We start from the raw sequence: 52418 nt of genomic DNA on the forward strand, positions 1-52418 counted from the left end.
GTGCTGCGCGCCTCGGGCGCCACCGCCATCGCCTGCAGCAGCAGCGAGGAAGAGCGCATGAGGTTCTGGAGCGGACGCAAGAACGCGTTCCCCGCCTCGGGCCGCATCAGCCCCGACTACATGTGCCTGGACTCCACCATCCCGCGCAAGCGCCTGGCCGACATCCTGCTGGCCATCCAGGAGATGGAGAAGAAGTACGACCTGCGCTGCTGCAACGTGTTCCACGCGGGCGACGGCAACCTGCATCCGCTGGTGCTGTTCGACGCCAACGACCCCGACGAGCTGCACCGCTGCGAGCTCTTCGGCGCGGACATCCTGGAGACCAGCGTCGCGATGGGCGGCACCGTCTCGGGCGAGCATGGCGTGGGCGTGGAAAAGCTCAACAGCATGTGCGTGCAGTTCACCGCCGCAGAGAACGAGCAGATGTTCGGGGTGAAGCGCGCCTTCGACCCCGAGGGCATGCTCAACCCCGGCAAGGTGATTCCGACGCTGCAGCGCTGCGCCGAGTACGGCAAGCAGGTGGTGCGTGGCGGCAGGCTGCCGCATCCCGATCTGCCGAGGTTCTGATGAAGGCCGGCTTTTCTCTTTCGCGGCGCGATCACGTCGACGGGGGACATTCGCTGAGGGGAGCACCCGGCGGCCTGTGCACGCACGCCGAACAACGACATCAAATACGGAGCCCACGATGAGCATCGACACCGCACTGAACCACATGGTCGAGCGAATTCGTGCCGCAGCTGCAGAAGCCGAGCCGCTGTGCATTCGCGGCGGCGGCACGAAGGACTTCTATGGCGAGATACCGCAAGGCGAAGTGCTGAGCACCGCGGACCTCGCCGGCATCACGAGCTACGAACCGAGCGAGCTGGTCGTCACCGTTCGCGCGGGCACCCCGCTGGCCGAACTCGAAGCCGCATTCGCCGAGAAGGGTCAGTGCCTGCCCTTCGAGCCGCCGTGCTTCGGCAGCGGCGGCACGGTGGGCGGCATGGTCGCTGCCGGACTCAGCGGCCCGGCGCGCGCCAGCGTCGGTTCGGTGCGCGACTACGTGCTCGGCGCCACGCTGGTCAACGGCCGCGGCGAGGTGCTGAGCTTCGGCGGCCAGGTGATGAAGAACGTCGCCGGCTACGACGTCTCGCGCGTGCTCGCCGGTTCGCTCGGCACGCTGGGCGTGATCGCCGAGGTCAGTCTCAAGGTGCTTCCCGTACCGCCCGCCGAGGCCACGCTGGAGTTCGCCTGTACCCAGGCCGATGCGCTGCGGCTGCTCAACGAATGGGGCGGCCGGCCGCTGCCGCTGAACGCGAGCTGCTGGTTCGAATACGCCGGGGCGGGCGCGCTCTACCTGCGGCTGCGCGGTGCGGTCGCCGCCGTGGAAGCCGCGTGCGAACACCTGGGCGGCGAGCGCAAGGACAACGCGCGCGCCGCCGCCGACTGGCAATCGCTGCGCGACCAGCAGCTGCCGTGGTTCGCCACCGGCGAGGGGCCCGATGCGCTCTGGCGCGTGTCGGTGCCGCAGACCGCGCCGGTGTTGTCGATCGACGGTGCCGCGCCGCTGATCGAATGGCACGGCGGCCAGCGCTGGTACAAGGCGCCGCCCTCGCAGGCCGCGCGCATCCGCGAGATCGCGCGTGCGGCGGGCGGCCATGCCACGCTGTTCCGCATGCCGGGCACTGGCGCGCCGGGGGCCGTCGCGCCGCGCTTCGACGCGCTGAGCGCACCCGTCGAGCGCATCCAGCGCGCGCTGATGCGCGAGTTCGATCCGCACGGCATCTTCAACCGCGGCCGCCTGCTGCCCGCCCACTGAGAACAAGAACAGAAGACATGCAAACCGAGCTCGCCCCCGAATTCAAAGGCACCGACGAAGGCCGCGAGGCCGAGGCCATCCTGCGCAAGTGCGTGCACTGCGGCTTCTGCACCGCCACCTGCCCGACCTACCAGCTGCTCGGCGACGAGCTCGATGGTCCGCGCGGGCGTATCTATCTCATCAAGCAGGTGCTCGAGGGCAAGGAGCCGACGCGCAGCACGCAGCTGCACCTCGACCGCTGCCTCACCTGCCGCAATTGCGAGAGCACCTGCCCGAGCGGCGTGCAGTACGGCCACCTGGTCGACATCGGCCGCAGGATCGTCGACGAGAAGGTGCCGCGGCCCGCGATGGAGTCCGCACAGCGCTGGGTGCTCAAGGAAGGCCTGCCGTCCCCGCTCTTCGGCCCCGCGATGAAGCTGGGCCAGTCGGTGCGCGGGCTGCTGCCCGAGGCGCTGAAGGCCAAGGTGCCGGCGAAGCAGGAGGCCGGCGCATGGCCCACGGCCACGCATGCGCGCAAGGTGCTGATGCTCGCGGGCTGCGTGCAGCCGTCGATGATGCCCAACATCAACGCCGCCACCGCGCGCGTGCTCGACGCGGCCGGCATCCAGGCGGTGATCGCGCCCGAGGCCGGCTGCTGCGGCGCGGTGAAGTTCCACCTGAACGACCAGGAGGGCGGCAAGGCCCAGATGCGCGCCAACATCGACGCGTGGTGGCCGCTCGTGGAGCGCAACGAGGTCGAGGCCATCGTCATGAATGCCTCGGGCTGCGGCGTCACCGTGCGCGAGTACGGCCACATGCTGCAGCACGACGCGGCCTATGCGCTGAAGGCCGCGCGCATCAGCGAACTCACGCGCGACCTGGGCGAGCTGCTGCCCGACATCGTGCCCGCGCTGAAGGCGCGCGTGAAGGCGCCCGAGGGCGTGGTGGCCTACCACCCGCCGTGCACGCTGCAGCACGGCCAGAAGCTGCGCGGCGGCGTCGAGGCGCACCTGCGCGCGCTGGGCTTCGACATGCGCGTGGCGATGAACGAATCGCACCTGTGCTGCGGCTCGGCCGGTACCTACTCGGTGCTGCAGCCCGAGCTGGCCTACCCGCTGCGCGACCGCAAGCTGGGCCACCTGAAGCAGCTTCGTCCGTCGGTGATCGCCTCGGCCAACATCGGCTGCATCACCCATCTGCAAAGCGGCAGCGAGGACACGCCCGTGCGGCACTGGGTCGAGCTGCTGGACGCGGCGCTGGCGCCTGGCAAGGGCTGATCGCAGGCGCCGTCGGACAAGCGGGAGGGGGCTGGTCCGACTCGCGCGGCGCCGGTCCGCGGCGCATCATGGCCGCACCGAATCTGCAAGGAGAAAGCGCCATGTCCCACCTTCTGCCCGCATCCACTACCTCCGCCACGCTGCGTCGCGTCCTGCTGGCCTGCCTCTGCGCGGGCGGCGCGATGGCCGCGCAGGCCCAGGGCGCCATGCCCCAGTGGCAGGGCGCAGGGTCGGCGCGCTACGTTTGCGGCGGCATCGGCTCCGACGAATCGACGGCGATGCGCGCGGCCATGAAGGAGCATCCGCTCGCGCTGCTGTTCGCGCGCGCCGACGGCGCCTACATGGCGAACGTGGACGTGACCATCAAGGGCGGCGACGCCGGCAGCGCCGCTGCGCTGGCGTTCCGCGCGAGCGGCCCGGTCTGCCTGGTCGACGTGCCCAACGGGCGCTACGTGATCGACGTCGCGGCGCCCGGCGGCGCGGTGAAGAGCCAGACCGTGACGGTGGGCGGCGGGCCGAAGACGGCCGACTTCAGGTTCTGACGCAGCAGCGGATGGCCGCTCAGGCCGCGGCCAGCGCGGCCTCGACGTCGCGCTCCAGCGAAGCCGGCGTGTCCAGCGGCGCGTAGCGCTTGATCACGGTGCCGTCGCGGCCGATGAGAAACTTCGTGAAGTTCCACTTGATGGCCGTGCTGCCCAGAAGGCCCGGCTTCTCTTTCGTGAGCCACTTGTAGAGCGGAGCGGCGTTCGCGCCGTTCACGTCGATCTTCTCCATCATCGGGAAGCTCACGCCGTAGTTCTTCATGCAGAAGGCGCCGATCTCCTCGTTGGTGCCCGGGTCCTGGCCGCCGAACTGGTTGGAGGGGAAGCCCAGCACCGCGAGGCCCTTGTCGGCGTACTTCTCGTGCAGCGCCTCCAGTCCCGCGAACTGCGGCGTGAAGCCGCACTTGCTGGCGGTGTTGACGATCAGCAGCACCTTGCCCTTGAAGGCGGAGAGCTTCACCGGCTTGCCGTCGATCAGGTTGGCTTCGAAGTCGTAGACGCTGGCCATGCTGTTTTTCCTCAGGTGGGAGACGAAGTGGCGCGATCATCGCGCCGCACGGGCGTTCGCGCAAACGCCGCCCAGACCGCGCCGAGCACGATCAGCGAGCCGCCCACGAGGATGCGCGAGTCCATCGCGGCCGCGCCCAGTGCCACGGAGGAGACGCTCGCGAACAGCACCTCCGACAGCATGATCACCGAGGTCGCCGAGGCCGTGAGCCGCGCCGCACCGTACTGCAGGCACACGTTGGCGAGGACGAAGGCCGTGCCCAGCAGCGCGGCCCAGCCCAGCCAGCCCGGCGCGGCGCGCAGCGGCGAATCGAACGCGCCGAGCGCGGTGCCGCCCATCGCCGCTACGCCGGCCACGAAGGCGCAGCCGCAGAACATCGCCAGCGCGCGCGACTCGCCGGGCGCCTGCCGCAGATGGCGCAGCGCGATGTTGGTGACGGCGAAGCCGAAGCCCGCCGCCACGCCCAGCCAGTCGGGCAGGCTCGACGGCACCGGCCAGTCGGCGCCGGGGGCCTTCAGCACCACCGCCACGCCCGTGAGCGCAAGCGCCACCCGCGCGAGCGCACCGCCGGTGGGCCGCTCGCCGAGCAGCAGCCAGGCCAGCAGCACGCTCCATAGCGGCATCAGGTAGAAGAGGAGCACCACGCGCACCACGTCGCCCTGCGTCACGGCCCAGTTGAAGCCCACATTGGTGAAGCCTGCCGCCAGGCCCAGCACCGGCAGCATCGGGAAGGCCGCGAAGCCTTTCCAGGCATGCCGGCGCAGCACGCCCATCAGCACGGCGATGGCCGTGTAGATCAGGCAGGTGGTCCACAGCGGATGCAGGCCGTGGCCCGCGATCTGTCGGAAGGGGAACCAGGAGACGCCCCAGACGAAGGCGTTCAGTAGCAGGGCAAGTGCAGGCATTGGGGCGCGAGTTGTTCAAGGGGCGCCGAGGAACCGGCTTCGCCGGGCCTCCGGTGCCGCCCCCGGCGAGGGGGTCGGCGCAGCGACACGAAGTGCGCGCAGCCTGGGGGATTCAGTGGTGCTTGTCGCTGCGGGCGATGGCGAGCAGGTGCTCCACTTCCTCGGGATACTTCTTGAGGTTGTTCTCGTGCCAGCGCTTGATGATCCACATGCAGCCCGCCACCACGAGGCCGAAGGCGCTGATGGCGCCGTAGGCCGAGAGTCCGAGGCCCGTGCACACGCTGTAGAAGCCGCCCAGCAGGAGGATGCACGCCTGCTCGTTGAAGTTCTGCACCGCGATGGAACGGCCCGCGCCCATCAGGTTGTGGCCGCGGTGCTGCAGCAGCGCGTTCATCGGCACCACCAGGAAGCCGCCCAGGCCGCCCAGCAGGATGAGGAAGGGCACCGCCAGCCACACGTTGCCGATGAAGTTCATGCAGATCACCATCAGGCCCATCGCGATGCCCATGGGGATCACGCGCGTGGCCATGTCCAGCCGCATGCGCATCGAGGCGACGATCGCGCCCACGGCGGTGCCGATGGTCACTACGCCCGTCAGCGCCGAGGCCTGCGTGGTGTTGTAGCCCAGCGCCAGCGAGGCCCAGGCCAGCACGATGTACTTGAGGTTGCCGCCCGCGCCCCAGAAGAGCGTGGTGGTGGCGAGCGAGATCTGGCCCAGGCGGTCGCGCCACAGGCGGGCGTTGCAGTGCCAGAAGTCGGGCAGCAGGGCGGCGACGTTGCGCATCAGGCCGTGCTCGGGATTGGAGCGCAGCGGACGCATCTCGACGCCGGTGTGCGGGATGCGCGTGTTGAACCAGGCCGCCAGCATGTAGACGAAGATCAGCACCGTGAGCGCCGCTTCGGCCGGCGTGTCGATGCCGGTGTCGATGAGGGGCAGGTCGAAGGCCAGCAGCTTGCTGGAGACCGCATGCCCCACCAGCGTGCCGCCCAGCACGATGCCCAGCAGGATCGACGCGATGGTCAGGCCCTCGATCCAGCCGTTGGCCTTGACCAGCTGCGATGCCGGCAGCAGCTCGGTGAGGATGCCGTACTTGGCCGGCGAGTACGCCGCGGCGCCGAGCCCCACGATCGAATACGACAGCAGCGGGTGCGAGCCGAAGAGCATCATCAGGCAGCCCAGCACCTTGATGGCGTTGCTGATGAACATCACCTTGCCCTTGGGCAGGGCGTCGGCGAAGGCGCCCACCAGCGGGGCCAGCACCACATAGAAGACAGCGAAGATGGGCACCAGCGCCGCGCGCTGCCATTCGGGCGCGCCCGAACTCCGCATGAGATCGACCGCAACAACGAAAAGCGCTTGGTCGGCCAGCGACGAAAAGAACTGGGCCGACATGATCGTGTAGAAACCGCGCTTCATCGATGGGCTGGCTGGCCAGAGACGTGCATCAGGTCTGCTGGCGGTAGTGAAAAAGTGTCGCGTAGAGGGCGAATGGGCGGTTATAGCACGGGGGTGCGACGCGCAATCCTGCATCCCCACCGTGTTCGACCCCATTCCCGAAGATGCTAAAACGTGGTCTGCATTGTCCCGGCCTCCTGCCGAGCCCTCTCCGGAAACCCTTCATGCCGCGCCCGATCCTCGCCACCGTCCATACCGAAGCCCTGCGCCACAACCTCGAGCGGGCGCGCCGCTCGGCCCTCGAATCCCGCGTCTGGGCCGTCGTCAAGGCCAACGCCTATGGCCACGGCATCGAGCGGGTCTATGAGGGTTTGCGAGGCGCCGACGGCTTCGCGATGCTCGACCTGGCCGAGGCCGAGCGCGTGCGCGCCCTCGGCTGGCGCGGCCCGGTGCTGCTGCTGGAGGGCGTGTTCGAGGCCCGCGACCTGGAGCTGTGCTCGCGCCTGGACCTCTGGCACACCGTGCACTGCGACGAGCAGATCGACATGCTCGCCGCCCACAAGACCCTCAAGCCGCAGCGCGTGTTCCTCAAGATGAACTCCGGCATGAACCGCCTGGGCTTCACGCCCGAGCGCTTCGGCGCCGCCTGGACCCGCCTCAACGCGCTCACCCAGGTCGACGAGATCTCCCTCATGACCCACTTCAGTGATGCCGACGGCAAGCGCGGCATCGACCACCAGCTGGAAGCCTTCGAGCGCGCCACCCGCGACCTGCCGGGCGAGCGCTCCATCGCCAACAGCGCCGCCACGCTGCGCCACCCCGACCGCACGCGCGGCGACTGGGTGCGCCCCGGCGTCATGCTCTATGGCGTCGCGCCCGACTACCCCGAGCACGACGCGGCCCACTGGCAGCTGCAGCCCACCATGACGCTGTCGACCAGGCTGCTGTCGGTGCAGACCCTGAAGGCCGGCGACACCGTCGGCTACGGCTCCAACTTCACGGCCGAAGGGCCGCTCACCATCGGCGTGGCGGCGGTCGGCTATGCCGACGGCTATCCGCGCCACTGCGGCACCGGCACGCCGGTGCTGGTCAACGGCGTGCGCACCCGCATGGTCGGGCGCGTGAGCATGGACATGATCACCGTCGACCTCACGGGCGTGCCCGATGCGCAGTTCGGCAGCGAGGTCACGCTGTGGGGCAAGTCGGCCAGGACGGGCGCCGTGCTGCCCATCGACGAGGTTGCGAAGGCCGGCGGCACCATCGGCTACGAACTCATGTGCGCGGTGGCGCCGCGCGTGCCCTTCGCCGAGCCGGAACCCGCCTGAGGCCGTGAAGATCCTTTCCAACTGGCGCTCCGTGCGCCTGTGGGAAACGCAGCTCGAGCGCGAGCTGCACCGCAAGTACAGCCTGCGCACGCACGGCATCCTCATCGGCAGCTTCACGCTGCTGCTCATGTGGGGCGTCTCTGCGCTGCAGATGCACCTGCTGCACGTCGATTCGCTCGCGGTGCGCTATTTCCTCACGCTGGGCGTGGGGTACCTGGGCTATCTCCTGGTGCTGCGCTGGTGGGCGAAGCGCCTCGTCGAGGAGCGAGGGCTCGACTTCGACGTCGACGCGCCCGACTTCGAGTTCGGCGGCGGACGCGGCGGCAGTTCGCACAGCCACACGGGCATCGGCAAGGCCCCGGGCGATGGCGGGGGTGGCGGTGGCGGCAGCGGCCTCTCCGACGTCGCCAGCGGCGCGCTCGACGTGGCCGGCGGTGCGGACGAGGGCGCGGTGGTCGTCATCCCGGTGATTGCCGTCTTCCTGATCTGCGCGGCCATCCTGTTCGGCGCGGGCTCGCTGGTGCTGCTGTACTTCAGCTGGGACGCGCTGCTGGCCGTGGCCATCGAGATCGCGTTCTCCTACGTGTCGGCGCGCGCGGCGGTGCGCGTGGCGCGCGAGGGCTGGCTCATGGCCGCCGTGCGGCTCACCTGGAAGCCACTGCTGGGCGCGGTGATCTGCGCGGTGGCGCTGGGCGCGCTGCTCGACCACTTCATGCCGCAGGTCAACTCCCTGCCGGAGGCTGTGCGCGTCCTGCTGAAGAAGCACTGAGCGCGCTCACCAGGTGATCGACCAGCGCCCTGCACTTGGGCGCCATGAAGCGGTTGGGCGGGTACAGGATGTACGCGTGCCCGCGGTAGTTGCCGCGGTACTCCCAGCCGGGCAGCACGCGAACGAGGCTGCCCGCATCCAGCGCCTGCTGCGCGACGAAGGCCGGCACCACGGCCACGCCAAGGTCCGCTAGCGCGCCTTCGAGCCGCACTTCGCTGTGGTTCGAGACATAGCGGCCGCGCACGATGACTTCCGCTTCCTCGTCCTCCTCCTCCTTGTTCTTGCCTCCTTCTTCCCTGCCGAACCGCCAGTGGTTGTCGCGCTCGTGCTCGCCCAGCGAAAGGCAGCTGTGGGCCGCGAGGTCGCGCGGGTGCTCGATGGGGCCATGCGCCGCCAGGTAGCGCGGCGAGGCGCAGAGGATGTGCGCCACCGGCATCAGCCGGCGCGCCACCAGCCCCTCGGGCGGCTTCGTCGTCAGCCGGACCACCAGGTCGACGCCTTCGCGGATCGGATCGACGTCGCGGTCGGCCACGATGAGCTGCACGTCCACGTCGCGGTAGCGCCGCAGGAACTCGAGGACGTGCGCATGCAGCACGCGCCGCGCGAAGGCCTTGGGCGCGCTGATGCGCACCAGCCCGCTCGGGCCTGCTGCGAACTGCTGTCCGATCTCCATCGCACCCTGCGCCGCCAGCACCAGCTCGCGGCAGCGCGCGAAGGCCTCGGCGCCGGGCTCGGTCAGCCGCAGCTGGCGCGTGGTGCGCTGCAGCAGCTGGACGCCGATCTCCTTCTCGAGCCGCTTCACCTGCCGGCTCGCTGCCGAAGGCGTCATGCCCAGCAGGTCGGCCGCGGCCGAGAAGCTGCCGAGCTCGGCGACCCGAACGAAGGTCACCATCTCCGGCAGCACCTTGAGAAATGAATTCGTTCCCACGACGCAATAGTCCTGTTCCGGCCGACGCCTGTGCGGCCCGGGTGATGCCCGGAACAATTCCATGCCCGACGGATGCGTCGGGCTCTCGGAAATGTTCACGGACGGCGCAGGCGAAGTATGGATTCAAAGACGAAGAGGCCGGCGGGCATCGGCCTCGCCGAAGTCATGCTGCTGCTGGTGGCGGCGGTGTGGGGCGGCAGCTACGCAGTGGCCAAGCAGGCGACGCAGCAGCTGCCGGTGCTGGAGTTCATCGCGCTGCGCTTCGGGCTGACCTTCCTCGTGCTGCTGCCCGCGCTGAAGCCGCTGTTCGGCGTCGGGTGGCAGAGGGGCCTCGCCGTCGGCGGCCTGCTCGGTGCGAACCTGCTGGCGATCTTCGTCTGCGAGACCTTCGGCGTGTCGCTCACCACGGCCAGCAATGCCGCCTTCCTCATCAGCCTGTGCGTCGCGCTCACGCCCTTCGTCGAATGGTGGCTGCTGGGGCAGCGGCCGGCGCCGCGCATGTTCCGGGCTGCCGGCCTGTCGGCGCTGGGCGCGGCGATGCTCTCGGCCACTTCGCCCGCGGAACTCTCGGTGGGCTGGGGCGACGGCCTGATGGTGATCGCGGCCTTCCTGCGCGCCGTGATGGTCTGCATGACGCGACGGCTCGCCGGGCACCATGCGATGCCGGCGCTGACGCTGACGGCGGTGCAGTCGGGCGTGATGGCCCTCGGCGCGGGGGCGCTCGCGCTCGTCGCCGCGCCGGCCGGCGGCGCATGGCACGTTCCGCCTGCCACGGCCTCTTTCTGGTGGGGCATGGCCTACCTCGTGCTGCTGTGCACCGTCTTCGCCTTCTTCGCGCAGAACCATGCGGCCTCGCGTTCGAGCCCGAGCCGCGTGTCGCTGCTGATGGGCAGCGAGCCGGTGTTCGGCGCGCTGATCGCGGCCTGCGGCTTCGGCGAGCGCATCGGGCCGTGGGGCTGGGCGGGGGGCTTGCTGATCGTCTGCGCGGCGTGGTGGGTGACGATGCCGGCGAGGGAGACTCCGGGCCGCGTTGTCGCCGGTGATGCCGCCTGAGAGGGCGGGCGGGCCGTGTCATGCTCGCGCGATGAACGACGACTTCTCCGTTGATGCGGCCGATCAAACGCTGCGCGGCACGGTCACCGGCAACGCCGCTGGCGACGCGCCGAGCGTGCTGGCTCTGCACGGCGGCGGCCAGTCCTCGCGGCGCGGCATCCAGTACCTTCTCTCGGCTCTGGCGCGCGATGGCGTCGCGAGCGCCTCCTTCGACTTCTCCGGTCATGGAGACAGCACCGGCCAGGTCGAAGGCTCCAGCCTGAACGAACGCATGGCGCAGGCGCTGGCCGTGGCCGGCCACGTGGCGCCGGGGCGGCTGCTCTCGCTGATCGGCACGAGCATGGGCGGCCACGTCGCGTGCTCCCTGATCGAGCGGCTGCAGCCGCCCGCGCTGGTGCTCTTCTGCCCGGCAGCCTATGTGGCCCCGGCCCAGGACGCGCCCTTCGGCCCGAGCTTCCAGCAGATCCTGCGCTCGACCGTGGACTACGCGAGCTCGCCGGCCTTCACGGCGCTCGAAGGCTTCGAGGGCCGCCTGCTGCTGGTCCACGGAACGCAGGACGCCGTGATTCCCGCGCAGGTCCTCGACCAGTACGAGCGCAGGGCCCGCAGGGCCGAGTCCGTCGAGGTCGTGCGGCTCGAAGGCGCGGGGCACAAGCTGCACGACTGGCTCCAGTCCCGTCCACCGGACCACGGGCTGGTGCTCGATGCCGTGCTGCGGACGCTGGCCCCCGGGGCTCGGAGACAATCCGCGCCGGGAGGAATTTCGTTCACATGATTTCGAAGAAACAGGGAGCGCGCGCCGCCTGGCGCGCATGCGGCATCGCGCTGGCGGTCGCCGCCGTCGCGGCGCACGCCGAAACCGACGCGGCGGCACCCGCGGACCCGCAGCGATCGCAAGCCACGGAGGCCGTCGCAGACGCGCCGGCCGTGCCTGTCGCACCCATATCGCCCGCCGCACCTGTCGAAGCGGTCGCAGCTGCCGCGCCAGCGGCACCTCAGACCCGCGTGCGCTTCAGCCGGGGCATGTACAAGCCCGGAATCGAACAGCTTCGCGTGGTCCGCCGCGAGAACACGATGAACAACATCGCGGGGCAGGTGGCGCTGAACATCGCGCTGTCGGTCATCGCGGGCGGCGTGAGCGTCGGCGCGCAGGGCTTCTCGAAGGACGACCTCGGCGGCACCACGCTGGAGGCGCTCAAGGACGACCCGCTGGGCGTCAACCCCGCCATCAGCGAGCTGAACGATGCGCTCAGCAAGGTCGCCACCGACATCTACCGCAAGCGCGCCGAGGCGGCCTACGCCACGGCCCTGACAGACGGCTCCACGCCCGAGGAGATCGAGGAGGCGCGCAAGGTGCAGGCGGTGGCGGACACGCCGCTGCTTCCGGGCTCCTGGCACCTGGTCTACGAGAACCTGACCGGCTCGGACGAGCTGTATCGCCTGAAGTTCGGCGCCGAGCTCGGCCGCGCGGGCTTCATGCGTCCGCCGGCCGCGTGCTTCTATCAGTCGGAGCCGGTCGCATGGAACGAGTGGCAGGCCGACAACTGGCAGCGGCTGCGCGAGGAGCGCGCCAAGGCCGTGGCGCGCTGCACCGAGACGCTTTCGGCCACGCCCGAGAAGTTCTGGTGAACGCGTCCTAGGCCGCGCGGAACGCCTGCATGGCCGCGGGCTGCCGGTTCAGCCCCAGCGCCAGCGCCAGAAGCTCGTCGTCGGCGCACAGGATCGCGAAGGCGCGGTGCTTCTCGCCGAAGCTCATGACCGGGCCAGAGTGGTGGAGCGAACGGTGGTTGAAGGCCACCACGTCGCCCGGGTCGACCTCGTAGCCCACGATGTCGAAGGCGCCGCGGTTGGATTCGATGTCGGGCAGATCGATGGCCGGCGCTTCACCGGACTGGCCTGCGATCCGGTAGCCGGTCTTCCAGAGGTGGGAGCCGCGCACCACTTCCGGCGCGGTCTCGCGCGGCATGTGGTCCACCGGCATCCACAGGTGGACGATGCGGTGGCTGTCGGCCAGCCCGCAGGACACGTCCTGGTGCCAGTGCGCTGCGGTCGCGGCGCTCACGTCCTTGTCGAAGAGCAGTTCGTCGCAGGTCCAGCCCAGCCGGCGGTTCACCGTCAGCTGGCCGGCGATCTCGCTGGCGCCCGATTCGGACACCACGTGCTGCAGCAGCAGGCCGTCGCGCCGCTGTCGGAGGCCGGCGCGCGCCAGCTCTATCCATTCGGGCGAGACGATACCGCGCAGGCACACGACGCCATCCCGCAGGAACCGGAGGCGCTCGTCGAAACTCACGCCGCGAAGCAGTGGGTTGCTCATCAGGATCTCCTCGTCCGGCGCCGGCCCTTGGGGCTTCAGGCGCGTTGCTCCCCTTTGTTCCCGTCAGCCCCGCTCGCCCGCACCAGGAAGAACAGCCAGCCGACCATCAGCGCGGCCATGCAGGCGAAGCCCCACGTCATGGCGTGGATGGTCTGGATGTAGGAGACGGGCCGTCCGGCCGCGAGCATCGCGACCGCGAACACAACCGCACCCACCACCGAGCACAGCAGCAGGGCGCCCGGCCGCGACGCTGCCCTGAAGCCGGTGCGCAGGCACATGGTGAGCCCGAAGATCGCGGGCGCGTAGAAGAAGGGCGAGAAGTCCATGCCCCGGTAGTTCGCGCCGAAGGCCAGCACCACGAGGTGCGGCCCCAGCAGGCCAAGCGCCACGCCCACGGCCTCGGCGACCACGAAGCCGAGCAGCACGAAGCCGGTGAAGTCGCGCAGCGACTTCTTCCTCCGGGCGTCGTCCGCCGACTTCCAGTTGGCCGCCAGCTGCGGCAGCAGGTAGTAGCCCAGCGCCGACAGCACGTACTGCATCGGCAGCAGGAAGGTGATGTAGATCTTCAGCAGGCCGCCCTGCTCGGCATCGGCCGAGGAGCCCAGCAGCAGGATGGCGCCGCCGGTCATGATCCAGCTCATGAACTGCGAGAGGCTGGCCTTCCAGCCGTAGGCCATCGATTCGCGCGCCGTCAGGCCGTGGGCGTTCTTCGCGGCCGGCAGCGGAAGGACGGTGTGGCGCGTGTTCGCGAGCACCAGGAAGAGAAAGGGCAGCTGCAGCACCGAGACCAGCAGCAGCGCCTCCTTCCAGCCCGCGGGCCTGGCGGCATTCAGCACGACGACGTAGCCCGCCGAGATCAGCGCGCCCGAGACGCACAACACGCCGTAGCGCCGCCCCGCGAGCAGCAGGCTGCGCGAGATCCAGAAGATCTCGTAGCCCACGATCAGCGCCACGCCCACCCAGTGCAGCTGCCCCGGGAACGCGGCGATCTGCCATGCCAGGAAGCCCAGCAGCGAGAACAGCACCACCAGCGCCCAGGTCAGCCAGGCGGAGGAGCGGTCGGCGTAGTGGCGCCGGATCAGCAGGGGCTCGTGCACCATCGCCATGTGCAGGATGTACTGGAAGCTGATCACCGCGAGGAACGCGGAGGCCACGCCGAAGTCCGCGGGCGAGAGCACGCGGGCCAGCGCGAAGCTGAGCAGCAGCTGGCTCGCGCTGTAGATGCACTGGTCGGCGACGGCATAGATGGGACCGCCGAGGCGTTTGCCGAGTCCGGAGAGCCGTTGCTTCATCCACCTAGCCCGAGATGGAAAGCAGCACCGGGCTGGAGGTCGCCTTCACGCTGAAGCCCTCGCCCGAACGGCTGCCGCAGCTGCCTTCGCGCATCTGCGGGAAGAAGTCGACGCGCGTGCACTTCGCGCCTGCGGTCGCGGGTACCGACACGCTCTGCTCCGCGCCCTGCGTCCAGACCACGTGCAGCATCGACTCGCCGCGGCGCAGCACCAGCCGGCTCGCGCCGCGCGCGTCCTCGTAGGAGACCTTCTGCGAGTGCCGCGCGATCTTCAGGAACTCGGTCAGCGCCGAGTAGGCCTCCTTCTTCTCGCCGGACTTCGACATGAGCCCGAAGTTGTCCTCCTTGGAGAAGTACGACTGGCCGCGGTCGCGCCACGAGTACAGGTTCAGCAGCCGGATGCCGGCCGCGACGTTGATCAGGTACTCCCTGAAGATCAGCGAAGCCTGCGCGCCCTGGTTGCGCACCGGCATGTACGAGGCGTAGCCCCATTCGGAGGCGACGATGCCGGTCTTGTTCAGCTGGCGCCTGTCGAGCTGCGCGCGCAGCCTCTGGTAGTCGGCCAGCGCGGTCTCGGGCACCGAACGGTAGGGGTGGATGGAGATGTCCGTCAGGCAGTCGCTGCGCGCGGCGGAGACGAAGGCGTCTTCCAGCTCCGAGGGCACCTTCCCCCCACCGCCGCCTCCCCCGCCGCCGACGAAGGGCAGCTTCGCGAAGCCGAAGCCGACGATGATGTCCGGGCGGATCTGCCGCTGCGCGAGCCGCTCGCACAGCGCCGAGGTGGCCGCGCCGAAGTCGCGCACCAGAGCGGGCTGCAGGAAGGTCTTGTTGTCGGGCTCGTTCCACACTTCCCAGATGGCGACGTCGGCCGAGTGCGCCTTGATGAAGTCGGCCGCGAAGTCGGCGAAGCGGTCTTCCTTGCTGCCGCTGCCGCTGCCGCTGCCGCCACCGCCGCCGCGCATGTCGCCGGGCTCGTGGCCCCAGATCTCCTTGCCGCCGAACAGCGTGACCATGGCATCGAGCCTGGCCTTGCGCACGCGCTGGATCAGCTTCGAATAGTCGGTGAGCGCCGGATTCACGCTCCTGATCGGCGGACGCACGCCGAAGCGCACGAACTCGAAGCCGGCCGCACGGATCTCGCGCAGGTCGTCGTCGGTGATGGTCGCGGGATCGATCTGCACGCTCAGGGAGACCGGGTACTCCGAACTCAGCGTGCCGATGCCCCTGGCATGTGCCGAAGCGGCCGGCACGATCGAGGCGGCCGCGAAGAGCAGGGCGCCCAGCAGGCTGGCGAGGGTCTTCTTCTTCATGGCAGTACCGACTCCTTGTACAGGTCGACGATGGCGGCGTTCATGCGCTGCGAAGTGAACTTCTCCTCGAAGATCCGCCGGCCTGTCCGGCCCATCTCGCGCAGGGTCTCGATGGGCATGCGGTCGATCTCGCGCAGCATCTGGTCGATGTGCTCCAGCTCGAAGAGCCGGCCGCTGCGGCCGTTCTCGACGATGTCGACCAGGCCACCGACGGCCGATGCGAACACCGCCTTGCTCCTGGCCATCGCCTCGACCGCGACCAGCCCGAAGCCTTCCCAGCGCGAGGGCACGACGATGGCGTCGCACGACTGATAGACCGCGTCGAGCGCGTCCTTCTCGAGCCAGCCCTTGAACTCGACGCGCTCGGGCTGGGCGAGCTGCAGGTCCTTGCGCACCGCGTCGCCGACCACGATCAGCCTGAAGTCGGGCCGCACGCGGGCGTAGGCGTCCAGCAGCAGGTCGATGCCCTTCTGCCGGTCGAGCCGGCCGACGAACAGGATGGTGCGCGGCGCAGGCCTGCCGGCGCCCTCGGGCGGCTGTGGCTCGGGCGCGGGGGGCGCTGCGGTGCTCACGGCATCGATGCCGTTGGGAATGCAGGTGCAGCGCCGTATGCCCGACTCGGCCGCGATCCGCACCTCGTGGCGGCTGATGCAGATGATGGCGTCGCTGCGCGAGGACAGCAGCCGCTCGATCCAGCGGTAGGCCGACTTCTTGTAGCGCGACGCTGCCTGGTCGAAGGCCCAGCCGTGCGAGCAGTAGACGATCTTCACCTCGCGCGGGATCTGGCCCAGCAGCGCCATCGAGCGCACGATGCCGCCGGCGATCGAGCTGTGCAGGTGCAGCACCGAGGGCCGCTCCGACTCGATGATCTTCTTCACCCGCTTGGCGTAGCCCACCAGCGACAGCGGGCTGCGCGCGGTGGGCACCACGTGCGCGCTCTCGGGGCTCAGCCAGTCGACCTGCCCGGGCAGGATGAACTTCACCTGGCTGATCTCCGGCGAGTTGCGCTGGAAGTTCGAGACGATCCGGAGATAGGTCTCCAGCCCGCCCTTGAGCGTTTCCGCGACGTGCAGGACTTTCATGGCTTTCTCGCTCCTCGCTGCTCAGATCAGTGCGTGGGTGCCGGCGATGACTTCGGACTGGAGTTCGCCCAGCCGGTGCGGGTCGTTGCGCTGCCGAAGCAGGTTCAGCACGCTGGCCTTCAACTCGTCATGGCGCGGCGAGAGGCCGAACAGGAACTCGGTGCGGTTCGTGAGCCGGAAGAAGGACTCGACCTTCTTGTCCCAGTTCATGCCGATGGACGGGATGCTCAGGCTGTAGGCGACGATGTTCGCGTGCAGCCGGTGCGCCGCGATGCAGGAGCAGGCGCTGATCAGCGCGACCAGGTCGTCGGGGCGCTTCGGCACGGCGAAGGAGAAATCGTCCGCCGCCGCGGTGCGCTCGGAGATCTCGGCGAGCACGCGGTTGTCCTCCGCCGCGCCGTTGGTGAAGTACAGCACCCGCGCGCCCTCGGCCCGCAAGGCCTGCGCGAGGCCCGAGAAGAACTCGGCCGAGCCGCCGGCGCGCTTGCTGCCGTATTCGGAGTTCATCACCAGCGCGTCGAGGCTGCTGACGCAGATGCCCACGTCCCACTTCTTCTCGGACGACAGTTCCTCGGAGAAGGCGCTCGCGCAGACCAGTGCCGGATCGGGCACCACGCTGATGCGGCTGCGCGGGATGCGGAAGAACGCGTGCAGGTTGTTGGCCGAGTCCACGTCGCGCGTGGCGTAGTAGACCGGCGCGGCGTTCTGGAAGAACTTGCCCACGAGCAGCCTTCCCCAGAACGACCACCTGCCCGTGACGCCGACCGACACCACCGCCACCCGCTTTCCTCGCAGCAGCCTTCCCAGGAAGAAGAGCTTCGACGGGAAGTTCAGCGCCACGTCGCAGAAGAGCTGGCCGCCGCCGATCAGCACCAGGTCGGCATCGGCCACCGCCGCCTGCCATTGCCGGCGCCAGCTCAGCAGGTAGTTCTTGAGGCAGTAGGCGAAGACGATGGCGGAGCGCAGCAGCGAGGGCAGCTTCTGGAAGATGCCGAAGGCGCCGCCGCCGCGAAGGTTGGATTCGTCGAAGCCCACGCGCCCGGCGATGTCGAGGAACTCGACCTTCGCCTCCGGGTACTTCATGGCCGCGATGTGGGCCAGCGACGCCGCGATGACGCCGTCGCCCAGGTTGTCGCTGAAGGGCACAGCGCAGATCAGGATCTTTTTCATCTTGGAATACCTGCAGCAGGTCTCTGATTTCCGGAAACCTTGATGGCGATCAGATAAAGCATCACCGAGGTCAGGTGCCGGGTGAAACTGCCGAGGTCCGGTTCGAATATCAATTGGACGAGGATGTGGGCGACGAAAAGGCTGCCGAAGAAACGGGGCTCGAATTCCCCCGGATTCCGCCTCGACCTTCGCCGCGCCTTGTAGAGGATGAGCAGCATCGCCACGATCATCATCTGCATGAACGCATCGCTCGGCGTGTGGAAATAGATGACGGGTGTGATCAGCACCGTCGCCGCATAGACGTAATTCACCAGGAAGCCGGGACCGGTGGCGGGCGAGGCGATATTGGTGAATGCCGTGCGGTTGTCGCTGCCGATCTGCTCCGCGTACGCATTGGAGGTGTCGCGCGGCGATTGCAGCGTCTGCAGGAGATTGGAAGGCGCCGCCATGATGGCGCCGGCGGCCAGGATCGCGGCCAGTAAATGGTATTTGAGCGGCCGCCGCCAGAGCCAGTGCACGGCGAAGAACGCGCCGACGATCAGGAGATAGTAATTCCGGACGAAAACACCGTAGATCGCATAAAGGCCCAGGAATGCGCCGATGGTGAGGAATTTCGATGTCCGGAAATAGATCGTCGTCACCGTGATGCACATGGTCATGATGAGCACCACCGTCTCCTTCGACGGCGCAAACATGTTCAGCATGATGCAGGGCGCGATCAGCAGCAGCCTGGAAAAGAAATCACCGGCCCGGCGGATATTGCGCGTCGCAAAGAAAAGAAATACCGCGCTGCTGGCGCAGGTGAATACGTCGAGATTGTTCGATCCGATGATGCTGAAAAGCGCAGCCGTCACGGCGAACGAATTGTCCATTTCGTCCGTGCCGCCGTAATTCAGGATCTCGAGGATCTTGGCCGAGTCGACGCTCCATTTCTCGGGAAGCATCTCCCTGAAGAACGCGTAGATGACCACGTACACGAGCACGATCAGCACTCCCGCCACGGAATACGGGTTGAAGCGGCGCGAGCCCCTTCTTCCCGCGGCCATCGGGGGGCGTGCTTGCGCGGCCGGCGCTGCAATGGCGTGGCTCATCGGCATGTGGATTCCGATCCGATCGATTCCAAAGCGAAGGAAGGTCTGTCCGGCCTTGCGGCGCGGACTGCGTGAAAGACTTGCTCCGGCCGGCGGGGTCGGAGCCGGCAGCCGGTCAGCAGGGAATGGCGGAACTCACCGCGACCCGTGACCGGCAGCGACCACCCAGATGGTCCTGAAGAAGATGTCGAGGTCCTTCCCGACGGAAAGGGTTTCGACATACCTCACGTCGAGCGCGACGCGCGCGTTGTAGGTCAGCTGGTTGCGCCCGCTGACCTGCCAGAGGCCGGTGATGCCGGGCCGCACCGCGCAGTAGTGCGACCAGCTCTGGCCGTAGAGCTCCTTCTGCTCCAGCATGCAGGGACGCGGGCCGATCAGGCTCATGTCGCCCACCAGCACGTTCCAGAATTGCGGCAATTCGTCCAGGCTGGTCTTGCGGATGAATTTGCCGAAACGTGTGATGCGCGGATCGTGGTCGAGCTTCTGGTATTCGTCCCACTGGCGCCGCGCCTCGGGGTCGTTCTTCAGGTGTTCCTCCAGCACCTGCGCCGAATTGGCGATCATCGAGCGGAATTTGTAGAAGCGGAATACGCGCCCGTTCTTGCCGTACCTCGGCTGGTAATAGAGCACCGGCGCACCCGAGCTCGCGAAGACGCAAAGCCCCAGCAGCACGAAAAGCCAGCCGAAGGCGATGAAGAAGAAAAGGGCCGCGCTGATGTCCACCGATCTTTTCGCGACCTTCAGCAATGGCGAATGGTTGATTCCGGATTGCGACCCTGATCGAGATCGACCGCGCGACATGGCAGCGCCTGCCTCGATGTCCCAGCCCTGCGGTACGAGCGACTCCTCCGAATGGAGGTTTCCCACGGGGTCTTTCCATCCGGATTTGAAGCGCGACAATATTTCCCGTCGAAATGCTTTCATTTTTTGACGCACCTTTCCTCATGCGGGCAATTGCCCGCAGATCCTCGGTTATGGCCCTGTTTTTTTGGCCGACACTATCCGCACAAATGCCTCTTGGTGCCTGCGTATGCACGCACTATTGCGCGGCCAAATGACTCGATGAAGGCAATACGAATGAATTAAAGATCATTTGTAATGCCTTTTGATGCCGAATACTATTTGAGTATCCAATCGATGTGAGAGACCGAAATCCGTCGCATGATTTTGAATTTAACTCCAATTCAGACGGTCTAAGTGGAATCCCTGTTGGTATTGTATGTGTATTGCAACTGTTTGTAAGCGCCATATTTGTAGCCGCCGCTTCCAGCATGCCTACGGCTTAAATCAATAGCATTCAGAATTACGCCATTTACGCTCCTGCCTGCATGGGCGAGCCTTCTGACGGTCTCGTTCAATTCGCCGAGCTGGGTTTTCTCGGCACGCGCCACCAGCAGCAGGGTGCTGGCCAGCGGCGCCACCGAGGCGGTGTCGGCGGCCACCAGCACCGGGGCCGTGTCGATCACGACGAGGTCGTACAGCGGCGACAGCTTCTCCAGCACCTCCACGAACGACTCGCTGGTGAGCAGCTCCGCCGGGTTGGGCGGCAGCACTCCGGTGGTGATGACGTCCAGGTTGGGCAGCACGGCAGCGCGGATGGCCTGCTCGAGGCTCAGCGTGCCGGCGATCAGCTCCGACAGCCCCGCGGAGCGCGGGATGGAGAAGAACTGGCTGACCCGGCCCTTGCGCAGGTCGGCGTCGACCAGCAGCACCCGCTTGCCCGTGGCCGCGCTGATCGCCGCGAAGTTCACCGAGACGAAGGTCTTGCCCACGCCCGGCGTCGCGCCCGAGATCAGCAGGCGGTTGTTGGTCGCCTCCAGCATCGCGAACTGCAGCGCGGTGCGCAGGCTGCGCAGGCTCTCCACCGCCGGGTCTTCCGGCTGCAGGTGCGCGAGCACGTGCTTGCCGGCCACCTTGTTCTCGATGTTCCTGTCGATGGTGCGCTGCGCAGTGCTCAGCGGGACGCTGCTGTAGACGTTGAGGCCGGTGTGGCTCTCGATCTCCGCCGGGTTGCGGATGCCGCCGAAGAACGAGCTGCGCGCGATCGCCGCGCCCAGGCCCGCCGCCAGCCCGAGGATCGCCGCCAGCGCGATGACCAGCGGCCGCTTCGGCCACACCGGCTCTTCGGGAACGATGGCCTCGTCGAGCAGGCGCACGTTGCCGACCTTGCCTTCCTTCGCCAGCCGCATCTGCAGCGAGCTGTTGAGCAGCGACACGTAGAGGTCGGTGTTGACCTTGATGTCGCGCTGCATGCGCACCGTGTTCTGCTGCAGCTCGGGCATCTTGCGGATGCGTGCGTCGACGGCGGCCAGCGCGCTCTTCCATGCGGCGACCTGCGCGTCGAGCGTCTGCACGCTCGGGTGCTCGTTCGTGAAGCGCGAGGTGAGCTCGCGCCGCTTCTGCTCGGCCTCCAGCAGCTTGGACTGCAGGTCCACCGTCTGGGCCAGCGCGTTCCTCGCCTCGTCGTCGAGGCTCACGGTGCCGTTCTGGTTGCGGTAGCGGTTGTAGATGTCTTCGGACTGCTCGAGCTGCTTCTTGAACTGGGGCAGCGCGCCGTCGAGGAAGCCCAGCGTCTTCTCGGCCTCGGCCGCCTTGCGCTCCATGTTCTGCCGCACGTAGAGCCGGCCGATCTCGTTGAGCAGCTGCGTCAGCTTCTCGGGGTCGGGGTTCTTCCAGCTCACGTCGAGCACGCCCGACTGCTTGCCCTTCTCGACCACCTTGAGCGCGTCCTGCAGCGCCAGCAGCGTGAGCTGCGCGGAAGAGCGCACCAGCACGAACTGCGCGCCGGGCCTGGCTTCGATGCTGCTCACCATCAGGCTCAGGTTGCCGTTGGCGACGCCGGGCAGCTTCGCCTCCAGCAGCGTGCCGACGGTGCCCTTCAAAGGCGTCTCGATGTCGGCGCTGCTCAGTTCGTAGCTGCCGTCGGTGGCCAGGGTCAGCGTGAACGGCTTGTCCTCGAAGTCGGCGGGCACGTCGAAGCGGGGCACGAGGATCTTCTCGGTGCCCGTCACGTAGCCCGACAGCCCCATGAAGCCGGGCTCCGAAAGCCCGGTCGCGCGGCGCGCGAGCCAGCTGCCCACGAAGGGCGCATAGCGCGGCCGTGCGCTGATGTAGAGCTTGGTGTTCTCCACCGCCTTGCCGAGGATGGCGCGCGATCGCAGGATCTCGATCTCGCCCGCGGCCGGCGTCTTCACGCTCAGCAGCGAGGAGGCCGCATCGCCGAGGAAGCTGCCCGCGGAGTTGCCACTGTCCTCCACCTGCACCGCGAGATTGGCCTCGTAGACCGGCTTGCCGAGGAAGGCGTAGGCCGTTCCCAGCAGCACCGCCACGAGGGCGACGGCCGCGACGAGCCAGCGGTTGTCGATCAGGATGTCGAGGTACTCGGCCAGGTTGATGCCATCACCATCCTCATCCATGGCTTGCAGCGGCAGCGCGGCTTGCTGGGTTGCGTTCATGTCGGTTGCTGCTCGGGTTTCGTGATTTTCAGAATGCGGTCGATCCACGCGCGCGCGCCGGCATCGATCAGCGCCAGGGCATGCTCGAACGCAGCCTCGTCCTTGCCGTAGGGGTCGGGCACGTCGTGGCCCTCGAACTCGGCGATGCGGAACACCTTGCCCCGCACGAAGGGGTAGGCCGTCTCCAGATGGCGGCGCTGGTCGCGGTCCATCACCAGGATCAGGTCGGCCTGCCGGCACAGCAGCTGGCTCACCTGCTGCGCGACGTGGCCCGAGATGTCGATGCCGCGCAGCTGCATGAGCCTGCGCGCGGTGGCGTCCGCCGGCCGGCCGACGAGCGCGCCCGTGCCGGCCGAGAACACCCGCAGCTGCGGCAGGCCTGCGGCGAGCAGGCCTTCCGCCATCGGGCTTCGGCAGATGTTGCCGATGCAGACTGTCAGCACGGATCTCATCGGTGGTTCATGTAGACGCGGTCGCCGATGTCGAGCACCTGCGCTGCGGGAAGGATCAGGCTGGCCACGCGGTTCCAGCTGGCCAGCGGCACGGAGTCGATGTAGACCACGTCGCGCGGCTGCAGCGGAAAGCGGTCGGCCAGTGCGAGCGCGGCCGGGTTCTTCGCGTTCAGGTGGAAGACCGAAGGCGTGCTCGTCGCATCGGTGCCCTCGCCGTTGCGGTTGTTCCGCACGACGTAGATCTGCCCCGTGTTCGCCGTGCCCAGGTTCGCGCTGCCGGCCTCGCCCAGCGCCTCGTTGAGGCTGAGCCGGCCGTTGTGCATGTTCAGCGCCGAGGGCTTGAGCACCTCGCCCATCACGAACACCTTGCTCTCGTCGCGGTTGCGCACCTGCACCACGTCGCCGTTGTGCAGCGGGATGCGGCTCGCGCCTATGCCGATGTCCTGCAGCCTCGGCAGGTCGATCAGCGTGGTCCTGTCGCCGCGCGTGAGCGTGATGAACGAGCGGTCGCCCGCGGCCGTGATGCCGCCCGCGCGGTTGAGCGCCTCGGCCAGCGTCATCGGCACGTCGGTGAAGATCTGCAGGCCCGGCGAGTTCACCTCGCCCTCGACGAAGGCGCGGCGGCTGCGGAAGGACTGGATGCGCACCGTCACCTGCGGGTCCTTGATGTACCTGGCGATCTGCCTGGCGATCAGGTCGGAGGCCTCGATCTCGGTGAGGCCCTGCATCTTCACGCGTCCGATGTAGGGAAAGCTGATCTGCCCCGAGGCGTCGACGATGAAGCCGGGCGCGACGCTGATGCCGGTGGGGTCCACCTGCTGGGAGATCACGGCGCCGGCATGCGGCAGCAGCTCGGGATGGTCGTAGACGATGACGCCCACCACGTCGCCCGGGCCGATCGTGTAGGGCGGCGCTTCGCCGAACAGCGCCTTCACGTCCGGCGGCACCGCCGTGGGCCGTGCGTCGGACATGGCCCTGATGAGGCTGGGCGAGATCGGCACCAGCCCGCCCTCGGCCGGCATGCCGTCGGCCGCCAGTGCCGGCGCCGGACTCCGGTCGGGCTCGTAGGCCGCCACCGAGCCGAAGCCCGGCGCGCAGCCCTGAAGCGCCAACGCCCCAACCAGGGCGGCACTCCAACCCGTCAGGTACAGGTAGCGTGACAAATGGAACTCCATTGCGAACTTGGGTTATTTCAAAAACTGCGATTCCACATGCAAAGCCCGAGCCTGAAATTGCTCGATTGCACCGGTTAATTCTTTTTGATGAATTCGAATTGACCGGGGCCCCGTCGATTTATCGGCAGGCCTGCAGGAGCGCGAATTCTCGCTGCCTTCTCGAGGCGACTTTTTGGTGGAGTAGACGCAAATGACGTGTCTATTCGTGCGTCGACCACGCCGGCCACAGGGTCATGCCGGAACATGGCTTGCGGAGTGCGTTTTTCACTCTGAAAAGGGGGTGTGCACTGCCCGTTTTGCAGGCACTTCCGAAGCCGCTAAATTGCGACCTATTTATTACCCCGTATCGTCGGGAGATTGTGGTTTTCGTTCCACAAAGTCAGGTCCCATAGGGTTTTTGATATTGCGTTCGATTTTGTAATGAAATGTATCGAAGTAGGAATCGACCGACAAGGCGTGGGCCAGGAGCATCAACTTGCCTGCTGGAGGCGACAGTGCATCGTTGGGCGGTGTTGTCGGCGTTCCATCCCCCTGGGCTGCTCTGGAATTACGGTTTTCTGATTAATCCCGAAGCGGGGATGCCCCGTGTCGGGGCTGAAATCACCAAGTACGTGCAATGACGTTCCATTCGGCCGAAGAGTGATTTCAGCCTAATTGGACGGCTATTTCGTGCAGGTTCGGAATTTCTTCGATGCGGACAAAACTTTCGTATTGCCTTTTGAGCTTGGTGCTTTTGGGCGCCAGGATGTGTTTCATATTTCGATCATTGAAACGTGCGTAATGGCTGTCGCGATCGAAATAAATCAGTAAAAAGAGTTCATCCGCGCCCCATGAGATGGCGCGGGGTGTACGAATCGAGGAGAAATCCGGTGCCGATCGCCGGCGAATTGAATGCGAATGTTTCTGCGCCACGGCCGTGGCGTCCAGGCCCGTTGCAGGCCCGGCTTTGTCTATTCTTCGCGATCGTCGCCCGGGTGGCCGAGCTGCTTCTTGGCGGAGCGCACGCCCCGCACCACCAGATAGAGGGCACCGCCGGCCACCACCACGAAGCCGGCCACCGCGAGGCCGCCCATGCCGAAGGCCCACCACCAGAAAAGGCCGCTGATGGGCAGCAGCACCAGCGCCACCAGCAGCTCGATGAAGATCAAACGCATCCGTCTCCCCTTGTGCTCGGACATGCATGCAGCCTTGGTGGTGTGTAATAAATCGCTACGTGCATTTTTGAGTGGCGAGAGGATAGCCCAAGAAGAAAGGCGCAGGTACAGGGTTTGCGGCCCCCGCAATCCCCACCCCCGTCTCTTTTCAGTCTGCGGGCCGAACCTGTGCGCGGCCTGACTCTGGCCGGTGGCCCGGTGCTCAGTAGAGCCCGAGCTGCCGCGTGCGCAGCCGCGCCAGTCCCAGCAGCGCGTCGGTGAACGGCGTGGCCACGGCGGTCAGCTCGCCCAGTTCGCGCACCACCGTCACCAGCGCGTCGAGCTCCACCGAGCGCCCGGCCTCCACGTCCTGCAGCATGGAAGTCTTGAAGGCGCCCAGCTTTTTGGTGATCTCGTGCCGGTCTTCCGGGCTCTGGGTGATCTCGATGCCGATGCGCCGGCCGATCTCCTTGGCCTCCAGCATCACCGCCGAGATGAAGCCGCGCACGTAGTCGTCGCCCATGATCAGGTCGGTGGTGCAGCCGGTGAGGGCGCTGATCGGGTTCACCGTCATGTTGCCCCAGAGCTTGAACCACACGTCCTTCTGGATCTGCGGCGACAGCGTGGTGTCGATGCCGGCCCTGTTGAGCAGCGCCAGCAGCTTCTGCACGCGGGGCGTGGCCTCGCCCGAGGGCTCGCCGATGATCAGCCCGTTGCCGAAGTGGTGCCGCACCACGCCCGGCGCGTCGAGCGAGCAGCTCGCGTGCACCACGCAGCCGACCACGTTGCGCGAGGGAATGGCGCGCGCGATGGCGCCTTCGGGGTCCACCGCCGCGAGCCGGTGGCCGCTGATCGGGCCGCCGAAGCCGCCTTCCAGGAACCACCACGGCACGCCGTTCATCGCCACCAGCACGATGGTGTCGGCGCCGATCAGCGGCCCGATGCGCTCCGCGACGCCGGCCAGCGCCGGCGCCTTCACCGCGATGACCACCAGGTCCTGCACGCCGAGCGACTCCGGGTCGGCCACCGCGTTGACCGGCACGCGCGTGCGCACCTCTCCACCCGTGCTGCCGCGCATCAGCGACAGGCCGTCGCGTTGCAGCGCCTCGAGCGTGGCGCCGCGCGCCACCACATTCAGCCGTTCGCCCGCCTGGGCGAGGCCGACGCCGATCCATCCGCCGATCGCGCCGGCGCCGTAAATGCAGATCTTCATGAGCTCGGTCGCTTCGGTTCAGTTGCGGTACGAGGCGTCGATGCGGTCCACCTGCCGCACCAGCGCGTTGAAAACGTCCTGGCCCGCGCCGTGCTCGGGGCTGAACTGCAGCGCGTCGCGCGTGCAGCGCCGCGCGATCTCCTCGCTCACCGGAATGGCCTGGCCCATGGAGAAGGTCGCCATCTGGATCTCGCAGGCGCGCTGCAGCGTCCACAGGATCGCGAAGGTCTGCGGCAGCGTCTGCCCCCAGGCCAGCAGGCCATGGTTGCGAAGGATCACCGCGTTGCGGTCGCCGATGCTCTTCAGGAGGCGCGGGCCTTCGTCGGCATGGATCGTGATGCCCTCGAAGTCGTGGTACGCCACCATGTCGTGCAGCTGCGCCGTATAGAAATTGGTCTGCTGCAGGCCGCCCTGCAGGCAGGCCACGGCCACGCCGGCCGTGGTGTGCGTGTGCATCACGCAGTGCGCGCCCTCCAGCCCGTCATGGATGGCCGCATGCACCGTGAAGCCGGCCGGGTTCACCGGGTACGACGAACCGTCGAGCACCTTGCCCTGCAGGTCGATCTTCACCAGGTTGCTGGCCGTGACCTCGCTGTAGTGCAGGCCGAAGGGGTTGATGAGGAACTGCTTCTCGCCGCCGGTCACGCTGTCGGGCAGCCGCACCGTGATGTGGTTGTAGATCATCTCGGTCCAGCCCAGCATCGCGAACACGCGATAGCAGGCCGCGAGCTGTTCGCGCGCGGCGCGCTCGTCCGGATGGATCGAGGGATGGACAAGCGCAGACGTGGAAGACGGCGCGGCGGTGGCGATTGCGTTCATGGCAGTTCCTTCTATCTGGATGGCTCGCCCACCGCGTCGGCCTCTGCCCTTAAGAAGGAACACCGCGGAACCGGCTTTGCCGGGCCGCCGGTGTTGTCCCTCGAGGGGGATTCGGCTACACGAAGTGAGCAAGAAACGGGGTGGTCTAGCCCTCCGCGGTGAAGCCGACCTCTTTCACGATCGGCCCCCACTTGGCGGTGTCCTTCTTCAGCAGTTCGGTCAGCTCGGCCGGGGTGGAGGACATCGCCTCCAGCCCGAAGGTGCCGAGGCCGTCGATCACGTCCTTCTGCACGAGCGCGTTCTTCATCGCCGCGTTCAGCTTCGCCACCAGTTCGGGCGAGGCCTTGGCCGGCAGGAAGAAGGCGAACCATTCGCTGTGCGCCATGTCCTTCAGGCCCTGTTCGCCGAAGGTGGGCACCTCGGGAGCGAAGCGGCTGCGCTTGGCGCCGGACACGCCCAGGATGCGCACCTTGCCCGTGGGCAGGTGCTGCGTGATGTCGCCGATGGGGCCCGAGACCGCCGAGATGTTGCCGCCCAGCAGGTCGAGCATGGCCGGCTGCGTGCCGCGGTAGGCAGCGTGCTTGAGTTCCACGCCGCCCTTCTTGCCCAGCAGCGCACCGATGAAGTGCGGCGTGGAGCCCGCGGCCGGCGAGCCGTAGTTGGCACCGGCCGGGTTCGCCTTGGCCCAGGCCAGGAACTCGGGCACGGTCTTCACGCTGGCCGGCACCGCCGGGCCCACCGCGAAGCCGAAGTCGAAGATGCACGCCAGGCTCACCGGCGTGATGTCGACCATCGGGTCGTACGGCAGCTTCTTGTAGATGTGCGGGTAGATCGTGAGGATCGAGGTCGGCGTCTGCAGGATGGTGCTGCCGTCGGCCGGGCGGCCCTTGACGTAGCCCACGGCGATCTGCCCGCCTGCGCCGGTGCGGTTGTCGACGACCACGGTCTTCGCGTAGTCGCCGCCGAGCTTGGTCGCCAGGCGGCGGCAGGTGGTGTCGGAGGTGCCGCCGGCCGCGAAGCCGGTGACGATGGTGGCGGTCTCGAGGTTGGTCGTCGCCTGCGCGAAGACGTTCTGGCCGAGGCTGGCGATCAGGGCGGATGCGCTGGTGGTCTGCAGGATCTGGCGGCGCGTGAAGCTCATGGTGTCTCTCTCCGGACGGTGGTTGTGGAGGGGTCGATCAAGACTCGTCGCGCAGCCAGGTGACCGCGCCCGAGTGGGTCACGGCGCCCTGGTGGGCAGGGCGCACGGTGAGCGCGTATTTTTCCAGCAGGCCGCCTCGCGCGACCCCCGCGTTTACCTCACGTCCGGCAAGCCGCGACGCGATTTCCTCGGCCGTCAGGTCGACCGTGATCGAGCGCGCCTGCGCGCGCGCGTCGATGGACACCATGTCGCCGTCGCGCAGCGCCGCGATCGGGCCGCCGTCCGCCGCCTCGGGCCCGGCGTAGCCGATGCACAGGCCGCGCGTCGCGCCGGAGAAGCGCCCGTCGGTCAGCAGCGCCACCTTGTCGCCCATGCCCTGACCGTAGAGCAGGGCGGTGATGCCCAGCATCTCGCGCATGCCCGGGCTGCCCTTGGGCCCTTCGTTGCGGATCACGATCACGTCGCCCGCCTCGTAGCGGCGGTTCTGCACGGCGGCCTGCGCCTCTTCCTCGGAATTGAAGACCCGCGCCGGGCCGCGGTGCACCAGCGTCTTCAGCCCGGCCGTCTTCAGCAGCGCGCCGTCGGGGCACAGGTTGCCCTTGAGCACCGCCAGCCCGCCGTCGCGCGTGATCGGGTTGCCCGCCTCGCGCACCACGCGGCCGTCCGGAGCCAGCGCGCCGGCCAGTTCCTCTGCCATCGTGCGGCCGGTGAAGGTGAGCGCGTCGCCGTGCAGGAAGCCCTGCTCCAGCAGGGTGCGCAGGATCACGCCCGCGCCGCCGATGTAGAACACGTCGCGCGCCAGGTACTTGCCGCCCGGGCGCAGGTCGGCGACGAGCGGGGTGCGGGCAAAGATCTCGGCCACGTCGTCGAGGTGGAACCTGATGCCCGCCTCGTGCGCGATGGCCGGCAGGTGCAGCGCCGCGTTGGTCGAGCCGCCCGTGGCCGACACGATGGCGCAGGCGTTCTCCAGCGCCTTGCGCGTGACGATGTCGCGCGGCAGCGGGCCGTCGCCCATGACCGCCTTCATGAGCTGCTTCGCGGCGCGGCGCATCAGCGGCGCGCGTTCGCTGAACACGGCGGGCACCATGCTGGAGCCGATCGGCGCCAGGCCCAGCGCCTCCGACACCATGCCCATGGTGTTGGCCGTGAACTGCCCCGCGCAGGCGCCGGCCGTGGGCAGGCAGGCGCGGCTCATGGCGTCGAGCTCGTCGTGCGTCGCGGTGCCGGCCAGCACCTTGCCGATGGTCTCGTAGGTGTCGACCACGTTGAGGTCCTGCCCGTCGGGGCCCGGCATCTGGCCCGGCAGCGCCGAGCCGCCGTGCACGAACACGCTGGGCACGTTGCAGCGGACCATGCCCATCATCAGCCCCGGCAGGTTCTTGTCGCAGGCGCCGATGGCGAAGATGCCGTCCCACTGGTGGCCCCGCGTGGAGGCTTCCACGCTGTCGGCGATGAGCTCGCGCGAGATCAGCGAGAAGCGCATGCCCGAGTGCGCCATCGTCAGCCCGTCGCTGATCGACACCACCGGGCACTCGTGGGGCGTGCCGCCGCCGGCGTAGATGCCGGTCTTGGCGTGCTGCGCCTGCTCGCGCAGGTTGAGGTTGCACGGGCTCATCTCGCCGCCGGTGTGGAACACGCCGACGTGCGGGCGCGCGATGTCCTCGTCGTCCTGGCCCAGCGCGTGCAGGAAGCTGCGCGTGGTCGCGCGGATCGTGCCCTCGCGGATGGTGGCGGAGCGGAAGCGCCTGCTGCTGTCGTTGCTGCGGCTGTCGTTCGTGTCGTCGGGCTTGGTCATCGGGCTGGCGTCGGCTGGCGGGTTGTATTGCGCAAGGAGGGCGGTCAGAACATGCCGTTCCTGTTCGCGGCGGTCTCGGGCACGGGCTGCACCACGTCCCAGTGTTCGACGATCTTCCCGTTCTCGAGCTTGAAGATGTCGACGATGGCGCTGCCGCGCGTGCCCGGCTCGCGGATCGCGTTGACGTGCAGGATCACGTAGTCGCCGTCGACGAAGCTGCGCTTGATCTCGCTCCTGGAGTTCGGGAACTTCTCGCGCAGGAAGGCGATGAACTTGCGGAAGCCCTCGGGGCCGTCGGCCGCCGTGGGGTTGTGCTGCACGTAGCGGTTGCCCACGTACTGCAGGGCCGCGTCGGCGTCCTTCTGGTTCAGGCCCTTCTCGTAGAAGGCGAGCACCGCCTGGCGGTTCGCCTCCTGCTGGGCGGTGGTTCCGGGCTTGCCGCCGCCCATGGGCGCGCAGGCGGCGAGGAACAGGGTGGCGGCCGCGGCCGTTGCGGCGAGGGTGGTGCGTTGCATTGCAGGTGCTCCCATGTGAAGAAGATCGGTGGCCGTTGTCAGTAGCCGTTGGGTGAGGCCGCGCCGGGCGCCGCCTTGTACCTGGCCAGCAGCTGCTTCGCCGCCGCCGCCAGCACGATGGTGTCCACGCCGACCGCCACGAACAGCGCGCCGGCCGCGAGCCACTTGCGCGCCTGCTCCTCGGTGGTCGAGAGGATGCCCGGCGCCTTGCCCGCCTTGAGGATGCGCGCGATCGCATCGGCGATCACCGCCTGCACCTCCGGGTGGTTGGGCTGGCCCACGAAGCCCATCGAGGCCGACAGGTCGGCCGGGCCGATGAACACGCCGTCCACGCCCGGCGTGGCCGCGATGGCGTCGAGGTTCTTCATCGCCTCCACCGTCTCGGCCTGCACCAGCAGGCAGGTCTGCGCATTGGCCTCGTGCAGGTAGTTGGGGTAGGCCTGCCAGCGCGAGGCGCGGGCGAGCGCGCTGCCCATGCCGCGGATGCCCTCGGGCGGGTAGCGCATGCCCTGCACCAGGCGCGCGGCCTGCTCCGCGGTGTCGACCATCGGCACCAGCAGCGTCTGCGCGCCGATGTCGAGGTACTGCTTGATCAGCGTGGTGTCGCCCACCGGGATGCGCACGATGGGATGCGAGCGGTCGGCCTCGGCCTGCGCCGACCACGCGCTGGAAATGCCCTGCAGCTGCGCGAGCACCGAGCGCACGTCGTTGGGCGCGTGCTCGCCGTCGACCAGCAGCCAGTCGTAGCCGGTGCCGGCCAGGATCTCGGCCGCGTAGCCGTCGGCCAGCCCGACCCACAGGCCGATCTGGGGCTTGCCGGCCGCGAGGGCCTGCTTGAAGGTGTTGATGGGTGTGTGCATGTTCAGTCCTGGGAGGGAAAGGGGGTGTCTCTATTCGTGGAACACCGGGGAACCGGCTTTGCCGGGCCGCAGGTGTTGCCCCCGGTAGGGGGGTGGCGAAGCGACACGAAGTGCGCGAAGCCTGGGGGCGAGCTTCATACAAGGCGGAATGAGATGGAGCCGAGCGGGCCGTAGTCGGCGTGGAAAGTGTCGCCGGGCACGGCCGTCGTGGGCCGCGTGAACGAGCCGCCCAGCACCACTTCGCCGGCTTCCAGGCACTCGTCCCACGGTGCGAGCTTGTTCGCGAGCCAGGCCACGCCGTTGGCCGGGTGGTTGAGCACGGCGGCGGCCACGCCCGATTCCTCGATCACGCCGTTCTTGAACAGCAGCGCGCTCACCCAGCGCAGGTCCACCGCGTCGGGCTTCACCGGCCGCCCGCCCATCACGATGCCGGCGTTGGCCGCGTTGTCGGAGATGGTGTCGAACACCTTGCGCGGCGCCTTGGTGTGGCGGTCGAACTGCTCGATGCGCGCGTCGATGATCTCGATGGCGGGCACCACGTAGTCGGTGGCGGCCAGCACGTCGAACATCGTCACGTTCGGGCCCTGCAGCTTCCTGCCCAGAACGAACGCCAGCTCCACCTCGATGCGCGGCGCGATGAAGCGCTTGAACGGGATGTCGCCGCCCTGCTCGAAGAACATGTCGTCCAGCAGCGTGCCGTAGTCGGGCTCGTCGATCTGGCTGGACTGCTGCATCGCGCGCGAGGTCAGGCCGATCTTGTGGCCCTTGACGGTGCGGCCCTCGGCGATCTTGGCCTTCACCCATTCGCGCGAGATGGCGTAGCCGTCCTCGATGGTCATCTCGGGAAAGCGCTTGGAGAAGTGCTCGACCTGCACGCGCGACTTCTCGCTTTCGTGCAGCTCGGCGGCCAGTTGGGCGATGGTGGCTTGGGAGAGCATGTGGGTCCGTTCTTTTCCTGTCGTTCAGCTCTTGTTGAACAGCGGATGCAGGTTGCTGTGCTTGCCGTCGTACACCTGTCCGGGGCTTTCGTCGATCTGCAGCGTGATGCCGATGTGGCGTTTTTCGAAGATCGGCGCGAAGTGCGCGCGCACGGCCGCCAGCAGGTCGTCGCCGGCCTTCTTCTTCACCGCCTCGGAGCGGCCCGCGGCCATGCGCAGGTTGAGGTAGACGAAGGCGTAGTCCGCCTTGCCGTCGGCCACTGCAAAGTGCGCTGCCGGGTAGGCCAGCACGCGCGTGCCGCCGGTGGGGTACACCGCCTTGCCTGCTTCGTCGCGCTGCGCGAGCATGGTGTCGGCCAGCGTGCGGCACAGGGCCGACATGTCGGTCTCGGCCTCGATGTTCGGCGTGTAGAGGATCACCAGGTGGGGCATCGTCGCTTCCTCCGGTTCATTCGACCGACATCGTCGCGGCCGTGCAGGTCACCGCGAAGATCGGGATCGCCTTCATGTGGAAGATCTCGCCCTTGCCGCGCGCGGCGGCCGCCACGCTGATGAAGGTGCGGATCTCGAAGCCGCCCTGGCCCGCTTCGCGGTAGGTGGCCTCGTCGCCGTAGTCGTCCTGCGAGAGCAGCGCCTCGCGGTCGTTGGCGCACCAGCGGCGCATGAACTCGGCGTCCCACTCGGCGTTGACCTTGCCCGAGTCGGGCGTGGCCGGCCAGTGCGAGATGCCGCCCGTGCCCACCAGCGCGATGCGCTCGGGCAGCTTGTCGCAGGCGCGGCGCAGCGCCTCGCCGAAGGCCCACGCGCGGTGCAGCGGCGTGAGCGGCGGGCCCTGGCAGTTGATGTTCACGGGAATGACCTTGGTGTCGAACGCAGGCGTGAGGAAATTCAGCGGCACCATGATGCCGTGGTCGAACTTCCACTCCTCCGCGTAGGCCACGTCCACCGTCTGCATCACCTCGCGGATCAGCCGCTGCGACAGCGCGGCGTCGCCGGGGATGCGGTGCTTCTCGATGCCCAGCCACTTCGGGTCTTCGATCGGGCCTTCGTAGCTGTCGGCCATGCCGATCGCGTAGGCCGGCATGTTGTTCATGAAGAAGTTCGCGAAGTGCTCGGCGGCGATCACGATCACCGCGTCGGGCTTCGTCGCGCGCATCGCCTCGCCGAAGCGATGGAACTGCGCGTGGAACTCGTCCTTCACGGCCCGGTCGGCAAGATGCGCGCGGCCGGTGATGCCGGGGGCGTGGCTGCACACGCCTGCGAATACGAGGCTCATATCGATGCCCGCCCGGCCGCCCGAAGGGCATCGAGCGCCCCCTCGGGGGGCAGCGAACCACACGAAGTGGGGAGCGTGGGGGTCTTCATATTCCTGCCACCTTTTCGTCCGTGCCCGTTGTCATTGCGTAGATGCCCGCGCGCACCGGGCCGTACTTGCGCACGCCCTCGCGCATGGCCTCGAGGTAGTCGGCCCACGGAATGCCCAGCAGCGGCGCGAAGTGCATCAGCAGCTGGCCGTTGCAGCCGAGCACGTAGAGCTTGCCGATGTCGCCGGTGTCGATGGCCTCGCGTTCCTCCTCGGTGAAGTCGTAGGCGCCCAGCAGTGCCGCGCGCGTCTCGCCGCCCTCGGCATAGCGGCGCTGCACCTCGGGCTCGCGGTTGAGCGCGAAGAGGAATTTCTGCATCGCATAGAGGCTCATGGTTCAGCCTTCGATCTGGATGTTGGCCTTGCGGATCACCTCGGCGTACTTCGCGATCTCGCTCTGGATGAAGGCCGCGAAGCGCTCCGGCGTGCCCGACAGCGACGCGATGCCGCCCTTCTGGAAGGCATCGGCCATTGCAGGGCCCGCGAGCGCGCGGTTCACCTCGGCGTTCATGCGCTGCACGACGGCGTCGGGCGTGCCGGCGGGCGCCAGCAGTCCGTTCCACGAATTGGACTCGATGGCCACGCCCTGTTCGGCCAGTGTGGGTATGGACGGTGCGTACTGCGAGCGCTGGGCGGTCGCCATGCCCAGCGCCACCAGCTTGCCGCTCTGGATGTGGCCGCGGAACTCGGGCCAGTTGCCGAACATCATCGTCACCTGGCCGCCGAGCAGGTCGGTGAGCGCCGGGCCCTGGCCCTTGTAGGGCACGTGCACGATGTCCAGCCCCATCTGCAGCCTGAGCATCTCGCCCGAGAGATGGGCCGAGGTGCCGTTGCCGAAGGAAGCGAAGCTCAGCGTGCCGGGCTTCGCCTTGGCGGCGTTGCGCAGGTCGGCCAGCGTCTTCAGGCCGTTGCCCGGATGCGTGGCCAGCACGTGCTCGGACATGCCCATGAGCGCGACCGGGCGCAGGTCCTTCTGCGTGTCGTAGGGCAGCTTGCGGATCAGCGTCTGGTTGGCCGTGAAGCTGTTGGCCACGCAGACGAAGGTGTAGCCGTCGGGCGCAGCCTTGGCCGCGGCGTCGACGCCGATCACCGTGCCCGCGCCGGGCTTGTTGTCGACGACCACCGGCTGGCCCAGCGTCTTCGACAGCTCCGTGCCGACGAGGCGTGCGACGAAGTCGGTGGTGCCGCCGGGTGTGAAGGGCACGATCACGCGGATCGGCTTGGCGGGCCATGTGCCCTGCGCGCGTGCGAGCGAGGGCAGGGCCGCGAGGGCGGCCGCGCCTTGCAGCAGCGTGCGGCGTTGCATGCTCACGCCACGCCCTTGCACGACTGTCGGATCGTGACTCACGCCACGCCTCTGCACGGCTGTTGGATCGTGGCTCACGCCACGCCCCAGTGCGGAATGTGATGCGAGCCCAGCGACACCGCCACGTTCTTCGGCTCGCAGAACACTTCGTAGCTCCAGGTGCCGCCTTCGCGGCCGGTGCCCGAGGCCTTGGTGCCGCCGAAGGGCTGGCGCAGGTCGCGTACGTTCTGGCTGTTGACGAAGCACATGCCGGCTTCCACGGCGGCGGCCACGCGGTGCGCCTTGCCGATGTTCTCGGTCCACACGTAGCTGGAGAGGCCGTACTGGATGTCGTTGGCCAGCTCGATGGCGTGCGCCTCGTCCTTGAACGGAATGAGGCAGGCGACGGGTCCGAAGATCTCGTCCTGTGCGATCTTCATGCGGTTGTCCACGTCGGCGAAGACGGTGGGCACCACGTAGTTGCCCTTCTTCACGCGGTCGGGCAGGTTCGACGGGGCTTCCAGCCCGCCGCACAGCAGCGTCGCGCCTTCCTTCGGGCCCAGCTCGATGTAGCTGCGCACCTTGGCCAGGTGGGCCTGCGAGATCATCGGGCCGACGATGGTCTTCTCGTCCAGCGGATCGCCCACCGTGATGCGCTTCGCGCGCTCCGCGAACTTCGCGGCGAAGTCGGCGTAGATCGACTGTTGCACCAGGATGCGCGAGCCGGCCGTGCAGCGCTCGCCGTTGTTGCTGAAGATCATGAACACGGCCGCATCGAGCGCGCGGTCGAGGTCGGCGTCCTCGAAGATCACGAAGGGGCTCTTGCCGCCGAGCTCCATGCTGAACTTCTTCAGGCCCGCGCTCTTCACGATGCGGTTGCCGGTGGCCGTGGAGCCGGTGAACGAGATGGCGCGCACGTCGGGGTGGCTCACCAGCGGCTCTCCGGCTTCCTTGCCGTAGCCGTGCACCAGGTTCAGCACGCCGGGCGGAATGCCGGCCTCCAGTGCCAGTTCTCCGAGGCGCGCGGCCGTCAGCGGCGAGAGCTCGCTCATCTTCAGCACGGCCGTGTTGCCGAAGGCCAGGCAGGGCGCGACCTTCCAGGTGGCCGTCATGAAGGGCACGTTCCACGGGCTGATGAGCGCGCACACGCCCACCGGATGGAACAGCGTGTAGTTCAGGTGCGTGGGCGTGGGGTAGGTGTGGCCGTCCACGCGCGTGCACATCTCGGCGAAGTAGTAGAAGTTGTCGGCCGCGCGCGGCACCAGCTGCTTGCCGGTCTGCGCGATGACCTGGCCGCAGTCGTTGGTCTCGGTCTGCGCGATCTCGGGCACGTTCTTCGCAATGAGGTCGCCGAGCTTGCGGATGAGCTTCGCGCGCTCGGGCGCGGGCATGCCGGCCCACTTGGGAAAGGCTTCCTTCGCGGCGGCCACCGCGGCGTTGACCTCGGCTTCGCCGCCCGAGGCGACTTCGGCCAGCACTTCCTGCGTGGCGGGGTTGACGGTCTCGAAGTAGTCCGAGCCCTTGACGGACTTGCCGCCGATGAGATGGTCGATCTGTTGCATGGAAAAGGTCCAAAAAGGGTCCGGATCTGTCAGTCCAGTTTGATGTCGCGCGCCTTGATGAGGGCGTGCCACTTCTTGCGCTCCGAATCGGCGTAGCGCGTCATTTCGGCGGCTTCGGCGGGGCGTGCCTCCCAGCCGGCGTCGTAGAGCTTCTGCTTCACGCCGGCGTCGGCCATGGCCTTCTGCAGCTCGCTGCCCAGCTTCGCCTGCACTTCCTTGGGCGTGGCCGCGGGCGTCACGAGGCCCTGCCATGTGTAGGCCTCGACGTTGGCGAAGCCGAGCTCCTTGGCCGTGGGAACGTTGGGCAGCTGCGGCACGCGCTCGCCCGACATGGCCAGCAGCGGGATCACCTTGCCGGCCTTGATCGCGCTCACGCCGCTGGGCAGGTCGAGCATCATCAGCGCGACCTGGCCGCCCATCAGGTCCTGCAGGGCGGGGGCGCCGCCCTTGTAGGGCACGTGCAGCATCGATACGCCGGCCTCGCGCTGGAACAGTTCGTAGGCGAGGTGGTGCGGGCTGCCGGTGCCTGGCGTCGCGATGCTGTACTTGCCGGGCGAGGCCTTGAGCGCGGCCAGCAGCGCCTTCGCATCGGCGATGCCCGCGTTGGGCGCGGCGGTGATGACGAGCGGCGAGCGGCCCATCATCCCGACGAGCGCGAAGTCTTTCTCCGCGTCGTAGGGCAGCTTCTTGTAGAGCGCTGGGTTGTAGACCAGCACGCCGTTGTCGGCGGAGAACACGGTGTAGCCGTCGCCCGGCGAGCGCGCCACGTTCTCCGACGCGATGATCGCGCCCGCTCCCGGGCGGTTGTCCACAAGCACAGGCTGGCCCAGCTGCTGCGAGACCTGCGCGCCCACGGTGCGCGCGAGGAAGTCGGTGCCGCCGCCGGCCGGATAGCCGACCACCCAGCGCACGGGCTTGGCGGGGTAGGCGGTCTGCGCGAGGGCCACGGCCGAGACGGCCAGGGCCAGCGCGGCCGTGGTGGACTGGAGGAGCTTTCTGCCGGTGATCATGTCGTGTTGTCTCCGCTGATCTGGTTGTGGATGTGGCAATGAAAGGAAGGAGCGTCGCGGTGCGTGCCGAAGCGGCGGGCAGGTGACGCGCAAGCTCAGGCGGCCGCGATGGTGTTCACCAGCGCGCCCACGCCCTCGATCTCGGTGACGACCACGTCGCCCGGCCTGCAGTCGACCACGCCGTCGGGCGTGCCGGTGAGGATCAGGTCGCCCGGCGAGAGCGTCATGAAGCGGCTGAAGTACTCGATGAGGAAGGGCGCGTCGAAGATCATGTCGCACGTGTTGCCTTGCTGCGTGACCGTGCCGTTCACGGTGGTGCGCAGCGCGAGCGACATCGGATCGGCGATGTCGGCCGCGTCCACGAACCACGGGCCCAGCGGCGTGCAGGTGTCGCGGTTCTTCACGCGCAGGTTGGGGCGGTACCAGTTCTCCAGGTAGTCGCGGATGGCGTAGTCGTTGGCCACCGTGTAGCCGCCGATGAAGTCGTAGGCGTCCTCGCGCTTCACGTTCCTCGCGGTCCTGCCGACCACGATGGCGAGCTCGCATTCGTAGTGCATGAACCGCACGCCGGCAGGACGGTGCGTTTGCTGGCGATGGCCGATGAGCGTGCTCTGGCCCTTGACGAACACCAGCGGCTCCTCGGGCGCCTTGAACTCCAGCTCCTTGGCATGGTCGGCGTAGTTGAGGCCCAGCGCGAGGATGGTGCGCGGACGTGCGGTGGGCGCGAGCGGCGGCAGCCACACCAGCTGCTCCTGCGGCACGACGCGGCCGTCGTCCAGCCGCACCGCGGCGTCGGGACGGCCGTCGAACTCGTGGCTGGTGCCGGTGTGCTCGCGGCCTTCGAAGATGACGCGTGCGTGCTTCATGCCGTGGCTTCCTTCACCAGCGTGTTGCTCAGGGTCTCGAACCCCGGCGCGGAGATGTCGATGCGGTCGCCCGCACGTGCCAGCGGGCGGTCGGGGCCGCAGCCGAGCATCAGCACGTCGCCGTGCGCGAGCGTCATGAATTCGCCGACGTCGGCGAGCAGCTGCTGCGCCGGTCGCACGAGCTGCGAGAAGTCGAGCGACTGCTTCAGCTCGCCGTTGATGCGAACCTCGACGCGAAAGCCCGCGGGATCGGCCACTTCCTGCGCGTCGCGCAGCACGGGGCCGATGCCGAGGAAGCCGTCGACGCACTTGAACTTGACCGGCGGGCGGAAGAAGCTCGCGTGCGGGATCGACAGGTCGTTCATCAGCACGAAGCCTTCGACGTCGCCCTCGGCGCCGATCACCATGCCGATGCTCGCGCCGACTTCGACTTCAGGTACGCCGGCCGGCACCGTGATGGCGCTGCCGTGCGGGCTCCAGGTGTTGGCCGTCTTCACGTAGAGCACCGGCGCCTTCGGCGGAGCCTTGTAGGGCGGCTGCGTCATCTGCGGCGCGAGCGCCTCCACCTCCGCGCGGAAGTTGAGCAGGCTGCCGTACACCGTGCCCGTGGGCAGGAAATGGGGAGTGCTGCTCATGGCGAGGGTTGCTCCAGTGCGATGAGTTCGTCGAGCAGCCCGTAGAGCTGCGCGAGCTTGGCCTTGCCGAGGGACTTTTCCATCCAGTCGTAGTGCGCCTCGATGCTGGTTCCGAGCCGCTTCACCAGCTTCATGCCGTGCGGCGTGGCCTCGACCACGGTGCGGCGCTGGTCGGCCGGATCGCGCGAACGGGTGATGAGGTTGTCGCGCTCCATGCGCGCGAGCACGCCGGTGAGGCTGGGCCCGAGGATGAAGGCCTCGCGCGCCACGCGGCCGGTGTCGACCGCGCCGTGCTCGCCCAGCACGCGCAGCACGCGCCACTGCTGGTCGGACAGCGCGTGCTCGCGCAGGCTGGGCCGCGTGTGGGCCATCACGGCCTCGCGCGCCTGCAGCAGCAGCCGCGGCAGGTTGCGATGAGTGAATGTGGTGCTCAAGGCTTGTCTCTTCCGAAATTACTTAACATGTTAAATGAATCGTCGCGGCTTTCCTAGCCGATTGCGCGATCGATTCGCAAACCTAGGGTATGCACGGATGAGCCGTGCGGCGGGCTTCAGCGCGTGGCGGATGCCTCGCGGCGGCGCCGGTCGGCCTTGGGAAGGTCGGCCGCGGCAGCCACCATCGCCTCGCCGCGCGCGTGCAGGCGCTGCAGCATGTCGTCGAGCAGCGCCACTTCGTCGGTCCTCAGCGCGCCGAGCAGCTCGGTGTTGATCGCGCAGACCAGCGGATAGAGCTCCGCATGGAGCTTCGTGCCTCGCGCGGTGAGCCGCAGGCGCACGTGGCGGCGGTCGCCCGCGGGCTGCTCGCGCGAGACCAGGCCCTTGTCGACCAGCGAGCTCACCGCGCGCGAGGTGCGTGCCCGGTCGAGCTGCGCATGCTCGGCCAGCTGCGACGAGCCCAGCGCACCGTGCCCCGCGAGCGTGGCGATGAGGCGCCATTCGCGCCGCGTGATGCCGAAGCGGCCCTCGCACAGCCGGATCACCATGCTGCCCGCCACCGACAGGAGCCGGCTGGTGCGGTAGAGCAGCAGGTCGTCGAGCGTGCGGGGCTGCGCGTGCATCGGCATAGGGGTTTGCCCGGGCAATGATTGATTAGATGAACCAATTGTCGGCGCTCTACAGTGGCCGCGACCCATGGCGCTGCGCAGACAGCAAGCAACGGAGACAAGACAGATGACGACAGACCCGCACTCCCTGCATCTTCCAGGGCGCCGCCGCATGCTGGCCGCGCTCGGCGGCATGGCCCTCGCGCCGATGTCCGTGGCGGCGCAGGCCCAGCAGCAGACCATCCCGCGCGGCACGCCGGTGCGCGTGCTGATCGGCGTGCCCGCGGGCGGCACGCAGGACGTGCTCACGCGCGCCATCGCGCAGGAAGTGCGCGAGTCGCTCGGCCCGCTCATCGTCGACAACCGCTCGGGCGCCGCCGGGCGCATCGCGGTCGAGGCGGTGAAGACCGCCGCGCCCGACGGCCGGACGCTGCTGCTGGGTGCCGCGAGCATGATGACCATGTTCCCGAGCGCGTACAAAAACCTGAGCTACGACCCGATCAGGGACTTCCAGCCGATCATCAACGCGGCCCGCTTCGAGCTCGCGCTGGTGGTGCACAAGGACGTGCCGGCCAACACGGTGGCCGAATTCATCGCCTGGGCCAGGAAGCAGCCGGGCGGGGTGAGCTTCGCGTCGTACGGCGCAGGCACGCCCTCGCACTTCCTCGGCGAGATGCTCAACCGCGCGGCTGGGCTGTCGATGGTGCACGTGCCCTATCGCGGCTCCACGCCGGCGCGCCAGGACGTGATGGGCGGCACCGTGCCCGCCTACTTCGACACCGTGGGCGGCGCGCTGCAGATGGTGCCCGGCGGCCGCGTGAAGGTGCTCGCCACCAGCGGCGAGAAGCGCTCGCCGTTGATGCCGAACCTGCCCACCTTCGTCGAGAGCGGGTTGAAGGACGTGGTGGCGACTGCCTGGTTCGCCTATTACGCGCCGCAGAAGACGCCGAAGCCGGTGCTCGACCAGCTGCGCGCCGAGTTCACGCGCGCGGTGAACTCGCGCGAGGTGCGCCAGCAGCTGCTGCAGAACGGCATGTACCCGGTCGGTGACGGCCCCGAAGCGCTGCTGAAGACCATGCGCGAGGACACCGCGCGATGGGCGGCCATCATGAAGGCGGTGAACTTCCAGGCCAACGACTGACGATGCGCCGCGCACGGCCACCTACACTCGAAGGATGGCCAAGGACAAATCACTTTTCGTCTGCAGCGAATGCGGCGGCACCAGCCCGAAGTGGCTGGGCAAATGCCCCAGCTGCGGCGCATGGAACACGCTCGTCGAGCAGGTCGCGGGCGCGGGCAGCGGGCCCGCCAACAACCGCTTCGGCACCCAGTTCGCATCGCTCGCGGGCGCATCGGAGCTCGCGACCCTTTCGGAGATCGAGGCGACCGACGTCGCGCGCACGCCCACCGGCATCGACGAGCTCGACCGCGTGCTGGGCGGCGGCATCGTCTCGGGCGGCGTCACGCTGATCGGCGGCGACCCCGGCATCGGCAAGTCGACGCTGCTGCTGCAGGCGGTCGATGCGCTGCAGCACGCAGGGCAGAACGCGCTCTATGTCACCGGCGAGGAGAGCGGCTCGCAGGTGGCGCTGCGCTCCAGGCGGCTGGGCCTCGACCACTCGCAGGTGCAGGTGCTGGCCGAGATCCAGCTCGAGAAGATCATCGCCACGCTCGACGCCACGCGCCCGGCCATCGCGGTGATCGATTCGATCCAGACCGTGTATTCCGACCAGCTCACCTCGGCGCCCGGCTCCGTCGCGCAGGTGCGCGAATGCGCCGCGCACCTCACGCGCTTCGCCAAGACCAGCGACACGGCCGTGGTGCTGGTGGGCCACGTCACGAAGGAGGGCGCGCTCGCCGGCCCGCGCGTGCTCGAGCACATGGTCGACACGGTGCTGTACTTCGAGGGCGACACGCATTCGAGCTTCCGTCTCGTGCGCGCCATCAAGAACCGCTTCGGCGCGGTCAACGAGATCGGCGTGTTCGCCATGACCGAGCGCGGCCTGAAGGGCGTGACCAACCCGAGCGCGATCTTCCTGAGCCAGCATGCCGAGCCGGTGCCGGGCAGCGTGGTGCTCGTCACGCTGGAAGGCACGCGCCCGATGCTGGTGGAGATCCAGGCGCTGGTCGACAACGGCGGGCCCAGCCCGCGCCGCCTCTCGGTGGGCCTGGACCGCGACCGCCTCGCGATGCTGCTGGCGGTGCTGCACCGCCACGCGGGCGTGGCGTGCATGGACCAGGACGTGTTCGTGAACGCGGTGGGCGGCGTGCGCATCAGCGAGCCCGCTGCCGACCTCGCCGTGATGCTGGCCATCACCTCGAGCCTGCGCGGCAAGCCCATGCCCAAGGGCTTCATCGCATTCGGCGAAGTGGGCCTGGCCGGCGAGGTGCGCCCCGCGCCGCGCGGGCAGGAGCGCCTGCGCGAGGCCGCCAAGCTGGGCTTCAGCGTGGCGGTGGTGCCGAAGGCGAACGCGCCCAAAAAGGGCGCGAAGGAAATCGAAGGGCTGACGATCCACGCCGTGGACCGCATCGAGGAGGCGATGGACGTGGTCCGCCGCCTCGACTGAAACCGGGAAAAAATGACCCGGCGCGCGCGATGGCGCGCCGGGTCTACCCTCCCTATCCCCCGATGTGCATCGTGAACGCAGGCCCACTGTTGAGCACGCACTGGCCGCTGCCCAGCGTGGCCGAATTCATCGAATACTGGCAACTCAGGTTGCCGCCGCGGCTGCCGGTGGCGTTCGCCACACCGTTGACCCGCGAGCCGGCGACCCGGGTTGCCTCTCCCTGAAACTGTTCTCCACCGATCTGCGCGTTGAAGTGGCCGCGGCCGTTCATGTCGTTGGTCACGGTGCCGGCGACGACGCCGTAGCGCGAGGCCTCGGCATTCGACGGGTACAGCCGCGCGGCGAATGTCTGTGCGACCGGGCCCGGTGCGACGGCGTAGGCCTGCGAAGGCGGCGCTGCCGGAGCGGGTTGCCCGAGCGGCACGACGTAGCAGCCGCTGAGCGCGGCGGCCGTGAGCGTGGCGGCGAGGGTGAGACGAACGAATGTGACGGAGCGCGGAATGGTCATACGCTTTTCGGTGGCCCGGGCAGATGCCCGTGCGGCGAAATGTGCCTGCCGATGCGCCGGTGCGGATCGCTTTTGAAGCCGAGTACCGTTTTTCGCCCCTTGCGGTAGTCGGGGTGGCTACTTCGAAGGGGCACTCGAGGGGCGGCGACAATGCGCGCCATGAATTTCAAGAACTTTCTATTGCCTCTGGGCGCCATCGTCGTCATGGCGCTGGCCTGGCGCGCGGGTGGATGGGGCGGTGTCGCCCTGGCCGGCGGCGCGATCGTGATGTTCCTGCTGCTCCATTTCAACCGCGCCATGCAGGTGCTCAAGCGCGCGGCCGAGCGGCCCGTGGGCTACGTGGCCAGCGCCGTGATGCTCAACGCCAAGCTCAAGCCGGGCGTGACGCTGATGCACGTGATCGCGATGACGCGCGCCCTCGGCGAACTGCGCTCGCCCAAGGACGAACAGCCTGAGCACTACCGCTGGACCGACGGCGGCGGCTCGTATGTCGACACCGTGTTCAACGGCGGCAAGCTGCAGAGCTGGACCCTCACCCGCCCCGAGACGCCGGCCGACGACGAGGGCAGCAACACCGCGGCCTAGGCTGCGCTCCCCTTGCGTCCGGGCTGCCGCCAGGGCGGATTGGCCTTCGCCTGGTGCCGCGCCTCCTTCGCGAACTCGGCGCATGCGTGCGTCATCAGGTCGGCCGAGCGGTAGACCAGGAACACGTCGAAGTCCGGCAGCTCGTCGGTGATCGGCAGCTTCTCCAGCAGGTGCGGCTGCAGCCGCAGCGGCCCCGCCCCGTGGAACACGAAGTCCGACCACATGCTGATCAGGTCGGTCTGCGTGGCCAGCTGCAGGCCCAGCAGGTTCGAGGCGCTGTGCACCATGCGCCTGGGCATCTCCAGCCCGTGCATGTTCATCATGCTCACCAGCGGGCTGCCCGCATCGTCGATAGGGTCGAGCACCAGCCAGTCGGCGTCCACCAGCGGCTGCAGCCTGCGCACGCGCCGCAGCGGATGGCCGGCGCGCACCGACAGGTGCATGGCCACCGAGAACAGCGGCTCCCACTGGAACGCGTTGGTGCCCGGACCGTTGCAGGTGGAGACCAGCCCCAGGTCGAGCCGGCCTTCTCGCAGGCCCTCGAAGATCTGCTGCGGCCGCAGCTCGAAGCCGCGCAGAGCCACGTTCGGAAAGCGCCTGCGGAACGAGGCCATCGCATCGGGCAGCGGGCCGCTGGAGGCCACGGCGGTGAAGCCGATGTTGAGCTGCGCCTCGTCGTGTCCGCGGATCGCCTCGATGTCTTCCAGCGCATGCCGCAGCTCCTGCTCGACCACGCTCGCGCGCTTGACCAGCGCCGCGCCGTAGGCCGTGAGGCTCACGCCGCGCGTGGAGCGCGACATCAGCGTGACGCCGAGCTCGCGCTCCAGCTCCGAGATGGTCTTCGACAGCGCAGGCTGGGTGGTGTGCAGGCTGCGGGAGGCCTCGTGGATGCTGCCGTGCTGCGCCACGGCCAGCAGTACGCGCAACTGTTGCAGCTTCATCGTGGTGCGGCGCTTTCGAAAAGTGGCTTCCTGGGGCTTGTCCCGATGGCTTCGGGCGCCTGTTTATGACGGGGATGCCGTTTGGTTATCAGCATGAAAATTTGTGATTCTTCGCCGCAGCGCTTTGCCTGAATACTCCGCCGCGAACGGGCCGACGGTCGATGCGGAGGCCCACCGCAACCTGTACGTTGGAGTGACATTAGATGAGCGAAGCCGCATTGCCCGCAAGCCCGATCCTGGGCTCTTCTTCAACTGGCGCCGCGGCGCACGGCAAGGCAAAGCAGAGCCAGTTCCGCCTGATCGCCGCCTGCTCGCTGGGCAACGCGCTGGAGATGTACGACTTCACCGTCTACAGCTTCTTCTCGCTGCTGATCGGCAAGCTGTTCTTCCCCTCCGACAGCCCCTACGGTTCGCTGCTGCTGGCCGTCGCCACCTTCGGCATCGGCTTCGTGATGCGGCCGCTGGGCGGCGTGATCATCGGCAACTACGCCGACCGCAAGGGCCGCAAGGCCGCGATGACGCTGACCATCGGCCTGATGGTGCTCGGCACGCTGTGCATCGCGTTCGCGCCGCCGTATGCATCGGCCGGCGTGTTCGGCTCGCTGATGATCCTCGCGGGCCGGCTGCTGCAGGGCTTCTCGCTCGGCGGCGAGGTGGGCGCTGCCACGTCGATGCTGATGGAGGCGGGCGGCGTGAAGGGCCGCGGCTTCCGCGTGAGCTGGCAGCTCGCGAGCCAGGGCGTGTCGGCGCTGCTGGGCGCACTCACCGGCGCCGCGCTGTATGCCGCGCTGCCGCAGGCCTCGCTGGAGAGCTGGGGCTGGCGGCTGCCGTTCCTGCTGGGGCTGCTGATCGCGCCGGTGGGGCTCTACATCCGCTCGCACCTGGAGGAAACGCACGTCGCCGAGAGCCACGAATCGAGCCCCATGGGCCGGCTGCTGCGCGAGCACGGCGGACTGGTGCTCAAGGGCATCCTGGCGACCACGGCCGGCACGGCCACGATGTACCTCGTGGTGTTCTTCATGCCCACCTACATGATCCGCGTGCTGCACATGCCGCCATCGCTTTCGCTGCTGTCGGGCTGCGTCACGGGCATCACGCTGTTTGCGGTGTCGCTGGTGGCGGGCCGGCTGGCCGACCGGCTGCCGAACCGCAAGCCGCTGGTGGTCGGCTCGCTGCTCTTCAGCCTGATCGCGGTGTACCCGGTGTTCTGGCTCATCGGCCAGTACCCGAGCGTGCCGCTGGTGCTGGCACTCTCTGCGCTGCTCACCGCGAGCGTGAACATCGGCACCACGCCCATGTTCCTGATGCTGCTGGAGATGCTGCCGGCCGGCGTGCGCGCCAGCGGCATCTCGGTGATCTACAGCGTGGGCGTGACGGTGTTCGGCGGCTCCTCGCAGTTCATCGTGACCTGGCTGCTCGCCAAGACCGGCAACCCCCTCTCGCCGGCCTTCTACATGATGGCCTGCGGGGTGATCAGCCTCTGCGCGCTGCTGAGCCTGCGCGAACGCAAGGCGGCATGAACCTCACGACGATCTCAAGCAGGAAGCTCCACGAATGACCCGCCAACTCAGCCCCCAGACCCACAAGCTCCTGTCGCGCCTGTTGCCGCAGGCCGACGTCGACACGCAGGCCTTCGTCGACATCCGCAGGCAGATCCACGCCAACCCCGAGCTCGGCTTCGAGGTGAACGCCACCAGCGAGCTGGTCGCGAACCTGCTGCGCAGCTGGGGCTACGAGGTGCACACCGGCATCGGCCGCACCGGCATCGTGGCGCAGCTCAGGCTCGGCAGCGGCACGCGCCGCCTGGGCATCCGCGCCGACATGGACGCGCTTCCCATCACCGAGGCCACCGGCCTGCCGTACGCCAGCCGCAACGCCGGGCGCATGCACGCCTGCGGGCACGACGGCCACACGGCCATCCTGCTGGCAGCGGCCAGGGCGCTGGCAAAGGCGCGCAACTTCGACGGCACGCTGAACCTGATCTTCCAGCCCGATGAGGAAAACCTCTGCGGCGCGCGCGCCATGATCGAGGACGGCCTGTTCGAGCGCTTCCCCTGCGACACGGTCTACGCGCTGCACAACGCGCCCGGCGTGCCGGTGGGCACGATGATGGCGATCGAAGGCCCGGTCACGCTGTCGTCCGACGTGGCCGACGTGACCATCAAGGGCGTGGGCGGGCATGGCGCCATGCCGCACCGCGCGCGCGACCCGGTCGCGGCCGCCGCGGCGGTGGTGACGGCCCTGCAGACGGTGGTGGCGCGCAACGTGGCGCCCGACGACACGGCGGTGGTGTCGGTCGGCTTCATCCGCGGCGGTGCCACGCACAACGTGATCCCTCAGTCGGTGTCGCTGGGCCTGAACGTGCGCGCGGCGCGGCCAGAGACGCGCGCGCTGGTCGAGCAGCGCATCCGCGAGATCGTGAGCCTCACCGCGCAGGCGCACGGCGTGGAAGCCGAGATCGACTACCGCCAGCTCGTGCCGCCGGTGGTCAACACCGCCGCCGAGACCGAGCTTGCGGCGCAGGTGTGCGCCGAGCTGGTGGGCGAGGAGAACGTCGTCAGGCAGGCGCCCAAGGGTTTCTCGGGCAGCGAGGACTTCGCCTGGATGCTCTCCGAACTGCCGGGCTGCTACCTGCTGCTGGGCAACGGCGAGGGCGAATTCGGCGGCTGCATGGTCCACAACCCCGGCTACGACTTCAACGACGAAGTGCTGCCGCTGGGTGCCGCCTGCTGGGTGCGCCTGGCGCAGACCTACCTGGCGAAGACGTGAACAAACCTGCTGCGCAACCCGGTCTCGCATCTGCGGTCCTCGCCGCACGCAAGTACGGTTCCGGTCCTCGATGCAAGCTGGGGCTGCTCGCTACGGCTTCCTCACGCCTTCGGTGCGCCTTGATCTAAGACCTAGAACGGCGCGTCTTCTTCCTCGGGCGCATCGGCCGGCACGGTCGTCGTGGGCGCGGCTGCAGCAGCGGGCTTGGGTGTTTCGTCCGGCGCTGCTGCAGAGAAAGCCGCCTCGCCGCCCAGCGCATCGAGCAGCGCGGGCACCAGCTGGCCCAGCTCGCCCGTGGCGATGGCCACGTCGGCGTCGAAGTTGTCTTCCTTCTTGCCGCCGGCCGCGCCGTCGCCCGTGCCTTCGAGGAAGGCGATCTTGCGGATCAGCAGGCCGTGCGTGAGCTCGAAGGACACGCGGTCGTCCCAGGTCAGCGCGAGGCGGGTGGGGCGCTTGCCGTCGGTGATGTGCTGCTTCACCTCGTCGATGTCCAGCGGGTGCTTGGCGTAGCGCACCACGGCCTTGGAGTCGTCGCTGGCCTTGAGCTCGCACTCGCGGTCGATGGTGAAGCCGGCCGGCGGCTCCTGCGTGAGCAGCCAGTTGGCCATGGCGGCGGCAGGCTCGACCTGGGTGTTGATGAGTGCCACCGCGAAGCCGTCGAGTGACTTCACGAGGCTGGTGACCACTTCGTCGGCGCGCGAGGCGTTGCCGGTATTGATCACCAGGCGGTTCTCGGCCTTGTCGATCCACACGGTCACGCGGGCGGTGCGCGTGAAGGCCATGGGCAGCAGCTCCAGGGTGATGTCTTCCTTGAGCTCCTTCTTTTCCTTCTTGCCGGGCTTGCGGCCGGTGGTGGCCTCGATGTGGGCGCAGCGCTCGTCGACCTTGCGGCGCACGACCGAGCCGGGCACCTGCTTGCTCTCGATCATGTATTCGACCAGCCACTGGCCGTCGATGGATTCGATCAATGGGCCGTTGGCTTCGCCGCGCGGCTCGATCCAGCCGGCGGACTTCTCCTGCGAGGGGCCGCAGGGCTCGAAGCGCTGCCTGCCCAGGCCTTCCTCCGCCTCGGCCAGTGTCTGGGACCAGGCGGGTTCGATGCGATAGACGATGACGTTCTTGAATACGGACACGGAAACCCTTTTTCCAACGGTTTGGACAGCCGGCCATTGTCGGGCAGCCTGTTCGGCCCGGCGCCGTAAAATCGCAAGCTTTTGCGACTTCCCTTCCTGTCGCACCCCCACACCGATCCCAAAGGAATCAGGAAATGAGCTCGATCCCCCCCTCGCTGGACGACCGTGACGGCAAGATCTGGATGGACGGCGAACTCGTGGACTGGCGCGACGCCAAGATCCACGTGCTGAGCCACACGCTGCACTACGGCTGCGGCGCCTTCGAGGGCGTGCGCGCCTACAAGACGGCCGACGGCAGCACCGCGATCTTCCGCCTGGCCGAGCACACCGAGCGCCTGTTCAACAGCGCCAAGATCCTGCGCATGAAGATCCCCTTCACGCAGGAGCAGCTCAACGAGGCCCAGAAGCAGGTGGTGCGCGAGAACAAGCTCGAGAGCTGCTACCTGCGCCCGCTGATCTGGATCGGCTCCGAGAAGCTGGGCGTGAGCCCCAAGGGCAACAAGGTGCACGCCATGGTCGCGGCCTGGTCCTGGGGCGCCTACCTGGGCGAAGAGGGCATGAAGCGGGGCATCCGCGTGAAGACCTCGAGCTACACCCGCCACCACGTCAACATCACGATGACGCAGGCCAAGACGGTGAGCAACTACACCAACTCGATCCTGGCCAACATGGAAGCGCTGGACGACGGCTACGACGAGGCGCTGCTGCTCGACGCGAGCGGCTTCGTGTCGGAAGGCGCGGGCGAGAACATCTTCGTGGTCAAGGGCGGCGTGGTCTACACGCCCGACCTGTCGGCCGGCGCGCTCAACGGCATCACCCGCAACACCATCCTGCACGTGTGCAAGGACCTGGGCCTGGAGCTGGTGCAGAAGCGCATCACGCGCGACGAGGTCTACGTCGCCGACGAAGCCTTCTTCACCGGCACGGCCGCAGAAGTCACGCCGATCCGCGAGCTCGACCGCATCGAGATCGGCAACCGCGGCGACGGCGGCGCGCGCGGCCCGATCACCGAGAAGATCCAGGCGGCCTTCTTCGACATCGTGAACGGCAAGAATCCCAAGTACGCACACTGGCTCACGAAAGTCTGAGCAGAAGAGAACGATCCCATGTCCACCAATGCAGTAGTCGAACTCCTGGCCAAGGAGCTCAATCATCAGGGCGGCGTTTTCTGCCCCAGTCCCAAGGCCGACATGAAGCTCTGGAACAGCCACCCGAAGGTCTACCTCGACGTGGCGCGCACCGGCGAGGCCAAGTGCCCGTATTGCGGCACGGTGTACCGGCTGAAGGCCGGCGAGGCGGTGTCGGCGCGGCACTGAGCCCGGCGAGCCCCAGCGCCGCTGAACCGAACGGCCCCGGCCGTCCGATGCCTCTTCAGGCAACCGGGCGGGCGGGGTCTTTTTCCAGGCGCTCCAGGCCTTTCAGGCGCGAGGAGAGCAGTCCGCGCCACGGATTCGGATCGTTCTTCTCCTGCGCGAGCCGCAGGTAGACCATCGCGATGAACAGCAGCGCCAGACCGATCTGCGCATCGCGCATGGCCGAGTTCACGCTCGAGGCGATCAGCGCGATCAGCGTCGCGGCCAGCGCGTAGCGGCCGGCGATGTCGGGCCGCTTCCATGCCTGCCAGACGGCGGCGACCATGATGAAGAGCAGGCTCAGCAGCGCGGGCAGGCCGCCTTGCGCGCCGACCCACAGGAAGTCGTTGTGCGGCATATTCGAGTCGGCCAGCAGGGCGGGGCCGCGCTTGTGCCACTGGTCGGTCCAGCCGCCGATGCCCCAGCCGGTGAGCGGTCGGTCGGCGATCATGAGGCCGGTGTCGCGGTACATGTAGTAGCGGATGGCCCAGCTGCCCTTGAAGACCGCGCCGGCCTGCGCCTCCTCGAGTTCCTGCACACCCACTTCGACCTTGTGCTGCAGCTGCGGCAGTTGGTAGAGCCCGGCGCCCATCACCACGGCACCCAGCACCAGCGCGCCCACCAGCATCTTCAGGTGGTTGCGCCACTGGTGGACGCACACCACCGGGATCACCAGCAGCAGCGCCAGCACCGAGGTGCGCGAGGTCAGCGGCAGCGCCACCACCAGGCCCAGGCCGAGCATCAGCACGAAGGCCGGAATGGCGCGCAGCGGCCTGTGGGCGGCGATCTGCGCGATACCCCATACGGCGGCGGTGGAGGCCACCACGCTGAACAGCAGCGCATTGCTGATCGACTTGTTGCCCACCTCCATCACCACCGCGCGCAGCGGCGACCAGATGTTGAAGCCGCCGACCGCGTAGAAGACGATGACCAGCACGATGTTCAGCGCCGCCACCAGCAGGAAGCCGCGCAGCGCCCAGACGGCCTCCTCGCGCGTGAGCGCCATCGCCATCAGCATCGTGAGGCCGATGCGTATGCCGTGGAACAGGTTGGAGCCAGTCTCGGGATAGTGCTGCCCGATGGCCAGCACGATGAAGGTCCATGCGAAGTAGGCCATCACCGGCCACCACAGCGGGTTGGCGCGCAGCCGCGCATAGCGCTCGCCGAGGCCGCCTGCCACCAGCATGGTGAGCAGCAGCACGATGGCCGAAAGATAGGTGACGCCGACCGGCATGAACACCACCAGCCCCCAGAACATGGCCGCGGGCCGAACGATGTGCGATCTCTGCATAGGGGCGGGATTTTAGGTTGGCGCCCCGCAGCCAACCTGACCTGGCTCTCCCCCAGGCTTCACGCACTTCGTGTCGCTGCGCCAACCCCCTCACCGGGGGCGACGCCTGCGGCCCGGCGAAGCCGGTTCCGCAGCGTCCCCGAATGGAGTAGGGACGATCGGCGAACGGGTTGTCAGTGGCTGCGCGCGGCCGCCGGCAGGCGGATCACGAAGCTGGCGCCGCCGCCGGGGCGGTCCTCGCAGCGCACGGTGCCGCCATGCCGCTCGGCGATCGACTTCACCAGCGCCAGACCCAGGCCCACGCCGCCGTTGCGCTCGCTGGCGCCGGGCAGGCGGTAGAAGGGCTCGAAGATGCGTTCGCGCAGGGCGGGCGGGACGCCCGGGCCGCGGTCGTTCACGCGCACGGTGGCATAGCCGTTGGCGCTGCCGAGTTCCACCGCGATCTCGCCGGCGCCGTAGCGGCGCGCATTCTCCAGCAGGTTGCGGATGGCGCGGCGCAGCAGGCGCGACACGCCCGGCACCGTGAGGCTGGCGTTGTCGGTGCCCTCGGCCAGGTCGAGTTCGGCGTTGACCTGCGAGCATTCCTCGGCCGCGAGGCCGGTCAGGTCGACCGGCTCGATGGTGCCCATGTCGGCCTCCCTGGCGTCGAGCCGGCTGGCCAGCAGGATCTCGTCGATGAGCTGGTCGAGCTCGCCGATGTTGCGAGATATCTCCTCGCGCGCCGACTGGCTCGGATGCTCGCCCATCAGTTCCAGCCCCATGCGGATGCGGGTGAGCGGCGAGCGCAGCTCGTGCGATGCGTTGGCCAGCAGCGACTTGTGCGAACGCACCAGCTGCTCGATGCGTTCGGCCGACGCGTTGAATCGTTTGGATAGATCAGCCACTTCGTCCTGCCCTTCTTCTGTCACGCGCACCGAGAGGTCGCCCTCGCCCCAGCGCTGCACGCCGCGCTGCAGCGACTCCAGCCGCTGCGTGATGCGCCGCACGATCGGGTACACGCCCAGCGCCACCGCCACGCCCACCAGCGCGATCATCCAGCCCAGCCCGAAGGGCGTGCGCCACGGCGCGAAGCCGCCGGTGCCGGTGGGCCGCTCGCGCGGCGCCACGCGCAGCGTGATGGCCTTGCCGTCGCTGAGCGTCACGTCGAACTCCAGGCCCTGGCCCGGCACGCGCAGCGCGGTGCCCGCGCCGATGGGCTTGTCCTGGGCGTCCAGCACCACCACGTTGCGCGGCACCGGCGCGAGCCGCTCGCGCTCGGCCTCGGCGGCCTCGCGC

Annotated in this window: 54 protein-coding genes (1 of these 54 only partly in view); 16 read left to right on the forward strand and 38 right to left on the reverse strand. The window is 68.3% G+C overall.

All coding sequences use genetic code 11. From position 1 onward, the window contains the following. The 4 genes from G369_RS0131010 to G369_RS0131025 all read left to right on the forward strand — a co-directional run. Positions 1-567: the end of an FAD-linked oxidase C-terminal domain-containing protein gene (locus G369_RS0131010; RefSeq protein WP_019657968.1), read on the forward strand. The gene continues 936 nt to the left of window position 1, outside the view; 567 of the gene's 1503 nt are visible here — the last part of the coding sequence; the start codon falls outside the window, past its left edge; its stop codon occupies positions 565-567. A gap of 118 nt (positions 568-685) precedes the next feature. Then, complete coding sequence (gene glcE / locus G369_RS0131015) at positions 686-1798, forward strand: glycolate oxidase subunit GlcE (RefSeq protein WP_019657969.1); 1113 nt, start codon at positions 686-688, stop codon at positions 1796-1798. A gap of 17 nt (positions 1799-1815) precedes the next feature. Further along, positions 1816-3054 carry a glycolate oxidase subunit GlcF gene (gene glcF / locus G369_RS0131020; protein ID WP_019657970.1) on the forward strand — a complete coding sequence of 413 codons (1239 nt, stop codon included), beginning with the start codon at positions 1816-1818 and terminating at the stop codon, positions 3052-3054. Positions 3055-3155: 101 nt separating this feature from the next. Next, positions 3156-3596 (forward strand): peptidase associated/transthyretin-like domain-containing protein, encoded by a 441-nt coding sequence (locus tag G369_RS0131025; protein WP_019657971.1) that lies wholly within the window; start codon positions 3156-3158, stop codon positions 3594-3596. Between the two features lie 19 nt (positions 3597-3615). Here the strand turns inward: G369_RS0131025 and G369_RS0131030 are convergent, their stop codons facing one another. The 3 genes from G369_RS0131030 to lplT form a co-directional block, all read right to left on the reverse strand. Further along, complete coding sequence (locus tag G369_RS0131030; RefSeq protein WP_019657972.1) at positions 3616-4104, reverse strand: glutathione peroxidase; 489 nt, start codon at positions 4102-4104, stop codon at positions 3616-3618. Positions 4105-4115: 11 nt separating this feature from the next. Continuing rightward, positions 4116-5009, reverse strand: a complete 894-nt coding sequence (locus G369_RS0131035; RefSeq protein WP_019657973.1) for a DMT family transporter — start codon at positions 5007-5009, stop codon at positions 4116-4118. Positions 5010-5121: 112 nt separating this feature from the next. Next, positions 5122-6426: a lysophospholipid transporter LplT gene (gene lplT / locus G369_RS0131040; protein WP_019657974.1), complete on the reverse strand. Its 1305-nt coding sequence runs from the start codon at positions 6424-6426 to the stop codon at positions 5122-5124. Between the two features lie 203 nt (positions 6427-6629). Here lplT and alr point away from each other — a divergent pair, with 203 nt between their 5' ends. Further along, positions 6630-7730 carry an alanine racemase gene (gene alr / locus G369_RS0131045; RefSeq protein WP_019657975.1) on the forward strand — a complete coding sequence of 367 codons (1101 nt, stop codon included), beginning with the start codon at positions 6630-6632 and terminating at the stop codon, positions 7728-7730. 4 nt (positions 7731-7734) lie between these two features. After that, positions 7735-8499 carry a hypothetical protein gene (locus tag G369_RS0131050; protein WP_019657976.1) on the forward strand — a complete coding sequence of 255 codons (765 nt, stop codon included), beginning with the start codon at positions 7735-7737 and terminating at the stop codon, positions 8497-8499. Here G369_RS0131050 and G369_RS0131055 read toward each other — a convergent pair. Then, positions 8453-9427, reverse strand: coding sequence for a LysR family transcriptional regulator (locus G369_RS0131055; protein WP_019657977.1), 975 nt, complete (start codon positions 9425-9427; stop codon positions 8453-8455). The two genes, G369_RS0131050 and G369_RS0131055, sit on opposite strands and share 47 nt — an antisense overlap. A 117-nt stretch (positions 9428-9544) precedes the next feature. On the opposite strand from G369_RS0131055, the gene G369_RS0131060 reads away from it, so the two are divergent. The 3 genes from G369_RS0131060 to G369_RS0131070 are packed head-to-tail and all read left to right on the forward strand — an operon-like array spanning position 9545 to position 12109. Next, the gene (locus tag G369_RS0131060) at positions 9545-10480 is read left to right on the forward strand and encodes a DMT family transporter (protein ID WP_019657978.1); all 936 of its coding nucleotides are present in this window, start codon (positions 9545-9547) and stop codon (positions 10478-10480) included. Between the two features lie 31 nt (positions 10481-10511). After that, entirely contained in the window at positions 10512-11255 is a 744-nt protein-coding gene (locus tag G369_RS0131065; protein WP_019657979.1) for an alpha/beta hydrolase family protein, read from the forward strand. Then, the gene (locus G369_RS0131070; protein ID WP_019657980.1) at positions 11252-12109 is read left to right on the forward strand and encodes a hypothetical protein; all 858 of its coding nucleotides are present in this window, start codon (positions 11252-11254) and stop codon (positions 12107-12109) included. Before G369_RS0131065 ends, G369_RS0131070 begins: the two co-directional genes overlap by 4 nt. A gap of 7 nt (positions 12110-12116) precedes the next feature. Here G369_RS0131070 and G369_RS0131075 read toward each other — a convergent pair whose 3' ends face one another. The 29 genes from G369_RS0131075 to G369_RS0131210 all read right to left on the reverse strand — a co-directional run bounded on the left by G369_RS0131075 (position 12117) and on the right by G369_RS0131210 (position 40018). Beyond that, positions 12117-12794, reverse strand: coding sequence for a phytanoyl-CoA dioxygenase family protein (locus G369_RS0131075; protein ID WP_019657981.1), 678 nt, complete (start codon positions 12792-12794; stop codon positions 12117-12119). A gap of 35 nt (positions 12795-12829) precedes the next feature. Then, the gene (locus tag G369_RS0131080) at positions 12830-14086 is read right to left on the reverse strand and encodes an oligosaccharide flippase family protein (RefSeq protein ID WP_019657982.1); all 1257 of its coding nucleotides are present in this window, start codon (positions 14084-14086) and stop codon (positions 12830-12832) included. A 4-nt stretch (positions 14087-14090) separates the two neighbouring features. Continuing rightward, a complete protein-coding gene (locus tag G369_RS0131085; protein WP_019657983.1) occupies positions 14091-15395 on the reverse strand; it encodes a hypothetical protein in 1305 nt (434 codons plus the stop codon). Beyond that, positions 15392-16477, reverse strand: coding sequence for a glycosyltransferase (locus G369_RS0131090; protein WP_019657984.1), 1086 nt, complete (start codon positions 16475-16477; stop codon positions 15392-15394). Before G369_RS0131090 ends, G369_RS0131085 begins: the two co-directional genes overlap by 4 nt. Before the next feature lie 21 nt (positions 16478-16498). After that, a complete protein-coding gene (locus tag G369_RS0131095; protein ID WP_019657985.1) occupies positions 16499-17647 on the reverse strand; it encodes a polysaccharide pyruvyl transferase family protein in 1149 nt (382 codons plus the stop codon). After that, the gene (locus G369_RS0131100) at positions 17644-18744 is read right to left on the reverse strand and encodes a hypothetical protein (protein WP_244164407.1); all 1101 of its coding nucleotides are present in this window, start codon (positions 18742-18744) and stop codon (positions 17644-17646) included. The genes G369_RS0131095 and G369_RS0131100 overlap by 4 nt, the downstream gene beginning before the upstream one ends. 129 nt (positions 18745-18873) lie before the next feature. Beyond that, positions 18874-19539, reverse strand: a complete 666-nt coding sequence (locus G369_RS0131105) for a sugar transferase (RefSeq protein ID WP_038116462.1) — start codon at positions 19537-19539, stop codon at positions 18874-18876. A 392-nt stretch (positions 19540-19931) separates the two neighbouring features. Then, positions 19932-22193 carry a polysaccharide biosynthesis tyrosine autokinase gene (locus G369_RS0131110; RefSeq protein ID WP_019657988.1) on the reverse strand — a complete coding sequence of 754 codons (2262 nt, stop codon included), beginning with the start codon at positions 22191-22193 and terminating at the stop codon, positions 19932-19934. Then, positions 22190-22645 (reverse strand): low molecular weight protein-tyrosine-phosphatase, encoded by a 456-nt coding sequence (locus G369_RS0131115; protein WP_019657989.1) that lies wholly within the window; start codon positions 22643-22645, stop codon positions 22190-22192. The genes G369_RS0131110 and G369_RS0131115 overlap by 4 nt, the downstream gene beginning before the upstream one ends. Further along, positions 22642-23820 carry a polysaccharide biosynthesis/export family protein gene (locus G369_RS0131120; RefSeq protein ID WP_019657990.1) on the reverse strand — a complete coding sequence of 393 codons (1179 nt, stop codon included), beginning with the start codon at positions 23818-23820 and terminating at the stop codon, positions 22642-22644. The genes G369_RS0131115 and G369_RS0131120 overlap by 4 nt, the downstream gene beginning before the upstream one ends. 645 nt (positions 23821-24465) lie before the next feature. Further along, positions 24466-24732, reverse strand: a complete 267-nt coding sequence (locus G369_RS38840; RefSeq protein ID WP_157773833.1) for a hypothetical protein — start codon at positions 24730-24732, stop codon at positions 24466-24468. 38 nt (positions 24733-24770) lie between these two features. Then, on the reverse strand, positions 24771-24974 hold the full coding sequence (locus G369_RS0131125; RefSeq protein ID WP_026346788.1) for a hypothetical protein: 204 nt from the start codon (positions 24972-24974) through the stop codon (positions 24771-24773). A 202-nt stretch (positions 24975-25176) separates the two neighbouring features. Then, positions 25177-26166 (reverse strand): 2-dehydropantoate 2-reductase, encoded by a 990-nt coding sequence (locus G369_RS0131130; protein WP_019657993.1) that lies wholly within the window; start codon positions 26164-26166, stop codon positions 25177-25179. Positions 26167-26184: 18 nt separating this feature from the next. Then, complete coding sequence (locus G369_RS0131135; RefSeq protein WP_019657994.1) at positions 26185-26985, reverse strand: class II aldolase/adducin family protein; 801 nt, start codon at positions 26983-26985, stop codon at positions 26185-26187. Between the two features lie 145 nt (positions 26986-27130). Then, complete coding sequence (locus tag G369_RS0131140) at positions 27131-28126, reverse strand: Bug family tripartite tricarboxylate transporter substrate binding protein (RefSeq protein ID WP_019657995.1); 996 nt, start codon at positions 28124-28126, stop codon at positions 27131-27133. A 37-nt stretch (positions 28127-28163) separates the two neighbouring features. Next, on the reverse strand, positions 28164-29921 hold the full coding sequence (ilvD, locus tag G369_RS0131145) for a dihydroxy-acid dehydratase (protein ID WP_019657996.1): 1758 nt from the start codon (positions 29919-29921) through the stop codon (positions 28164-28166). Between the two features lie 44 nt (positions 29922-29965). Beyond that, a complete protein-coding gene (locus G369_RS0131150; protein WP_019657997.1) occupies positions 29966-30436 on the reverse strand; it encodes a nuclear transport factor 2 family protein in 471 nt (156 codons plus the stop codon). A gap of 38 nt (positions 30437-30474) precedes the next feature. After that, on the reverse strand, positions 30475-31296 hold the full coding sequence (gene hpaI, locus G369_RS0131155) for a 4-hydroxy-2-oxoheptanedioate aldolase (RefSeq protein ID WP_019657998.1): 822 nt from the start codon (positions 31294-31296) through the stop codon (positions 30475-30477). Between the two features lie 134 nt (positions 31297-31430). Beyond that, entirely contained in the window at positions 31431-32234 is an 804-nt protein-coding gene (gene hpaH / locus G369_RS0131160) for a 2-oxo-hept-4-ene-1,7-dioate hydratase (protein ID WP_019657999.1), read from the reverse strand. Between the two features lie 24 nt (positions 32235-32258). Next, complete coding sequence (locus G369_RS0131165; RefSeq protein ID WP_019658000.1) at positions 32259-32666, reverse strand: 5-carboxymethyl-2-hydroxymuconate Delta-isomerase; 408 nt, start codon at positions 32664-32666, stop codon at positions 32259-32261. A 16-nt stretch (positions 32667-32682) separates the two neighbouring features. Beyond that, on the reverse strand, positions 32683-33510 hold the full coding sequence (locus G369_RS0131170) for a DODA-type extradiol aromatic ring-opening family dioxygenase (RefSeq protein WP_019658001.1): 828 nt from the start codon (positions 33508-33510) through the stop codon (positions 32683-32685). An 85-nt stretch (positions 33511-33595) separates the two neighbouring features. After that, a complete protein-coding gene (locus tag G369_RS0131175; RefSeq protein ID WP_019658002.1) occupies positions 33596-33931 on the reverse strand; it encodes an aromatic ring-opening dioxygenase subunit LigA in 336 nt (111 codons plus the stop codon). A 3-nt stretch (positions 33932-33934) separates the two neighbouring features. Then, on the reverse strand, positions 33935-34903 hold the full coding sequence (locus tag G369_RS0131180; RefSeq protein WP_019658003.1) for a tripartite tricarboxylate transporter substrate binding protein: 969 nt from the start codon (positions 34901-34903) through the stop codon (positions 33935-33937). 74 nt (positions 34904-34977) lie between these two features. Next, a complete protein-coding gene (hpaE, locus tag G369_RS0131185; protein ID WP_019658004.1) occupies positions 34978-36444 on the reverse strand; it encodes a 5-carboxymethyl-2-hydroxymuconate semialdehyde dehydrogenase in 1467 nt (488 codons plus the stop codon). A 29-nt stretch (positions 36445-36473) separates the two neighbouring features. After that, positions 36474-37454 (reverse strand): Bug family tripartite tricarboxylate transporter substrate binding protein, encoded by a 981-nt coding sequence (locus G369_RS0131190; protein WP_019658005.1) that lies wholly within the window; start codon positions 37452-37454, stop codon positions 36474-36476. A 95-nt stretch (positions 37455-37549) separates the two neighbouring features. Then, positions 37550-38320 (reverse strand): fumarylacetoacetate hydrolase family protein, encoded by a 771-nt coding sequence (locus G369_RS0131195; protein WP_019658006.1) that lies wholly within the window; start codon positions 38318-38320, stop codon positions 37550-37552. Then, entirely contained in the window at positions 38317-38955 is a 639-nt protein-coding gene (locus tag G369_RS0131200) for a fumarylacetoacetate hydrolase family protein (protein ID WP_019658007.1), read from the reverse strand. Before G369_RS0131200 ends, G369_RS0131195 begins: the two co-directional genes overlap by 4 nt. Then, positions 38952-39389, reverse strand: a complete 438-nt coding sequence (gene hpaR, locus G369_RS0131205; RefSeq protein WP_019658008.1) for a homoprotocatechuate degradation operon regulator HpaR — start codon at positions 39387-39389, stop codon at positions 38952-38954. The genes G369_RS0131200 and hpaR overlap by 4 nt, the downstream gene beginning before the upstream one ends. 116 nt (positions 39390-39505) lie before the next feature. Beyond that, positions 39506-40018: a MarR family winged helix-turn-helix transcriptional regulator gene (locus G369_RS0131210; protein ID WP_019658009.1), complete on the reverse strand. Its 513-nt coding sequence runs from the start codon at positions 40016-40018 to the stop codon at positions 39506-39508. Positions 40019-40124: 106 nt separating this feature from the next. Between G369_RS0131210 and G369_RS0131215 the strand changes: the two genes are divergently transcribed. After that, positions 40125-41138 (forward strand): Bug family tripartite tricarboxylate transporter substrate binding protein, encoded by a 1014-nt coding sequence (locus tag G369_RS0131215; RefSeq protein WP_019658010.1) that lies wholly within the window; start codon positions 40125-40127, stop codon positions 41136-41138. 34 nt (positions 41139-41172) lie between these two features. Further along, positions 41173-42564, forward strand: a complete 1392-nt coding sequence (radA, locus tag G369_RS0131220) for a DNA repair protein RadA (protein WP_019658011.1) — start codon at positions 41173-41175, stop codon at positions 42562-42564. Positions 42565-42616: 52 nt separating this feature from the next. Here the strand turns inward: radA and G369_RS0131225 are convergent, their stop codons facing one another. Next, positions 42617-43072, reverse strand: a complete 456-nt coding sequence (locus G369_RS0131225) for a hypothetical protein (RefSeq protein WP_019658012.1) — start codon at positions 43070-43072, stop codon at positions 42617-42619. 150 nt (positions 43073-43222) lie between these two features. On the opposite strand from G369_RS0131225, the gene G369_RS0131230 reads away from it, so the two are divergent. Continuing rightward, positions 43223-43657 (forward strand): hypothetical protein, encoded by a 435-nt coding sequence (locus tag G369_RS0131230; protein WP_019658013.1) that lies wholly within the window; start codon positions 43223-43225, stop codon positions 43655-43657. On the opposite strand, the gene G369_RS0131235 is transcribed toward G369_RS0131230, so the two are convergent. Continuing rightward, on the reverse strand, positions 43654-44598 hold the full coding sequence (locus tag G369_RS0131235; RefSeq protein ID WP_019658014.1) for a LysR family transcriptional regulator: 945 nt from the start codon (positions 44596-44598) through the stop codon (positions 43654-43656). The genes G369_RS0131230 and G369_RS0131235 overlap by 4 nt on opposite strands. Positions 44599-44801: 203 nt before the next feature. Between G369_RS0131235 and G369_RS0131240 the strand changes: the two genes are divergently transcribed. Together G369_RS0131240 and G369_RS0131245 are read left to right on the forward strand one after the other, a co-directional pair. Beyond that, complete coding sequence (locus G369_RS0131240; protein ID WP_019658015.1) at positions 44802-46118, forward strand: MFS transporter; 1317 nt, start codon at positions 44802-44804, stop codon at positions 46116-46118. Between the two features lie 34 nt (positions 46119-46152). Next, positions 46153-47367 (forward strand): M20 aminoacylase family protein, encoded by a 1215-nt coding sequence (locus tag G369_RS0131245; protein ID WP_019658016.1) that lies wholly within the window; start codon positions 46153-46155, stop codon positions 47365-47367. Between the two features lie 131 nt (positions 47368-47498). Here G369_RS0131245 and G369_RS0131250 read toward each other — a convergent pair whose 3' ends face one another. Further along, positions 47499-48500: a recombination-associated protein RdgC gene (locus tag G369_RS0131250; protein ID WP_019658017.1), complete on the reverse strand. Its 1002-nt coding sequence runs from the start codon at positions 48498-48500 to the stop codon at positions 47499-47501. Positions 48501-48634: 134 nt separating this feature from the next. Between G369_RS0131250 and G369_RS0131255 the strand changes: the two genes are divergently transcribed. Together G369_RS0131255 and G369_RS0131260 are read left to right on the forward strand one after the other, a co-directional pair. Then, a complete protein-coding gene (locus G369_RS0131255; protein ID WP_019658018.1) occupies positions 48635-49588 on the forward strand; it encodes a branched-chain amino acid transaminase in 954 nt (317 codons plus the stop codon). An 18-nt stretch (positions 49589-49606) separates the two neighbouring features. Continuing rightward, on the forward strand, positions 49607-49816 hold the full coding sequence (locus tag G369_RS0131260) for a zinc-finger domain-containing protein (RefSeq protein WP_013538728.1): 210 nt from the start codon (positions 49607-49609) through the stop codon (positions 49814-49816). 55 nt (positions 49817-49871) lie between these two features. Here the strand turns inward: G369_RS0131260 and G369_RS0131265 are convergent, their stop codons facing one another. Both G369_RS0131265 and G369_RS0131270 read right to left on the reverse strand, forming a co-directional pair. Further along, the gene (locus G369_RS0131265; protein WP_019658019.1) at positions 49872-51143 is read right to left on the reverse strand and encodes an O-antigen ligase family protein; all 1272 of its coding nucleotides are present in this window, start codon (positions 51141-51143) and stop codon (positions 49872-49874) included. Positions 51144-51316: 173 nt separating this feature from the next. Then, on the reverse strand, positions 51317-52418 hold a 1102-nt coding region (locus G369_RS0131270), incomplete at its 5' end, for an ATP-binding protein (RefSeq protein WP_019658020.1).

It is taken from the genome of Variovorax atrisoli 110B (assembly GCF_000382045.1).
Taxonomy (GTDB): Bacteria; Pseudomonadota; Gammaproteobacteria; order Burkholderiales; family Burkholderiaceae_C; genus Variovorax; species Variovorax atrisoli.

Coding starts and splice junctions, on each gene's coding strand:
- glcE (WP_019657969.1), top strand. CDS start 686: ATGAGCATCGACACCGCACTGAACCACATGGTCGAGCGAATTCGTGCC.
- glcF (WP_019657970.1), top strand. CDS start 1,816: ATGCAAACCGAGCTCGCCCCCGAATTCAAAGGCACCGACGAAGGCCGC.
- G369_RS0131025 (WP_019657971.1), top strand. CDS start 3,156: ATGTCCCACCTTCTGCCCGCATCCACTACCTCCGCCACGCTGCGTCGC.
- G369_RS0131030 (WP_019657972.1), bottom strand. CDS start 4,104: ATGGCCAGCGTCTACGACTTCGAAGCCAACCTGATCGACGGCAAGCCG.
- G369_RS0131035 (WP_019657973.1), bottom strand. CDS start 5,009: ATGCCTGCACTTGCCCTGCTACTGAACGCCTTCGTCTGGGGCGTCTCC.
- lplT (WP_019657974.1), bottom strand. CDS start 6,426: ATGAAGCGCGGTTTCTACACGATCATGTCGGCCCAGTTCTTTTCGTCG.
- alr (WP_019657975.1), top strand. CDS start 6,630: ATGCCGCGCCCGATCCTCGCCACCGTCCATACCGAAGCCCTGCGCCAC.
- G369_RS0131060 (WP_019657978.1), top strand. CDS start 9,545: ATGGATTCAAAGACGAAGAGGCCGGCGGGCATCGGCCTCGCCGAAGTC.
- G369_RS0131065 (WP_019657979.1), top strand. CDS start 10,512: ATGAACGACGACTTCTCCGTTGATGCGGCCGATCAAACGCTGCGCGGC.
- G369_RS0131070 (WP_019657980.1), top strand. CDS start 11,252: ATGATTTCGAAGAAACAGGGAGCGCGCGCCGCCTGGCGCGCATGCGGC.
- G369_RS0131075 (WP_019657981.1), bottom strand. CDS start 12,794: ATGAGCAACCCACTGCTTCGCGGCGTGAGTTTCGACGAGCGCCTCCGG.
- G369_RS0131080 (WP_019657982.1), bottom strand. CDS start 14,086: ATGAAGCAACGGCTCTCCGGACTCGGCAAACGCCTCGGCGGTCCCATC.
- G369_RS0131085 (WP_019657983.1), bottom strand. CDS start 15,395: ATGAAGAAGAAGACCCTCGCCAGCCTGCTGGGCGCCCTGCTCTTCGCG.
- G369_RS0131090 (WP_019657984.1), bottom strand. CDS start 16,477: ATGAAAGTCCTGCACGTCGCGGAAACGCTCAAGGGCGGGCTGGAGACC.
- G369_RS0131095 (WP_019657985.1), bottom strand. CDS start 17,647: ATGAAAAAGATCCTGATCTGCGCTGTGCCCTTCAGCGACAACCTGGGC.
- G369_RS0131100 (WP_244164407.1), bottom strand. CDS start 18,744: ATGCCGATGAGCCACGCCATTGCAGCGCCGGCCGCGCAAGCACGCCCC.
- G369_RS0131105 (WP_038116462.1), bottom strand. CDS start 19,539: ATGTCGCGCGGTCGATCTCGATCAGGGTCGCAATCCGGAATCAACCAT.
- G369_RS0131110 (WP_019657988.1), bottom strand. CDS start 22,193: ATGAACGCAACCCAGCAAGCCGCGCTGCCGCTGCAAGCCATGGATGAG.
- G369_RS0131115 (WP_019657989.1), bottom strand. CDS start 22,645: ATGAGATCCGTGCTGACAGTCTGCATCGGCAACATCTGCCGAAGCCCG.
- G369_RS0131120 (WP_019657990.1), bottom strand. CDS start 23,820: ATGGAGTTCCATTTGTCACGCTACCTGTACCTGACGGGTTGGAGTGCC.
- G369_RS0131125 (WP_026346788.1), bottom strand. CDS start 24,974: ATGCGTTTGATCTTCATCGAGCTGCTGGTGGCGCTGGTGCTGCTGCCC.
- G369_RS0131130 (WP_019657993.1), bottom strand. CDS start 26,166: ATGAAGATCTGCATTTACGGCGCCGGCGCGATCGGCGGATGGATCGGC.
- G369_RS0131135 (WP_019657994.1), bottom strand. CDS start 26,985: ATGAACGCAATCGCCACCGCCGCGCCGTCTTCCACGTCTGCGCTTGTC.
- G369_RS0131140 (WP_019657995.1), bottom strand. CDS start 28,126: ATGAGCTTCACGCGCCGCCAGATCCTGCAGACCACCAGCGCATCCGCC.
- ilvD (WP_019657996.1), bottom strand. CDS start 29,921: ATGACCAAGCCCGACGACACGAACGACAGCCGCAGCAACGACAGCAGC.
- G369_RS0131150 (WP_019657997.1), bottom strand. CDS start 30,436: ATGCAACGCACCACCCTCGCCGCAACGGCCGCGGCCGCCACCCTGTTC.
- hpaI (WP_019657998.1), bottom strand. CDS start 31,296: ATGCACACACCCATCAACACCTTCAAGCAGGCCCTCGCGGCCGGCAAG.
- hpaH (WP_019657999.1), bottom strand. CDS start 32,234: ATGCTCTCCCAAGCCACCATCGCCCAACTGGCCGCCGAGCTGCACGAA.
- G369_RS0131165 (WP_019658000.1), bottom strand. CDS start 32,666: ATGCCCCACCTGGTGATCCTCTACACGCCGAACATCGAGGCCGAGACC.
- G369_RS0131170 (WP_019658001.1), bottom strand. CDS start 33,510: ATGAGCCTCGTATTCGCAGGCGTGTGCAGCCACGCCCCCGGCATCACC.
- G369_RS0131175 (WP_019658002.1), bottom strand. CDS start 33,931: ATGAGCCTCTATGCGATGCAGAAATTCCTCTTCGCGCTCAACCGCGAG.
- G369_RS0131180 (WP_019658003.1), bottom strand. CDS start 34,903: ATGCAACGCCGCACGCTGCTGCAAGGCGCGGCCGCCCTCGCGGCCCTG.
- hpaE (WP_019658004.1), bottom strand. CDS start 36,444: ATGCAACAGATCGACCATCTCATCGGCGGCAAGTCCGTCAAGGGCTCG.
- G369_RS0131190 (WP_019658005.1), bottom strand. CDS start 37,454: ATGATCACCGGCAGAAAGCTCCTCCAGTCCACCACGGCCGCGCTGGCC.
- G369_RS0131195 (WP_019658006.1), bottom strand. CDS start 38,320: ATGAAGCACGCACGCGTCATCTTCGAAGGCCGCGAGCACACCGGCACC.
- G369_RS0131200 (WP_019658007.1), bottom strand. CDS start 38,955: ATGAGCAGCACTCCCCATTTCCTGCCCACGGGCACGGTGTACGGCAGC.
- G369_RS0131210 (WP_019658009.1), bottom strand. CDS start 40,018: ATGCCGATGCACGCGCAGCCCCGCACGCTCGACGACCTGCTGCTCTAC.
- G369_RS0131215 (WP_019658010.1), top strand. CDS start 40,125: ATGACGACAGACCCGCACTCCCTGCATCTTCCAGGGCGCCGCCGCATG.
- radA (WP_019658011.1), top strand. CDS start 41,173: ATGGCCAAGGACAAATCACTTTTCGTCTGCAGCGAATGCGGCGGCACC.
- G369_RS0131225 (WP_019658012.1), bottom strand. CDS start 43,072: ATGACCATTCCGCGCTCCGTCACATTCGTTCGTCTCACCCTCGCCGCC.
- G369_RS0131230 (WP_019658013.1), top strand. CDS start 43,223: ATGCGCGCCATGAATTTCAAGAACTTTCTATTGCCTCTGGGCGCCATC.
- G369_RS0131235 (WP_019658014.1), bottom strand. CDS start 44,598: ATGAAGCTGCAACAGTTGCGCGTACTGCTGGCCGTGGCGCAGCACGGC.
- G369_RS0131240 (WP_019658015.1), top strand. CDS start 44,802: ATGAGCGAAGCCGCATTGCCCGCAAGCCCGATCCTGGGCTCTTCTTCA.
- G369_RS0131245 (WP_019658016.1), top strand. CDS start 46,153: ATGACCCGCCAACTCAGCCCCCAGACCCACAAGCTCCTGTCGCGCCTG.
- G369_RS0131255 (WP_019658018.1), top strand. CDS start 48,635: ATGAGCTCGATCCCCCCCTCGCTGGACGACCGTGACGGCAAGATCTGG.
- G369_RS0131260 (WP_013538728.1), top strand. CDS start 49,607: ATGTCCACCAATGCAGTAGTCGAACTCCTGGCCAAGGAGCTCAATCAT.
- G369_RS0131265 (WP_019658019.1), bottom strand. CDS start 51,143: ATGCAGAGATCGCACATCGTTCGGCCCGCGGCCATGTTCTGGGGGCTG.